This is a genomic window from Streptomyces tateyamensis (genome assembly GCF_003205575.1).
In the GTDB taxonomy this organism is placed as follows: Bacteria; Actinomycetota; Actinomycetes; order Streptomycetales; family Streptomycetaceae; genus Kitasatospora; species Kitasatospora tateyamensis.
In genome coordinates this window covers 1-57159 of record NZ_PYBW01000015.1, presented here as the reverse complement: position 1 = coordinate 57159, position 57159 = coordinate 1, and the positions used below count along the sequence as shown (strand labels likewise).

The 57159-nt window shown below is 73.9% G+C and carries 51 protein-coding genes (1 of these 51 only partly in view); 26 read left to right on the top strand and 25 right to left on the bottom strand.

Annotation, left to right across the window (positions count from 1 at the left end; all coding sequences use genetic code 11):
• Positions 1–80, bottom strand: partial view of an HD domain-containing protein gene (locus C7C46_RS04925; RefSeq protein WP_245984175.1) — the 5' portion only. Its footprint begins 496 nt before the window's first position; only the first 80 of its 576 coding nucleotides appear in the window; its start codon is at positions 78–80; its stop codon lies beyond the left edge, outside the window.
• A gap of 76 nt (positions 81–156) precedes the next feature.
• On the bottom strand, positions 157–597 hold the full coding sequence (locus tag C7C46_RS04920) for a MarR family winged helix-turn-helix transcriptional regulator (RefSeq protein ID WP_110666081.1): 441 nt from the start codon (positions 595–597) through the stop codon (positions 157–159).
• A gap of 94 nt (positions 598–691) precedes the next feature.
• Here C7C46_RS04920 and C7C46_RS04915 point away from each other — a divergent pair, with 94 nt between their 5' ends.
• The 4 genes from C7C46_RS04915 (at position 692) to C7C46_RS04900 (ending at position 5617) form a co-directional block, all read left to right on the top strand.
• Positions 692–1078: a nuclear transport factor 2 family protein gene (locus tag C7C46_RS04915; protein ID WP_245984173.1), complete on the top strand. Its 387-nt coding sequence runs from the start codon at positions 692–694 to the stop codon at positions 1076–1078.
• A 103-nt stretch (positions 1079–1181) separates the two neighbouring features.
• Positions 1182–2165: a helix-turn-helix transcriptional regulator gene (locus C7C46_RS04910; RefSeq protein ID WP_110666077.1), complete on the top strand. Its 984-nt coding sequence runs from the start codon at positions 1182–1184 to the stop codon at positions 2163–2165.
• A gap of 371 nt (positions 2166–2536) precedes the next feature.
• Positions 2537–3664 carry a calcium:cation antiporter gene (locus C7C46_RS04905; protein ID WP_110666075.1) on the top strand — a complete coding sequence of 376 codons (1128 nt, stop codon included), beginning with the start codon at positions 2537–2539 and terminating at the stop codon, positions 3662–3664.
• An 81-nt stretch (positions 3665–3745) separates the two neighbouring features.
• Positions 3746–5617, top strand: a complete 1872-nt coding sequence (locus C7C46_RS04900) for an AMP-dependent synthetase/ligase (RefSeq protein WP_110666073.1) — start codon at positions 3746–3748, stop codon at positions 5615–5617.
• 65 nt (positions 5618–5682) lie between these two features.
• Here the strand turns inward: C7C46_RS04900 and C7C46_RS04895 are convergent, their stop codons facing one another.
• Positions 5683–6588: an NADP-dependent oxidoreductase gene (locus tag C7C46_RS04895; protein WP_110666071.1), complete on the bottom strand. Its 906-nt coding sequence runs from the start codon at positions 6586–6588 to the stop codon at positions 5683–5685.
• 529 nt (positions 6589–7117) lie between these two features.
• Here C7C46_RS04895 and C7C46_RS04890 point away from each other — a divergent pair.
• From C7C46_RS04890 to C7C46_RS04880, 3 genes are all read left to right on the top strand, one after another.
• Positions 7118–7411 carry a hypothetical protein gene (locus C7C46_RS04890; RefSeq protein WP_110666069.1) on the top strand — a complete coding sequence of 98 codons (294 nt, stop codon included), beginning with the start codon at positions 7118–7120 and terminating at the stop codon, positions 7409–7411.
• Positions 7408–7980, top strand: coding sequence for a phosphatase PAP2 family protein (locus C7C46_RS04885; protein ID WP_110666067.1), 573 nt, complete (start codon positions 7408–7410; stop codon positions 7978–7980). Before C7C46_RS04890 ends, C7C46_RS04885 begins: the two co-directional genes overlap by 4 nt.
• A 152-nt stretch (positions 7981–8132) precedes the next feature.
• On the top strand, positions 8133–8714 hold the full coding sequence (locus tag C7C46_RS04880) for an HdeD family acid-resistance protein (protein ID WP_110666065.1): 582 nt from the start codon (positions 8133–8135) through the stop codon (positions 8712–8714).
• On the opposite strand, the gene C7C46_RS04875 is transcribed toward C7C46_RS04880, so the two are convergent.
• Both C7C46_RS04875 and C7C46_RS04870 read right to left on the bottom strand, forming a co-directional pair.
• Entirely contained in the window at positions 8711–9298 is a 588-nt protein-coding gene (locus C7C46_RS04875) for a TetR/AcrR family transcriptional regulator (RefSeq protein ID WP_110666063.1), read from the bottom strand. The two genes, C7C46_RS04880 and C7C46_RS04875, sit on opposite strands and share 4 nt — an antisense overlap.
• A complete protein-coding gene (locus C7C46_RS04870; protein WP_245984171.1) occupies positions 9295–10803 on the bottom strand; it encodes an MFS transporter in 1509 nt (502 codons plus the stop codon). Before C7C46_RS04870 ends, C7C46_RS04875 begins: the two co-directional genes overlap by 4 nt.
• A gap of 240 nt (positions 10804–11043) precedes the next feature.
• Here C7C46_RS04870 and C7C46_RS04865 point away from each other — a divergent pair, with 240 nt between their 5' ends.
• Positions 11044–11712, top strand: coding sequence for a DedA family protein (locus C7C46_RS04865; RefSeq protein ID WP_181442200.1), 669 nt, complete (start codon positions 11044–11046; stop codon positions 11710–11712).
• Between the two features lie 378 nt (positions 11713–12090).
• Here the strand turns inward: C7C46_RS04865 and C7C46_RS04860 are convergent, their stop codons facing one another.
• Positions 12091–13197 carry an alpha-hydroxy acid oxidase gene (locus C7C46_RS04860; protein ID WP_110666057.1) on the bottom strand — a complete coding sequence of 369 codons (1107 nt, stop codon included), beginning with the start codon at positions 13195–13197 and terminating at the stop codon, positions 12091–12093.
• Positions 13198–13559: 362 nt separating this feature from the next.
• Here C7C46_RS04860 and C7C46_RS04855 point away from each other — a divergent pair, with 362 nt between their 5' ends.
• The 3 genes from C7C46_RS04855 (at position 13560) to C7C46_RS04845 (ending at position 22517) form a co-directional block, all read left to right on the top strand.
• A complete protein-coding gene (locus C7C46_RS04855) occupies positions 13560–20624 on the top strand; it encodes an amino acid adenylation domain-containing protein (RefSeq protein ID WP_110666055.1) in 7065 nt (2354 codons plus the stop codon).
• Between the two features lie 76 nt (positions 20625–20700).
• Entirely contained in the window at positions 20701–21288 is a 588-nt protein-coding gene (locus tag C7C46_RS04850; protein ID WP_146258989.1) for a DUF2087 domain-containing protein, read from the top strand.
• Positions 21285–22517 (top strand): cupin domain-containing protein, encoded by a 1233-nt coding sequence (locus C7C46_RS04845; protein WP_110666051.1) that lies wholly within the window; start codon positions 21285–21287, stop codon positions 22515–22517. Before C7C46_RS04850 ends, C7C46_RS04845 begins: the two co-directional genes overlap by 4 nt.
• Positions 22518–22537: 20 nt before the next feature.
• On the opposite strand, the gene C7C46_RS04840 is transcribed toward C7C46_RS04845, so the two are convergent.
• From C7C46_RS04840 to C7C46_RS04795, 11 genes are all read right to left on the bottom strand, one after another.
• Positions 22538–23785: a hypothetical protein gene (locus C7C46_RS04840; RefSeq protein WP_110666049.1), complete on the bottom strand. Its 1248-nt coding sequence runs from the start codon at positions 23783–23785 to the stop codon at positions 22538–22540.
• Positions 23782–24900, bottom strand: coding sequence for an insulinase family protein (locus C7C46_RS04835; protein WP_146258988.1), 1119 nt, complete (start codon positions 24898–24900; stop codon positions 23782–23784). Before C7C46_RS04835 ends, C7C46_RS04840 begins: the two co-directional genes overlap by 4 nt.
• Positions 24894–26117, bottom strand: coding sequence for an MFS transporter (locus C7C46_RS04830; protein WP_181442199.1), 1224 nt, complete (start codon positions 26115–26117; stop codon positions 24894–24896). Before C7C46_RS04830 ends, C7C46_RS04835 begins: the two co-directional genes overlap by 7 nt.
• Positions 26114–26854, bottom strand: coding sequence for a class I SAM-dependent methyltransferase (locus C7C46_RS04825; protein ID WP_110666045.1), 741 nt, complete (start codon positions 26852–26854; stop codon positions 26114–26116). Before C7C46_RS04825 ends, C7C46_RS04830 begins: the two co-directional genes overlap by 4 nt.
• A gap of 25 nt (positions 26855–26879) precedes the next feature.
• Positions 26880–27911, bottom strand: coding sequence for a hypothetical protein (locus tag C7C46_RS04820; protein ID WP_110666043.1), 1032 nt, complete (start codon positions 27909–27911; stop codon positions 26880–26882).
• A 2-nt stretch (positions 27912–27913) separates the two neighbouring features.
• Positions 27914–28906 carry a TylF/MycF/NovP-related O-methyltransferase gene (locus C7C46_RS04815; RefSeq protein ID WP_110666041.1) on the bottom strand — a complete coding sequence of 331 codons (993 nt, stop codon included), beginning with the start codon at positions 28904–28906 and terminating at the stop codon, positions 27914–27916.
• Positions 28903–30171, bottom strand: coding sequence for a hypothetical protein (locus tag C7C46_RS04810; protein ID WP_110666039.1), 1269 nt, complete (start codon positions 30169–30171; stop codon positions 28903–28905). The genes C7C46_RS04815 and C7C46_RS04810 overlap by 4 nt, the downstream gene beginning before the upstream one ends.
• Complete coding sequence (locus C7C46_RS04805; RefSeq protein WP_110666037.1) at positions 30168–31244, bottom strand: hypothetical protein; 1077 nt, start codon at positions 31242–31244, stop codon at positions 30168–30170. The genes C7C46_RS04810 and C7C46_RS04805 overlap by 4 nt, the downstream gene beginning before the upstream one ends.
• Positions 31245–31358: 114 nt before the next feature.
• The gene (locus tag C7C46_RS04800) at positions 31359–33206 is read right to left on the bottom strand and encodes a YcaO-like family protein (RefSeq protein WP_110666035.1); all 1848 of its coding nucleotides are present in this window, start codon (positions 33204–33206) and stop codon (positions 31359–31361) included.
• 97 nt (positions 33207–33303) lie between these two features.
• Complete coding sequence (locus tag C7C46_RS34810) at positions 33304–33444, bottom strand: hypothetical protein (protein ID WP_181442198.1); 141 nt, start codon at positions 33442–33444, stop codon at positions 33304–33306.
• A gap of 175 nt (positions 33445–33619) precedes the next feature.
• On the bottom strand, positions 33620–34627 hold the full coding sequence (locus C7C46_RS04795; RefSeq protein WP_110666033.1) for an aldo/keto reductase family protein: 1008 nt from the start codon (positions 34625–34627) through the stop codon (positions 33620–33622).
• Between the two features lie 325 nt (positions 34628–34952).
• Here C7C46_RS04795 and C7C46_RS04790 point away from each other — a divergent pair, with 325 nt between their 5' ends.
• On the top strand, positions 34953–35909 hold the full coding sequence (locus C7C46_RS04790; RefSeq protein WP_110666031.1) for a GlxA family transcriptional regulator: 957 nt from the start codon (positions 34953–34955) through the stop codon (positions 35907–35909).
• A 144-nt stretch (positions 35910–36053) separates the two neighbouring features.
• Positions 36054–37052, top strand: a complete 999-nt coding sequence (gene gap / locus C7C46_RS04785; RefSeq protein WP_110666029.1) for a type I glyceraldehyde-3-phosphate dehydrogenase — start codon at positions 36054–36056, stop codon at positions 37050–37052.
• 174 nt (positions 37053–37226) lie between these two features.
• Here the strand turns inward: gap and C7C46_RS04780 are convergent, their stop codons facing one another.
• Entirely contained in the window at positions 37227–38555 is a 1329-nt protein-coding gene (locus C7C46_RS04780) for a cytochrome P450 (RefSeq protein WP_245984170.1), read from the bottom strand.
• A 121-nt stretch (positions 38556–38676) separates the two neighbouring features.
• Here C7C46_RS04780 and C7C46_RS04775 point away from each other — a divergent pair, with 121 nt between their 5' ends.
• Together C7C46_RS04775 and C7C46_RS04770 are read left to right on the top strand one after the other, a co-directional pair.
• The gene (locus C7C46_RS04775) at positions 38677–39297 is read left to right on the top strand and encodes an L-threonylcarbamoyladenylate synthase (protein WP_110666027.1); all 621 of its coding nucleotides are present in this window, start codon (positions 38677–38679) and stop codon (positions 39295–39297) included.
• Between the two features lie 115 nt (positions 39298–39412).
• The gene (locus C7C46_RS04770; RefSeq protein WP_110666025.1) at positions 39413–41026 is read left to right on the top strand and encodes an FAD-dependent monooxygenase; all 1614 of its coding nucleotides are present in this window, start codon (positions 39413–39415) and stop codon (positions 41024–41026) included.
• Positions 41027–41140: 114 nt separating this feature from the next.
• Here C7C46_RS04770 and C7C46_RS04765 read toward each other — a convergent pair whose 3' ends face one another.
• Positions 41141–41686: a GNAT family N-acetyltransferase gene (locus tag C7C46_RS04765; RefSeq protein ID WP_110666023.1), complete on the bottom strand. Its 546-nt coding sequence runs from the start codon at positions 41684–41686 to the stop codon at positions 41141–41143.
• Between the two features lie 8 nt (positions 41687–41694).
• Positions 41695–42147, bottom strand: a complete 453-nt coding sequence (locus tag C7C46_RS04760; RefSeq protein ID WP_110666021.1) for a hypothetical protein — start codon at positions 42145–42147, stop codon at positions 41695–41697.
• 98 nt (positions 42148–42245) lie between these two features.
• Here C7C46_RS04760 and C7C46_RS04755 point away from each other — a divergent pair, with 98 nt between their 5' ends.
• From C7C46_RS04755 to C7C46_RS04715, 9 genes are all read left to right on the top strand, one after another.
• Positions 42246–42659 (top strand): PaaI family thioesterase, encoded by a 414-nt coding sequence (locus tag C7C46_RS04755; RefSeq protein WP_110666019.1) that lies wholly within the window; start codon positions 42246–42248, stop codon positions 42657–42659.
• Positions 42660–42975: 316 nt separating this feature from the next.
• On the top strand, positions 42976–43224 hold the full coding sequence (locus tag C7C46_RS04750) for a DUF6296 family protein (protein ID WP_110666017.1): 249 nt from the start codon (positions 42976–42978) through the stop codon (positions 43222–43224).
• A 288-nt stretch (positions 43225–43512) separates the two neighbouring features.
• A complete protein-coding gene (gene pdxR / locus C7C46_RS04745) occupies positions 43513–44943 on the top strand; it encodes a MocR-like pyridoxine biosynthesis transcription factor PdxR (protein ID WP_110666015.1) in 1431 nt (476 codons plus the stop codon).
• Positions 44944–45156: 213 nt separating this feature from the next.
• The gene (locus C7C46_RS04740) at positions 45157–46296 is read left to right on the top strand and encodes a glycoside hydrolase family 3 N-terminal domain-containing protein (protein ID WP_110666014.1); all 1140 of its coding nucleotides are present in this window, start codon (positions 45157–45159) and stop codon (positions 46294–46296) included.
• 110 nt (positions 46297–46406) lie between these two features.
• The gene (locus C7C46_RS04735; protein WP_110666012.1) at positions 46407–46835 is read left to right on the top strand and encodes a hypothetical protein; all 429 of its coding nucleotides are present in this window, start codon (positions 46407–46409) and stop codon (positions 46833–46835) included.
• A 133-nt stretch (positions 46836–46968) separates the two neighbouring features.
• Positions 46969–47730: a VOC family protein gene (locus C7C46_RS04730; RefSeq protein WP_110666010.1), complete on the top strand. Its 762-nt coding sequence runs from the start codon at positions 46969–46971 to the stop codon at positions 47728–47730.
• Between the two features lie 141 nt (positions 47731–47871).
• Positions 47872–48654, top strand: coding sequence for a glucosamine-6-phosphate deaminase (gene nagB / locus C7C46_RS04725; RefSeq protein WP_110666008.1), 783 nt, complete (start codon positions 47872–47874; stop codon positions 48652–48654).
• Positions 48655–48811: 157 nt separating this feature from the next.
• Positions 48812–49159 (top strand): ArsR/SmtB family transcription factor, encoded by a 348-nt coding sequence (locus tag C7C46_RS04720; RefSeq protein ID WP_110666007.1) that lies wholly within the window; start codon positions 48812–48814, stop codon positions 49157–49159.
• The gene (locus C7C46_RS04715; RefSeq protein ID WP_110666005.1) at positions 49156–49371 is read left to right on the top strand and encodes a DUF6126 family protein; all 216 of its coding nucleotides are present in this window, start codon (positions 49156–49158) and stop codon (positions 49369–49371) included. Before C7C46_RS04720 ends, C7C46_RS04715 begins: the two co-directional genes overlap by 4 nt.
• Before the next feature lie 33 nt (positions 49372–49404).
• On the opposite strand, the gene C7C46_RS04710 is transcribed toward C7C46_RS04715, so the two are convergent.
• Positions 49405–49686: a hypothetical protein gene (locus tag C7C46_RS04710; RefSeq protein ID WP_110666003.1), complete on the bottom strand. Its 282-nt coding sequence runs from the start codon at positions 49684–49686 to the stop codon at positions 49405–49407.
• A 137-nt stretch (positions 49687–49823) separates the two neighbouring features.
• Between C7C46_RS04710 and C7C46_RS04705 the strand changes: the two genes are divergently transcribed.
• Positions 49824–51050: an NAD(P)/FAD-dependent oxidoreductase gene (locus tag C7C46_RS04705; protein ID WP_110666001.1), complete on the top strand. Its 1227-nt coding sequence runs from the start codon at positions 49824–49826 to the stop codon at positions 51048–51050.
• 43 nt (positions 51051–51093) lie between these two features.
• Here the strand turns inward: C7C46_RS04705 and C7C46_RS04700 are convergent, their stop codons facing one another.
• From C7C46_RS04700 to C7C46_RS04685, 4 genes are all read right to left on the bottom strand, one after another.
• The gene (locus C7C46_RS04700; RefSeq protein WP_110665999.1) at positions 51094–51786 is read right to left on the bottom strand and encodes a hypothetical protein; all 693 of its coding nucleotides are present in this window, start codon (positions 51784–51786) and stop codon (positions 51094–51096) included.
• Positions 51787–51888: 102 nt separating this feature from the next.
• Positions 51889–52224, bottom strand: coding sequence for a hypothetical protein (locus C7C46_RS04695; protein ID WP_110665997.1), 336 nt, complete (start codon positions 52222–52224; stop codon positions 51889–51891).
• Between the two features lie 164 nt (positions 52225–52388).
• Positions 52389–53792, bottom strand: coding sequence for a CYTH and CHAD domain-containing protein (locus C7C46_RS04690; RefSeq protein WP_110665995.1), 1404 nt, complete (start codon positions 53790–53792; stop codon positions 52389–52391).
• Positions 53793–53842: 50 nt separating this feature from the next.
• Entirely contained in the window at positions 53843–55045 is a 1203-nt protein-coding gene (locus C7C46_RS04685) for an ROK family transcriptional regulator (protein ID WP_110665993.1), read from the bottom strand.
• A 282-nt stretch (positions 55046–55327) separates the two neighbouring features.
• On the opposite strand from C7C46_RS04685, the gene C7C46_RS04680 reads away from it, so the two are divergent.
• The coding region (locus C7C46_RS04680) for a ricin-type beta-trefoil lectin domain protein (RefSeq protein ID WP_110665991.1) at positions 55328–57159 on the top strand (1832 nt) is incomplete at its 3' end.

Here is a 57159-nt window from a genome sequence, read left to right as displayed (position 1 = left end):
CTGGTGAGCAGCTCGGCGACGGCGGTCGGCAGCGGGCGCGGTGACGGGTCGTCGGTCGCGGTCAGGGCCTGAGTGAGCACCGGCGCAGCCTAGCCGCCCTGGGCCGGATGCGGGCCCGGCCGGTCGAAGGTCCGCCTCCAGGTCCGGGGTCCGCGCTCAGCTGAACGGTCCGTCAGCGACGAAGCGGGTCAGCCCTGCTGCGAAGGCCTGGGCCTCGGTGGGGGGCCAGTCGTGCAGGGAGTCCGCGATCAGGGTGGCCAGCCGGCGGCGTAGTTCGGCGACCACGGCGGTGCCCTCGTCGGTGAGCAGCAGCAGGGTGGCCCGGCGGTCGGCGGGGTCGGGCTCGCGGCGCAGCAGGCCGGCGGTCTCCAGGTGGGTGGCGCGCCGGGTGACCACGGTGCGGTCCAGGCCGACCTCGCCGGCCAGCTCGGCCGCGCTGCAGGCTCCGGCGCGGGCCAGGGCGCTGAGCACGGGGTAGCCGAACTCGTCCACCGGCAGTCCGTCGGTGAGTCGGCCGTACAGGCGGGCCCGGGTGGAGCGGCGCAGCAGCAGGCCCAGGGCGTCGGCGATCTCGGTTCCCAACTGGTGGTTTTCCATGCCCCCAAGGATAGCGTGCACAGCGCACGCAAATCAGACTGTCATCGCTATCGAGATGCGTGCATCGAGCACGCATCAAGAACGGGAGCCTGCCATGACCGACATCGCCACCGCCGTGACCGACCTGCTCTTCACCCCGGGCCTCAGCCTGGAGGAGGCCGCCGACCGCCACTTCGCCCCCGACTACCGCCAGCGCACCGACGGCCACTGGGACGACCGGACCGGCTTCCTCACCCACATCGCGCACCTGCGCGAGGTGGTGGCGAGCGGCACGGTCACCGTGCACGAGGAACTGCGCGACGGAAGCTGCTACGCGGACCGGCACACCGTCGAGGCGGTGAAGACCGACGGTTCGCGGGTCCGGATGGAGGTCTACCTGTTCGGCGAGCTGGTCGCCGACGGCCGGTTCCGCCGGATCGAGGAGACCACCCTGCTGCTGTCCGGCGCCGAGGCCGACCGCGAGTTCGGCCGGGCCCGCTGAGCCGCAGCTCACAGGGGCACCTGGGGTGACGGGTGCAGCGGATGGGCAGCAGAGAGCCATGACCACCCCACCCCCACGCACACCCCACCCCCACCCCCAGCCAATGGAGTTGCACGAACTGCGCGTCGCCGGCCCCGGCGTGCTGCCGCTGGCGATCGGCTCCTTCGACACCATCGGGCCGCTCGCCAGGGCGCCCTTCCCCCATCGGCACAGCTTCTACGAGATAGCCCTGGTCAGCAGCGGGACCGGCACCCACGTGGTGGATCTGGAACGCCTCCCGCTGCTGCCGCCCACCCTCTACGTGATCGCCCCCGGCCAGGTGCACCACTGGGAGGTGTCCGGACTCACCGGCTGGGTGCTGATCTTCAACGAGGACTTCCTGCTCTCCCACCCGGAGGACGCCGACGCGCTGCGCACGCTGGCCGAACGCCCCGGACTCGACCTGGACCCGGACCGGGAGGCGCAGTTCGAGGCGGTGCTCAGCGCCATGCACGAGGAGTACCGGGCGGGCGAACCCGGCTCCGTCGCGGTGCTCGCCTGCTACCTGCACATCCTGGTGCTGCTGATCCTGCGGGGCCGGGGAGCGGTGGCGCACCCGGCCGGCCCGGACCGGGCCGGCGACCTGGCGGCCCGGTTCACCCGGCTCGCCGCCCGGCCCGGCTCGCGGGAGCAGTCGGTGGGCGCGCTGGCCCGCGAACTCGGCGTGTCGGCCGCGCACCTGCACGAGGCGGTCAAGCGCGCCACCGGGCGCACCCCCGGCCAGCTGGTCCGCGACCGGCACACCCTGGAGGCGAAACGGCTTCTGCTCGCAAGCGACTTGACTATCCGTCAGATCGCTGAGCGGGTCGGCTTCGGGGACCCGTCGTACTTCTGCCGGTTCTTCCGGCGGGAGAGCGGGGTGAGCCCGGGCGAGTTCCGCCGGGCCGCCCGGGCGGCGCGGGACCGACCGGCGGTCACCAGAACCGGGGCCGACGGCCGTCCCGACGACCCCGACGACACCCCGGTCGGGCACGGCGGCGGCGCCACCCGGGAGAATCACCACGTTCCCCGAGTCCGGTCCATCGCGGTGGACGGGGCGTCCGCCTAGTTTGCTTGTCATGGCATAGCCACCCACCAGCGGCAACTTCGCGCACCCGCCCCGTACCCGGGGCAGCGCATCGGGCCGGCGACCGGATCGGTCGCGGCATCCCGGCCCGCCCATGCCTCCAGGCGCCCACCTCTGCGCCGGACCGGGAACCCCCCGTGATCCCGGTCCGGCGACCGCGCCTGCAGGGAACGCAGGGCCGCCGGCACCCCCATGGCCGGCGGCCCCGCAACACACCGAGGCCGCCTGAGCGCGACCCCGGCCCGGCCCTCCGCGACACGACACACCCGGGCCAGCCATATCACCATCCCGGCAACGACACGACACGCCCGACATGCCGGATATATGACCTTCCATCTGGGAAGCTCAGGCCGATGACCGGACCCGTGAGCGACTCCCTGACCGCCGCCCTCAACCGGCGGAGCCTGCTGGTACCGCCGATGGCCGCGGTCCTGCTGGCCCTGGTCTGGGGACAGAGCCTGCCCGCCGCTGTCGCCGGACTCGCCGGACTCGCCCTGATCGGCGCGGTACTGGCAGCCGTGCACCACGCCGAGGTGGTGGCGCACCGGGTCGGCGAACCGATCGGCTCGCTGCTGCTCGCGGTGGCCGTCACCGTCATCGAGGTCGGACTGATCGTCACCCTGATGGCGGACTACGGCAGCAAGAACGCCACCCTGGCCCGGGACACCGTGTTCGCCGCGATCATGATCACCTGCAACGGCATCGTCGGCCTCTGCCTGCTGGTGGGCTCGCTCCGCACCCAGGTCGCCGTCTTCAACCCCGAGGGCACCGGCGCGGCGCTGGCCAGCATCGCCACCCTGGCCACCCTCAGCCTGGCGCTGCCCTCCTTCACCACCAGCACGCCCGGCCCGCAGTTCTCCCCCACCCAACTGGTCTTCGCCTCGCTGGCCGCCCTGGTGCTCTACGGGCTCTTCGTGGCCACCCAGACGGTGCGCCACCGCGAGTACTTCCTGCCGCCGCAGATCGTCCACGCGCCCGCCGATCCCGACCGCCCCGGCCAGGACGAGCACGCCGAGCCGCCCACCCGGCGGGCCACCTGGACCAGCGCGGCACTGCTGCTGGTCGCCCTGGTGGCAGTGGTCGGGCTGGCCAAAGCGGTCTCGCCCACCATCGAGTCGGGGCTGACCCGGGCCGGCCTGCCCGCCTCGGTGATGGGCGTGGTGATCGCCCTGCTGGTGCTGCTCCCGGAGACCATCGCCGCCACCCGCGCCGCCCGCCGGGACCAGGTGCAGATCGGGCTCAACCTGGCGCTCGGTTCGGCGATGGCCAGCATCGGGCTGACCATCCCGGCCGTCGCCTTCGCCACCCTGTGGCTCAGCGGCCCGCTGGTGCTGGGCCTGGACCCCACCCACCTGGTGCTGCTCGCCCTCACCGTGGCGGTCGGCACCCTCACCGTGATCCCCGGCCGCGCCACCCCGCTCCAGGGCGGGGTGCACCTGTCCGTCCTGGCCGCCTACGTGGTGCTCGCGGTCAGCCCTTAGCGGCTCCCGCCGGCCGCGCGGCGTACAGCACGGTCCTGACGGCGCGTCACCACCCGGTCACCCCACTCGGCGAGCCGTGCCATTCTTACCTACCGTCTAGTAAGTTTACTCGCCAGTACATACCCTGGGCGCTCCTCGAAAGCTGATTGGCTCTCCCCCACCCAGGGCAGCCTGGCCGACCTGCCGGTCCGCAACGCCGCTGCGGACCCCACCGCCGTCGTCCTCAGCCGCCGTACGCCCGACGGCAGTTGGCGGCCGGTGACAGCCGCCGGGTTCGCCGCCGAGGTGGCCGCCACCGCCAAGGGCCTGGTGTCCGCCGGGATCCGCCCGGGCGACCGGATCCTGCTGATGAGCCGCACCCGCTACGAGTGGACCCTGCTGGACTTCGCCGCCTGGACGGCGGGCGCGGTGCTGGTCCCGGTCTACCCCAGCTCCTCGGCCGAGCAGGCCGAGTGGATCATCCGCGACTGCGGCCCGGCGATGGCCGTCGCGGAGGACGCCACCGCCGCCGAGGTGCTGACCATCGCGATCGCCCGCAGCCGGCACCCGGTCCCGCTCTGGCGGCTCGACCACGAGGCCACCGCCGAGCTGGCCAACCGGGGCGCCACCGTTCCCGACGCCGAACTGGATTCCCGCAGAGCAGAGTTGAGTCCGGACAGCCTGGCAACCCTGATCTACACCTCGGGCACCACCGGCCGCCCCAAGGGATGCCGACTGACCCACGGCAACTTCCTGGACGAGGCCGCCAACTGCCACGCCCTGTTGCAGCCGGTCTTCGAGGCGGTCTCCGACGAGCCGCCGTCCACCCTGCTCTTCCTGCCGCTGGCCCACGTGCTCGGCCGGATGATCCAGGTCACCTGCGTGTACGCCAGGATCCGGATCGGCCACAGCCCCTCGCTCGCACCGGACGAACTGCGGCCCGACCTGGCCTCGTTCGGCGCCAGCTTCCTGGTCGCGGTGCCCTACCTGTTCGAGAAGATCCACCACCTGGGCCGGGTCGAGGCCCAGGGCCGCAAGGCGGCCGGGGTCTACGACCGTGCGGTGGACGTCGCGGTCCGCTACGCCCGGGCCGAACTCGCCGCCCAGGCGGGCCAGGGCCCGCGCGCCCCGCTGGCGCTGCGTACCGCCCACGCCTTCTACGACGCGCTGGTCTACCGCAAGGTGCGCCAGGCGATGGGCGGCCGGGTCCGGCACGCGATCAGCGGCGGCTCCTCGCTCAACCCCGACCTGCTGCTCTTCTACGCGGGCGCCGGGGTGCAGATCTACGAGGGCTACGGGCTGACCGAGACCACCGGCCCCTCCACCGTCAACCCGCCGCTGCGCCAACGCCCTGGCACCGTCGGGCCGCCCGTGCCAGGCTCCGCGGTGCGGATCGCCCCCGACGGTGAAGTACTGCTCAGCGGCGGCCAGTTGTTCCGCGGCTACCTGGGCGGGGAGCCGGGCGCGACGGACGGCTGGTTCGCGACCGGCGACCTGGGCCGACTGGACGGCGACGGCTACCTGACCATCACCGGCCGCAAGAAGGAGATCCTGGTCACCAGCGGCGGCAAGAACGTCAGCCCCGCCCCGCTGGAGGACCGGCTGCGCGCCCACCCGCTGGTCAGCCAGTGCCTGCTGGTCGGCAACGGCCGCCCGTACGTGGGCGCGCTGGTCACCCTGGACCGGGAGGCGGTGGCCCAGTTCCTCGCCCACGCCCCCGCCGACCCGCCCGCCGTCGACCCGCGCGCCGCCGGTTCGGCCGTCCCGGTGGAACCGGCGGTGCTGGCCGAGCTGGTGGCCGCGGTCGAGCAGGTCAACGCGAGCGTCTCGCGGGCCGAGTCGATCCGCCGGGTACGGGTGGTGGCCGGCGACTTCACCGAGGACCGGGGCCTGCTCACCCCCTCGCTCAAGCTAAGGCGGCAGGCGGTACTGCAGGCCTACCGCAAGGACGTCGAGGCTCTGTACCGGAGCTGACGGTGCGTCAGGCGACACGGCACAGCAGCAGGAGTGCGCCGCCCGGTGCTCCGCTCGCCCCCGCCTCACTCCTCGGTGAGCGAGAGCACCACCTTCCCCGCCGGGTGGCCGTGCTCGCTGTGCTGGTGCGCGCCGGCTGCCCGGTCCAGCGGGTAGACCGAGTCGACCCGCAGCGCGAACTCCTCGGCGGCCACCAGGTCGGCGACCTTGGCCAGGGCGCCGAAGGCCGAGCTGCGGCTGGTGGTGCGCACCCCGTACTGGGCGGCGGAGAAGTCGGCGATGGTCAGCACCTGGTCCGGCGCGCCGGTGATCGCCACCAGCTCCGGGACCGAGCCCCGGCCGGCCGTGTCCAGGGCCAGGTCCACCCCCTGCGGCGCCAGCTCGGCCACCCGCTGCGCCAGCCCGGGCCCGTAGACGGTGGGCAGCACGCCCAGGGTGCGCAGGTAGGCGTGGTTGGCCTCGCTCGCGGTGCCCACCACGGTCAGCCCGGCCGCCTTGGCGAACTGGGCCACGGTGCTGCCCACCCCGCCGGCCGCGCCGTCCACCAGCAGGGTCTGGCCGGCCCGGGCGCCGAGCAGGTCCAGGCAGCGCTGGGCCGTCTCGGCGACCACCGAGAGCCCGCCCGCCTCCGGCCAGCCGAGGCCGACCGGCTTGGCGGCGAAGTGGTCGAGCAGCGCGTACTGCGCCCAGGTCCGCTGCCCGAGGCCGAACACTTTGTCGCCGACCGCGACCCCGAGCACCCCGTCCCCCACCTGGTCCACCACGCCGGCCGCCTCCAGCCCCGGCACCGCGGGGAAGGCCACCGGCGCAATCTCCTGGAGGTAGCCGGCCCGCAGCTTCCAGTCGTAGCCGTTGACCGCGGCGGCCTGCACCGCGATCCGCACCTGCCCTGGCCCGGCCTGCGGGGCGGGCACCTCCGCCACCTCCAGCACCGAGGGGTCGCCGTACCGCGCGAAGGTCACCGCGAACATGCTGTCTCTCCAGCCGCCGTCCAAGTCTGTCGGGCTCAGCCTCACCCCGGGCCCACCGCGCTGACCTCGCGAAACACCGGCCGAAAAAAACTTTCCGCGAAGGTGTGACATTCCATGCCCGCCGTTCGCTGTAGGGAGTGAACGGAGCACCCAAGGCTCCGACACGGTGGCGGCTTCCCCGGGCACGCCACCTGTCGGACAGCCGGCAGCTTTGACTGTGCAGAGATCAGCTGCCGGCTCTCGGGTAGACGGGTTTCCCTGGCCCGCACTACCCGCCATGCCCCCTGGGCCCGGTACCGCTGGGGTCGGCGGTACCGGGCCCAGGCCGGGCCTGTCCGCTCCGCGCGCCACGCCACCGCCGCTGCGTGACATCACCCCGCCACTTCCCGCAGTCCGCCGCGCGCTCTGTCATGGTCCAGGTCTTCTTGTCCTGTCCCCCGCCCCGGTGAGCGCCGCCTTCTCCGGCCGACTAGCATGTGACGGGTTGTCACAACGAGTAGCACTCCGACTCGACCCTGGAGACCGCGCGATGGCTGACGAACCGGCCGACTGGGCCACCTGGACGACCAAGAACGTGCGCTCCGGCCCCGGCGGGGTGCGCAGCGCGGAAGGCGCCCAACTGAGCGGCGACCTGAGCGTGCACACCACCTGGACGGGGACCGAGGCGATCCTCACGGTGCAGTACACCGACGCCCAGGACTGGTACACCCTGCAGGGCAGCCCGATCGAGGTGAGCGACGAACAGGCGGCCCGCGCGCTGCACCAGCAAGCGGTGGAGGCGGTCCGCTCCGGCGGCGGGGCCGCGCTCCCTCCGCCGGCCTGACGCCGGTGGGCACCGCCCTGCGTGCGCTGGTCGCGCTCGACCAGGCCGTGTACGCGGCCGTGGCCGCCGCCCCCAGCCCGGCGCCCGCGCTGGACTCCGGGCTGCGGCGCCTGTCGGTGGCGGCCAACCGGTCCCGCATCTCGTTCACCGTCGCGGGGCTGCTCGCGCTGGCCCCGGGGCGGCCGCGCCGGGCCGCGCTGCTCGGTGTCCTCGCGCTGGGCACGGCCTCGGTGACCGCCAACCAGCTGACCAAGACGCTGGTCCGCCGCCCGCGCCCGGACCGGGTGGCGGCCGAGGTGCCGGCCACCCGGCACATCCCGATGCCCGGGTCGGCCTCGTTCCCCTCGGGGCACACGGCGGCGGCGTTCGCCTTCGCCACCGCGGTCGGCTCGCAGCTGCCCCTGGCGGCGGTGCCGCTCACCGCTCTGGCGGGGTGCGTGGGCTACTCGCGGGTGCACACCGGCGTGCACTACCCGGGTGACGTGCTGGCGGGTGCGCTGCTCGGGGCGGGGTGCGCGGGCGTGGTGCTCGCCGCGGTCCGGCGGGTGGGGTCGGCCCTGACCGCCTGAGGGGCCTGCTGCGCCGAGCACGCCGGACGGGCCTGCCGCACCGGACACACCGGACGGGTCTGACGCGCCCGACGCCACGTCGACCGGGTCCGCGCTCACCCGGTCGGTCGTCGGCGGGTGCGCGCCCCGGGTCGGGCGGTGAGGCTGGCGGCATGACGCTACCTGGGAACCCCACCGAGCCGAGCCCGCTGGCCGCCCTGGCCAGGTTCGGCTGGCACGCCGCGCTGACGCTGGGTCTGATCGCGCTCGGCCTGGGCATCGTGGTCCTGGCCTGGCCGCACAGCACGCTGGAGGTGGTCGGCGTGCTCTTCGGGATCTACCTGGTGATCAGCGGCATCCTGCAGATCGTGCTGGCCAGCACCGTGCACGTGTCCACCGGGCTGCGGGTGCTCGGCTTCATCAGCGGCGCACTCTCGCTGCTGCTGGGCCTGCTCTGCTTCCGCGGGCCCTACCAGTCGGTCCTGCTGCTCTCGCTCTGGATCGGCATCGGCTGGCTGTTCCGCGGCACCACCGCCACCGTGGCCGCGCTGGACCTCCCCGGCGGAACGCCCGGGCGCGGCTGGCAGATCGCCCTGGGCCTGATCACCGCGATCGCGGGGGTGATCCTGTTGGTCGATCCGTTCGGCTCGATCCTGGCGCTGACCGTGATGGCGGGGATCTGGCTGGTGCTGATCGGCTTGGTGGAGCTCGGCCACGCCGTCTCGCTGCGCTCCGAGGCCAAGCGGCTGGCCTAGTCGTCAGCCTGCCGGGTGCCCCGGACCGCGCCGAGCACGTCCAGCAGCAGCGGCACCAGGTCGTCCAGCTCGGCCGCCGCCAGCGCCGGGAACGCCCCCGCCCAGCGGGACAGCACCACTCCGGCGAACGCCGCGGCCGCCACTTCGGCCCGCAGGTCGGCCCGGTCCACCCCCTCCGCGGCGAACCGGGCGCGCAGCGGCTCGACCAGGCGCTCTCTCAGGTGTTCGCGCGCCGCCTCCTGGGCCGCGGTGCTGTCCCCGGGCAGCACCGCGGACTGGAAGGAGGGCCCGGGTCCGCGCCGGGTCAGCCAGTCCAGCAGCCAGCGCAGCCGCTCCTCGACCAGCAGGTCGGCCGGCGGCGCCTCGCCCTGCTCCACCTTGGCGGCGGCCAGGTACAGCTGGGTCTTGCCGCCGAAGTACCGGGCGATCAGCGCCGGATCCACGCCGGCGCGCTCGCCGATCTCCCGGGTGGTGGTCCGGTCGAAGCCGCGGTCGGCGAACAGCTCGCCGGCCGCCCGGATCAGCAGTTCGCGGCTGCGCGCGGAGTCCCGGCGCCGGCCGCCGCCGGCGGGCTCGTCGGTCAAGGCGTCACCTTGGCCGGGACCTCGTCCGGGCCGGGCGCGATGTCCGCGATGCTCTCCTCCACCATCAGCTCCTCGTCCACCCCGCTCGCCGTGGTCGCCGCACCGGCCCGGCGCGGCAGCACGATGGTAACCACCGCGATCACCACCCACACGGCACACCCGAGCAGCGCGGCGGCCCGGTACCCGTCCGCCGAGGGCAGCCGCTGCCCGGCGGCGGTGTGCGCCTGCAGCACCGCGCCGCACAGCGCGCTGCCGGTGGAGTAGCCGACGTAGCGCAGCACCTGGTTGAAGCTCACCGCACTGCCCACCTCGGCGGCCGGCACCGAGCTGACGATCAGTCCGGGCATCACCGCGAAGGTGGAGCCCACCCCGAGCCCGGCGATCGCCATCACCACCAGCACCTGCCACAGGTGGTCGCGGGCGAACAGGAAGACCACCATCGCGGCCAGCGAGACCAGGCACCCGACGGTCAGCACGGTGGTCGTCGAGGTGCGCCGGGCCAGCGGCACCACGGCCTTGCTGGACAGCACGCTGACCACCGAGAACGGCAGCAGCGCCAGGCCCGCCACCACCACCGAGGCGCCGAACCCGTAGCCGGCCGCGGTGGGGGTCTGGACGAACCGGGTGACCAGGCTCATCAGCAGGTACATCACCACGCCCGCGACCAGGCCGGTGACGTCGGCGGTCAGCACGGTGCGGTTGCGCAGGGTGCGCAGGTCGACCAGTGGGTGCGGGGTGCGCAGCTCGTGCCGGATCCACCAGGCGAGCAGCGCGAGCGAGCCGGCCGCCAGCGCCCACAGGCCGGGGGCGGTCCAGCCCCAGCTCTCGCCCTCGGTGAGCACCAGCAGCAGTCCGGCCACGGCGAGGCCGATCAGCACCGCGCCGAGCCCGTCCAGCGGGGCGGCCTCCCGGCGGGCGGCCGGCGGCACCACCAGGGCGGCGCAGACCAGGGCGATCGCGCTGATCAGGGCGCCGAACCAGAAGCCGGCGTGGATGCCGAAGGACTGGGCGATCAGGCCGGTGAGCGGGTAGCCGAGCCCGACGCCGGCCACCGTGGTGATGGAGAGCAGGGCGACGGCGGAGCGGGAGCGCTCGGCCGGGACGCTGTCCCGGGCGGCGGCGATGGCCAGCGGGGTCAGGCCCAGGCCCACGCCCTGCAGCGCCCGGCCGGCCACCAGGAAGGCGAAGCCGAGCGGCAGCGCGGCCAGCACGCTGCCGACCACCACCACGGCGGTGGCGCCCAGGATCACCGGGCGCCGCCGGGGGCCGTCGCCGAGGCGTCCCATCACCGGGGTGGCGACCGCGCCGACCAGCATGGTGATGGTCAGCGACCACTGGGCCTCGGCGAGCGAGACGTGGTCGACGGTGGCGATGGTCGGCACCAGTGGGGCGCCCAGGCTGCTGATCACCGCCACCACGGTGCCCAGGAAGACCAGTACGGGCACCAGGGCCCGTTCCCGCCGGGGTGCGGCTGCCGCGTCCATCGCGCTCCTCTCGGCGGCCATCGGTCGATGGGGCCGTCCGTCGGTGGTCATCGGTCGATCGGGCCGTCCGCCGGTGGTCATCGATCGATGTCTTCAGATGATGTCTTCGGCTGATGACAATACTCCCGCGCCGCCCCCTTGCCGAGTCCCCGGAAGGCCGGCGGCAGGCCGGGACCGCGGAATGCCGGCGGTCCGATCGGTGTTGCGCTGACCGGGGGTTGGACCTGTCCGCCACCCGGGAACGCCGTTTGGGGGCCCGCTGTGAACCTCACCGCACTGGTGGCCGGGGCCGGGCTGTGGTCCTACGTCCTGGTCCTGCTGGTGACGGCGGGGGAGACCAGCGCTTTCATCGGCCTGGTGCTGCCGAGCGAGACCGTGGTGCTGTTCGCGGCCGCGCTGTCCGGGCGCGGTCTGCTCAACCCGTTCCTGCTCGGGCTCGCCGTGGTGGTGGGCGGGATCGCCGGCGACAGCGCGGGGTACTGGCTGGGCCGGGCGCTCGGCGGGCGGGCCGCCGCCTCCCGGGCGCGGGAGCGGATCCGGCCCGGCTCCCGGGTCGACCGGGCGGCGGGCTACCTGCGCCGGCGGGGCGGGCCGGCCGTCTTCACCGCGCGCTACATCGGCTTCGTCCGCTCGTTCGTGCCGTTCACCGCGGGCGCGGCCCGGATGCCGTACCGCACCTTCCTGGCGTACAGCGCGGCCGCCGCCGTCAGCTGGGGCGCGGCCAACGTCGCGCTCGGCTACTTTCTGGGCGCTTCCGCCGAGCACCTGCTGCACACCCTGGGCCTGGCGGGCCTGATCGCAGTCGGGGCCGCCCTGCTGGTGCTGGGCGCCGTGGTCGGCCTGCGCCGGCGCCGGGCGCTGCGCGCGGACCCGCCGACCCGCCCGCCGGCCCCGCGCCGCGCGCAGACCCGCGAGCACACCCGGACCTGACCGGAAGTCCTGCACGGCCCGCCGAAGCGCGTAGACGGTGGCACAACCACCGGAGAGCAGACGGCGCGCAACGAGCAGCCGTCCGGCCCCGCTGTCGTCGGCGCGCCGCCCGACCGGGCGCAGGTTGGTCGGGCGTGGCGCGGCCGCGGCGCCCGGCCGCTCGCGGGTCAGGGCAGAGCGCGAGCGGCCGGGATGCCGGACTTGCCGGAGCAGGCCCGGCACGCCGACGGGATCGGGGAGGCCAACGCCACAGCTTCCGAACGAGCGGTGCCGGCCTCCCCACCGGGCGAGAAGGCCGACCCTCAACGACCTCCCGCGACGAGCACTTTAGGACACGATCCACCAGAAGTCACCTAGCTGGCGTTTGGTTTTGTTTGATCACTCGCCGCGGCGGACCGTGCGGAGCGCGCGCGCCTCGGCCACCGTGCGGCAGCCGGCCAGTCCGAGCGCGTCGTCCAGCTCGGCGGCGAGCAGTTCGAGCACCCGGCGCACCCCGGCCTCGCCGTCCGCCGCCAGCCCCCAGACCACCGGACGTCCGACCAGCACGCCGTCGGCGCCCAGCGCCAGCGCCCGCAGCACGTCGAGGCCGCTGCGGATGCCGCCGTCCAGCAGCAGCCGGCACCCCTCCCCCACCGCCTGCCGGATCTCCGGCAGCAGTCGAACCCCCGGCACCGCGCCGTCCAGTTGGCGCCCGCCGTGGTTGGAGACCACCAGCGCGTCCACCCCGGCCCGCACCGCCAGCGCGGCGTCAGCCGGGTCCAGCACGCCCTTGAGGATCAGCGGCAGTGCGGTGAGGGTGCGCAGCTCCTCGACGTCCGCCCAGGTCAAGCTGGGGGCGAAGGTCAGCGCGGTGTGGCCGGCCACCGCCGAGCCGCCGTTCGCGCGGTGCGCGGCGGAACCGGCTGCCTCGGTCAGGTTAGCCGCGGTCACCCCGGCCGGCAGCGTGAAGCCGTTGCGGATGTCGCGCAGTCGGCGGCCCATCCACGGCACGTCGACCGTGAGCATCAGCGCGGTGCAGCCGGCCGCCTCGGCACGGCGGACCAGATCCAGCCGCCGGGCCCGGTCTTTCAGCCAATACAGCTGGAACCAGGTGGTGGCCCCCGCGGCGGCGATCTCCTCCACCGGAAAACTGCTCAGCGTCGCCGCGGTGAACGGGACCCCCGCCGCGGCGGCGGCCCGGGCCGCCGCCAACTCCCCGTCCGGGTGAGCCAGCCGGTGGTAGGCGACCGGCGCGACGGCGAGCGGCATGGCGAACTGACTGCCCAGCAGTTCGCAGCCGGTACTACGGACCGATACGTCACGCAGCACCCGCGGCACCAGGAAGACCTCGTCCAACGCGGCGCGGTTGGCCGCCAGGCTCAACTCCTGACCGGCTGCTCCGGCCACGAAGTCCCGTACCCCGGGTGGCAGGACGGCGGCCGCCCGGGCCTCGACCTCACCCAGAGTGAGTGCCGGCGCCGGTCGGGTGCGGGACACAGGAGTCATGCCGGGTCCTCTGCTGCGGGGCTGATGGACCGTTACCCTAGCGATTGGTAGAGACCAATGTGACAGCGACCCGACGGCTGGTCAACGGCCTTGTTCCGAAGCTCGGTTCGCCCGACTATCGAACAACTTGTCCGCCGCACCCGACCCGAGGGAGACATGTCATACCCAAGGCCACTGGCATATACCCATGTGATTTTCGCAACGTTTTCGCGATCTTCACGCCTGGTACGTTAACCCCCGCCCTGCACCGTAGTTCACTCCCTTTGTTGATCAACATCACGAAGAGTCAGCGGCCGCCCAACACCGGTCGACAGCCGCCCAGCAGTCGGATCGAACCCTTCCCCCATCGGAGTGCTGAGACCATGTCGGACTCCCCCCGTGCTTCCTGGCCCGTGCTCCCCGGACAGTCCGGCATCTGGCTGGCCCAGCAGCTCGACCCGAAGAACCCGGCTTTCCACGTGTCCGAACGCTTCGAGATCCGCGGGACGCTCGACCCGACACTCTTCGCCCGGGCCGTGGAACAGGTGCTTCAGGAGTGCGAGGCACTGCGACTGCGCTTCGAGACGAGCAACGGCGAACTCCGGCAACTGCTCAGCCCGCACATTCCCACTCGCTTGCTGCTCGAAGACGTGTCCGCTGCCGCCGACCCCGAGGCCGCCGTGCAGCAGTGGATCCGTGCGGACCTCTCGCGGCCGCTCGATCCGGCGTCCGGAGCAGCCACGACGCAAGTGCTCTTCCGGGCCGGCCCGACCCGGTGGTTCTGGTACTACCGGATGCACCACAGCCTGTTCGACGGGTTCGCCGTGGCCCTGTTCGCCGGACGGGCGGCCCAGGTGTACACCGCCCTGGTAGAGGGCCGGGAGCACGACCCCGCGGACGAACTCCCCAGCTTCCACCTGCTGCTCCAGGACGAGGCCGACTACCGCGCCTCCGCCCAGTACCCGGCCGATCGAGCCTACTGGCTCGACCGGATGGCCGACCGCCCCGAACCGCCCACCCCGGCCGGCAGAGCCGCCCCCGCCTCGGCCTGGCACCTGCGCCACGAGACGGGGATCGCCCCGGAACAGGCCGACCGCCTGCGCACCGCCGGTCGCCGACTCGGCGTCAGCTGGACGGCTTTGCTGTTCGCTGCCGCGGGGCTGTGCGTCGGCCGTCTGTCCGGCACCGACGATGTCGTGCTGGGCCTGCCGGTCGCTGCCCGCACCAGCCGCATCACCCGCAGCATCCCCGGCATGCTGAGCAACGTACTGCCGCTGCGCGTGTCGATCCGCCCGGATCTCACGATCCGTCAGCTGGTGCGGCAGGCCAACGCCAGTGCCCGTGAGGTGCTCCGCCACCAGCGGTACCGCGCCGAGGAACTGCGCCGCGAGCTGGGGCTGGCCGGCAGTACGAGCCCGCTGACCGGTCCCACGGTCAACGTGATGTCCTTCGACTACGACTTCTCCTTCGCCGGACTGACCGGGACGGTCCGCAACGTCTCCAACGGCCCGGTCGAGGACCTCGCCTTCGTGGTCTACGACCGCCAGAACGGCACCGGCCTGACTCTGGTGGTGGACGCCAATCCGGCGCTCTACACCGCGCAGGACCTCGCGGAGCACTCCGCCCGGCTGCTCCGGGCCCTCGATCTGCTGGCCGACTGCGATCCCGATCTTCCGATCGGCAGGCTGGCGTTGTCCGACCGGGCCGAGCAGGAGCGGCTGCTCGCGCTCGGTGCCGGCGAGGCGGCGCGCATACCGGTTTCGACGCTCCCACAACTGTTCGAAGTCCAGGTAGCACGGAGCCCCGAGGAGACCGCACTGGTCTTCGAAGGCACTCGACTGTCGTATGCGGAGCTGGACGCGCGCGCGGACCGGCTGGCCCGGCTCCTCGTGGCGCGCGGCGCGGGTCCTGAGCAGACCGTGGCCCTGGTGCTGGAGCGCTCGCCGGAGTTGGTGGTCGCCCTGCTCGCCGTGCTCAAGTCCGGTGCCGCGTTCCTGCCGGTGGATCCGGAGTACCCGGCGGAGCGGATCAGGCACCTGCTGGACGACGCCCAGCCCGTCCTGGTGCTCGCCACCGCCCAGACGTCCCAGGCTCTACCGGGGCCGGTCCTGGTGCTGGACTCACCCCAGCTGCTGGGCGAGCTCACCACCGCGCCCGAGGACCGCAGCGAACTGCCTGCCCCGCACCCCGACCAGCCGGCGTACGTGATCTACACCTCCGGTTCCACCGGCCGCCCGAAGGGCGTCGTCGTGCCGCACCGCGGCATCGTCAACCGCCTGGCCTGGATGCAGGCCGAATACCGGCTCGGCCCCGGCGATCGCGTCCTGCAGAAGACCCCGTTCGGATTCGACGTCTCCGTCTGGGAGTTCTTCTGGCCGTTGCTGGAGGGCGCCACCCTGGTGCTGGCCCGCCCCGGTGCCCACCGCGACCCGACTCAACTCGCCTCCCTGATACGGCGCGAGCGCATCACCGTCGCGCACTTCGTCCCGTCCATGCTGCACGCCTTCGTCCAGGAGCCCGCGGCCGGCGGCTGCACCGGCCTGCGCGACGTCTTCTGCTCCGGCGAGGCGCTCACGCCCGAACTGCGGGACCGCTTCCGTGCCGTACTGAACGTACCGCTCCACAACCTGTACGGTCCGACCGAGGCCAGCGTCGACGTCACCGCCTGGACCTGCCGCGCCACGCCCACCGTCCCGATCGGCAGACCCGTCTGGAACACCGAGGTCCGCGTGCTGGACGCCGCGCTGCAGCCTGTCCCGGTCGGCGCCCCGGGCGAGCTCTACCTCACCGGTACGCAGCTCGCCCGCGGCTACCTCAACCGGCCCGGCCTCACCGCCGAACGATTCGTCGCTGATCCCTACGGTCCGGTCGGCTCGCGCATGTACCGCACCGGCGACCTGGTGCGGTGGAACGACGACAGTGAACTGGAGTATCTCGGCCGCACTGACGACCAGGTCAAACTCCGCGGTGTCCGGATCGAGCTCGGCGAGATCGAAGCCGCACTTGCTGCCGACGCCGAGGTGGGCCACGCTGCTGCGGCGGTGCACGGCGAGCGCCTGATCGGTTACCTGGTGCCCGCCCGCGGCCCGGTGGACCTGGCCGCTCTCCGGGCCCGGCTCACGGCGGTGCTCCCGGCCCAGCTCGTCCCCGGCTCGCTGCAGGTCCTCGACCGGCTGCCGGTGACCCCCAACGGCAAGCTCGACCGCCGGGCCCTGCCGGCGCCGATCGTTGCAGACAACTCGGCGCGACGCGCCCCTGCGAGCCTCGAAGAGCAGCAGCTCGCGTCCATCTTCTCCGACCTGCTGGACTCGGCCGAAGTGGGAGCGGAGGACGACTTCTTCGAGCTGGGCGGGCATTCACTGCTTGCTACTCGCCTCATCAGTCGCGCCCGCGCGCTCCTCGGTGTCGAGTTGACCATGCGTGACCTGTTCGACGCACCCACCGTGGCCGCGCTGGCCGGGCGGGTCAGGGCGGCCGTCCCGGCCCGCCCCGCGCTTCGGGCCGGCCACCGACCGGACCGCATCCCGGCCTCGGCGGCACAGCACCGACTCTGGTTCCTCGACCGGCTCGGCCTGACGGGTGCCGCGTACCACATACCGCTGGCGATCCGGCTCACCGGCCGCCTGAACTTCACCGCACTGCGCCGCGCGCTGCACGACCTGCTGACAAGACACGAGGCGCTGCGGACCGTGTTCGTGGCTGAGGCCGACGGCGAACTGAGCCAGCGGATCCTGCCGGACGCCGAACTGCCGATGCCGGTGAGCCGGTTCAGTCGGTCCGCGTTGGCCGCCGCCGCTACCGAGCCCTTTGATCTCTCCAGCCACATACCGTTGCGCGCCAGGATGTTCACCCACTCGGCGGCGGACCACCTGCTGCTTCTGACGGCCCATCACATAGCGGTGGACGGATGGTCGCTCTCCACCCTCACCCGCGACCTGTCCACCGCGTACACCGCTCGCCTGAGCGGTCGGGCACCCGAGTGGTCGACGCTGCCGGTACAGTACGCCGACTACGCGCTCTGGCAGCGCGAACTGCTCAGCGACGAGTCAGCTGCCCAGAGCCTGACCGGCCGCCAACTCGCCTACTGGCGGGAGGCGCTGGCCGGTCTGCCGGAGGAGATCGCGCTACCGGTGGACCGCCCCAGACCTCCCGCGCCGAGCCACCGGGGCGCCTCCGTTCCCGTCGTCATCCCGGCGGAGCTCCACGCGAGCCTGGTCGAGTTCTCCAGCGCCCACGGCGTGACCCTCTTCATGACCTTGCACGCAGCCCTGGCCACCCTGCTCCACCGGCACGGCGCCGACCCCGACCTGCCGATCGGCACCCCGGTGGCCGGTCGTACCGACAGCGCCCTGGACGAGGTGGTCGGATTCTTCGTCAACAACCTGGTCCTGCGTACCGACCTGTCCGGCAACCCGTCCTTCGCCCAGTTGCTGCGCCGGGTGCGTGAGACCGACCTGGCCGCATACGCCCACCAGGACCTCCCGTTCGAGCAGCTGGTCGACGAGCTCAACCCCACCCGCTCGCTCGCCCGCCACCCCCTCTTCCAGGTGATGCTCGCGCTGGGCAACACCTCCCCCCTCGAACTCGAGCTGCCCGGGCTGGCGGCAACCACCCAGCCGGTGGGCACGCTGACCGCCAAGCTCGACCTCGCGCTGGTGCTCTCCGAGCGTCTCGGTGTGCAGAGCGTCCCGGCGGGTCTGGAGGGCGAGTTCGAGTACGCCGCGGACTTGTTCGACCACGGCACGGTCGAACGGTTGGCCGAGCGTCTGACCTGCCTGCTCAGGGCTGCCGTGGCCGCCCCGGAACTGCCCATCAGCGACTTGGAGATCATGACCGCGGGCGAGCTCCGGAGCCTCCTGTCCGACTGGAGCGGGGCGACCGCCGACTCGCCGGCCGCCGCCACGCTGCCCGAGTTGTTCGCAGCCCAGGTGGCCCGCACCCCTCGGGCGACCGCCCTGGTGTTCGGGGACACCGAGCTGTCGTACGCCGAGCTGGACGCCCGGGCCGAGCAGTTGGCCCGGCTGCTGGTCTCGCGCGGGGCAGGCCCTGAGCGGACCGTCGCCCTGGTGCTGGAGCGGTCCGTCGAGTTGGTCGTCAGCGTCCTCGCGGTGGCCAAGGCCGGCGCCGCATACCTGCCGGTCGACCCCAAGTACCCGGCCGAGCGGATCGCCTATCTGATCGAGGACGGCGCGCCCACGCTGGTTCTCGCCACGACAGGCACAGCGGCCGTGGTGCCCGGCCCGGCCGTGCTGCTGGACTCGCCGCCGGTGCAGGCCGAACTCGGCTCCTCGTCCGACGGCGGGGCACTGCCCGCCCCGCGCCCCGACCAGCCCGCCTACGTGATCTACACCTCCGGCTCCACCGGCCGCCCCAAGGGCGTGGTGGTCACGCACGCAGGGCTGGCGGCCATGGTTCGCGCGCACCGTGACAGCCTCGGGATCGAGCCGGGTTCCCGGATGCTGCAGTTCGCCTCCCCCAGCTTCGACGTCGCCGTCGCCGAGCTCTGCACAGCACTGCTCACCGGTGCCGCTCTGGTCTGTGCGCCGGCCGACCGCCTGCTCCCCGGAGCCGGCCTCGCGGAGACGCTCACCGAGTACCGCGTGACCCACACCCTGCTTCCGGCCGCCGTCCTGGCCGCGCTGTCCGCCGGCACGCTGCCCGCGGGGCTGACCGTGGTGGTGGGCGGCGAGGCCTGTTCCCCCGAGCTCGCGCGCCGGGTCTCCCGCGGCCGGACCCTGGTCAACGCGTACGGTCCGACCGAGACCACCGTCTGCGCGACCATGAGCGCGCCGCTGAGTCCCGGGCTGGACCGCCCGGTCGTCCCGATAGGCCGTCCGACTGCCGGCACCCGGGTCTACGTTCTCGACGGCCGCCTGCGACCAGTCCCGCCAGGCGTACCCGGTGAGCTCTACATAGCGGGTGTCGGACTGGCCCGTGGCTACCTCGGCCGCGGGGCTCTGACCGCCGAACGGTTCGTACCGTGCCCCTACGGCGCCCCCGGCGAGCGGATGTACCGCACTGGCGACCTGGTCCGCTGGACCGCCGCGGCCGAACTGGAGTTCCTTGACCGAACCGATGATCAGGTGAAGCTGCGCGGATTCCGGATCGAACTCGGGGAGGTGGCGGCGGCGCTGACAGCCGAAGCGTCCGTGGGCCGTGCGATCGCGATGGTCCGCGAGGACTCTCCCGGCGACCGACGCCTGGTCGCCTACGTGGAGTCGGACGGCACGGGCTCGCTCGACCCACGCGTGCTGCGCGCCGCCGTCGCGAACCGGCTGCCGGGCCACCTGGTGCCGTCCGCCGTCGAGGTGCTGGAGCAGTGGCCCCTGACCCCCAACGGGAAGCTCGACCGGCAGGCCCTTCCCGCGCCGCGCTACGCCGCCGTCACGGCCGGCCGCGATCCGCGCACACCGCTGGAGGACGCCCTGTGTGCGCTCTTCGCCGAACAGCTCGGGGTCGAACGGGTCGACCCCGAGGCTGACTTCTTCTCGCTGGGCGGCCATTCGCTGCTGGCGGTCCGTCTGGCCGGCAGGATCCGCGCGGCACTCGGCCGACCGGTGGGGGTCCGGGAGCTCTTCGAAGCACCCTCGGTGGCCGAACTGGCCGCCAAGCTGGTCGAGACGGGCGCGTCAGCAGCCGTCGCCGATCCGCTGGAGGTACTGCTGCCGCTGCGGCCGCACGGAGAGCTGCCACCGCTCTTCTGCCTGCACGCGGGGTACGGCATGGGGTGGAACTACCGCGCCCTGCTCGAACAGCTGCCTCCGGAGCAGCCCTTGTACGCACTGCAGGCGCGCAGCCTGCGTGATTCGACCAGACTGCCCGCGAGCCTGTCCGAACTGGCCGCCGACTATGTCCGGCAGGTCCGTGCGGTCCAGCCGACGGGCCCCTACCGGCTGCTGGGCTGGTCGTTCGGCGGCGTGGTCGCCCATGAGATGGCGGTCCAACTGCAGCAAGCGGGCGAACGCGTCGAGATGTTGGCCCTGCTCGACAGCTACCTGACAGCGCTTGCCGCCACCCCGACGGACACCGACGAGCTGGCGCAGTGGCTGCTGGGCTCGCTGGTGGCCGACCTCGGCAAGGTCCCCCCGGGCGGACTGCTGAAGCCTGACGAGGTGGCTGCCCTCGCAGACCTCCCGGGCGTCATCACCAGCCAGACGGTGGAAGCCCTGCTGCACACCTTCCTGCGGCACGCCGACATGTTGGAGCGATTCGCCCCCAAGATCTTCGACGGCAGCCTCGTCTACTTCACCGCCGCCCAGAACCGTCCTGTCGACGCACCTGGTGCCGGCGCCTGGGAGCCGTACTGCACCGGCCACGTCGTGGACTTTCGCATCGCCTGCGACCACAACGGAATGGGCGGCCCGGGCGCCCTCGCCGAGGTCGCCCGGATACTCACCCCCGCCCTTCAGGCGGCGCCGGCGCAGGCCCTGCAGGAGGTAACCGTGTGAGCCCGGTGGGCGCGGTACAGCCGGGTGCATGGTTTCCTACAGGTCCAGGCAAGGCCCGCTGGCTACGCTGGGCGGTATGTCTGCTGCCGCCGCCCCGTCCTCCCGTTCCCGTTCGGCCGTCCTGAGCAGTGCGGCGGACGTGCTGCTCGCGCTGTCCAACGGCAGACGGCTGGCGATCCTGCACGCGGTCGTCGAACTGAACGCGCAGGTAGGCCCGGTGGGGCTGGCGCAGCTCGGCGAGCGGGTGGGGCTGGACGCCCGGCAGCTCGCCAAGGAGGTGGTCCGGCTGACCGAGGCGGGCCTGCTGCGGCGGGACCAGGGGGCGTTGACCGCGCAGCTCGGTCCCCTCGGGGAACTGGGCGAAGCGGTGGCCGAGTTCACCGCACTGGGCCGCACGGTGCCGCCGGACTCGCCGCTGCGCCGGTTCCTGACGCACGGACGGGTCACCGACCTGCCCAAGCGCCCGGAGGACCTGGCGGCGCTCGCGGCCGCGCTGGCCGACCTGCTGCCCGCGGACCGCACCCTCACCGAGGCGGAGGTCAACGAGCTGCTCGGGCAGGCCGGTGACGACGTGGCCCGGCTTCGGCGGCTGCTGGTGGACCTCGGCCTGGTGCAGCGGTCCGGCTCGGCGCAGTACCGGCGCTCTGCGGCGGTGGCCTCGTGACCGCCCCGGGGCGGGCGCTTCCGGTGGTGGACTTCGCCGGGTTCGCGGAGCACTGGAACAGGCGGCCCTGCGTGGTCCGCGGGTTGGACGAGTTCGGCACGGTGGACGTGTACGAGCTGTACGCCAGGATCGGCGCCGCCGTCCGGGCCGGCACCCACCGGCGCCCCGACGACGTCAAGCTGTTCACCGCCCCGCCCGGGCCGCCCGACCTGGGCCGGCTGCTGCCGGCTGCGGCCGAACCGGACTTCGCGGGCTACGCGGCCCGGGTCTCGGCCGAGCTCGGCCGCGACTGGAGCTTCGTGCTCAACTCCGCCCAGGCGTTCTCCCCCGAGCTGTACCGGCTGGCCCGCGAGGTGCTGCTGCGGCTGCGCGGGACGGCGGACGGGCTGCCGGCCGGCCTCTCCGACTGCTTCCTGGTGGGCGGCTCGTACGCCACCGGACCGACCCGGATCCACAAGGACACCGCGGACGTCTTCCTCTACGTCGCGCAAGGTGTCAAGACGATGCTGCTGTGGCCGTACGAGGTGCTGGTGGACCAGGCCCCGCCGGACTCCGACCCGGAGCACAACTTCGTTCCGCTCAAGGTGACTCCGGACGAGATCGCGGCCGAGCCGCTGCGCCTGACCGGCGGCCCGGGCGAGGTGCTGTACTGGCCGGCCTCCTACTGGCACTGCGCGGAGTCCGACGGCCGGCCCTCGCTCAGCCTGCACCTGGCCACCCACCGGTACCGCGATCTCGCGCCGGTCTGGGCCGGCGCCTTCGCCGGCGCGGGGATCGGGGCCGATCTGCCGCCGCACTGGGAGGTGTCCGAACGGGCGCTCGGTGGCGAGACCCTGATGTTCGGTCAGCAGACCGCGGCGGCGGCCACCTCGGCCGTGCACCAGTGGAGCCTGGCCCGGCACAGCACCGCCAACTTCCAGATCCTGCCCGATCTCTCGCCGCGCTCCGGGTCGGAGCCGACGGCCCGTCGGGCGCGTGCCGTCCAGCGGTTCCCGGTCTCCTGGGCCGTCGACGCCGGGCAGCCCGAGGAGCTGATCGTGGCGGCCAACGGCCTCTCGCTGCGGGTGGCTTCGCAGCCGGCCACCATCGAGCTGCTCACCGCGCTGGCCTCGCTGGAGGCCGGTGCGGCACTCGACCTCGCCCCGTGGTCCGGTCCGGCAGGGCTGCTCGGCGACGCGGGGACGGTGCTGGCCGCGGCCCATGCGGCAGGCTCGGTCACGCTCGGGTGACGCTGGCCCTCGGGTGACGGTCAGCGGGGCCGGGCGGCCGGGAGCACCAGAGTGACGGCAGGCGTCGGGCTGTCGTCCGCGTCCCGGGCCGCGGCCACCTCCTCATGGCCTACGTCCTGCACCGCCGCCAGCAGGGAAGCCGTGAACTCGATCGGCAGGCCGGCTCGTTGGACCTCGGACTGGGTGGTCAGCACCAGCTGGGCCGGTCCGATCCGGCGCAGCAGGGCGGACCGCACGATGCGGCGCGCGGTGGCGACCGCCCGCCGGGACAGCGCCGCGCCGCCCGCGTGCTCGGCCAGCACCAGGCGGGCCACCCGGTCGGCGTCCTCGACCGCCGGGGCGGCGAGCATCAGGAACTCGCCCCGGGTCAGGTCGACCACGCAGTCCCACAGGTAGCTGGCCGCGAGCTCGGACCGGATCGCGTCGTCGACCACCGAGCTGTAGGCGCCGAACCTGGCCTGGTTGGCGACCAGCGCGGCGGCGAGTGCCCGGACCGTGGCCACCTGCGGGATCGCCCGGCGCAGTTGCAGGTAGGCGAGCTCGGCGCGGGGCGACTCGACCTCCAGCCAGCGCGGCGGGGCCGCCGGCCGGGGCAACCGGATCGGCAGATCCTGTTCCGGGCCACCGACAGCCTCGGACTCGACGGCCGCGGGCGCCGGGGCGGGCCCGTGGGTCGCGGTGAGCACCGCGGCGCCGGCGACCCGGTCGGCCTGCGCGGGGGCGTCGGCGATCACCGCCCGCCCGCCGTCGATCAGCCGCTCGGTGACCTGGCGGGCCGTCAGGCGGGCTCCGGCCACCTGGTGGACCGGACCCCCGGGGGCCGAGCCGAGGGTCGCGAGGGTGGCCAGGTCGTGCGAGCCTCGGGTGCGCACGGCGGCGAGCACGGCGATCACCCGGTCCAGGTCCAGGTCATCGGCCCGGGCCGCGCTGACGGCCTGTCGGCCGCTCGCGAGCGCCTCGGCCGCCTGGTCCAGAAGCTGGCCCGCATCGAGCTGAGGTACCGTCAGCTCAACGCCGACCAGGCGTTCGTGGTCGGTCACCGGCCGGGTCGGCGCCAGCCGCGTGAAGCAGTCGCGCAGTCGGGGAAGCACCAGCGCGTCGTGCACCAGGCGCAGCGAGACGTCCTCGCCCGGCACGCAGCCGGTCCGCACCTGCAGGCGCGGTTGCGCCTCCCCGGTGGCGAAGCAGCGCAGGGTGCCGGCCGCCAGGCGCAGGTCGAGGGTGCCCACGGTGCCGTCGGTGGCGACGGAGCCGCGGCCGGCGCTCACCGACCCACCAACGCGTCGGTCCCCGCCGCGGCCGTAGCCGCCGCGAGCAGGTCGACGAAGCGCAGCAGCGCCGCGTGGTCGACCTGGCGGGTGGCCGCGAGCACCGCCTCGAAGCGGGGGGACCCGTGCAGCAGTGACAGGGCGTCCAGCGCCGCGAGTTCGCCCGGGTCCGGGGCGCTGTCCGGCAGCGTGTCGCGCACCGCCGCGAGGTCGTCGGCGCCTGCGGCCAGCACCGGCAGCAGCAGCTCCGGCGCCAGGTCCAACGGGCGGCGCGGGTCCAGGCCCGCGGCCAGCGCGTAGAGCAGGCCGCCGCGCACCGGTTCGGTGCCGCGCGGCGAGAGCACCCGGCCGGACAGCCAGTGCAGCCCGGTCGGCGGCCGCCCCCGGTCGATCAGCCCGCCGAGCACCCAGGCCGCGGCGGCGGTCGCCGGATCGGGCGGCAGAATCCAGGCGGCGGCACAGGCGTTGCCCTCGGGGGCCCGGAACTGCCAGGCGCCGCCGACCGGTGGCCCCGGGCGCGGCCGACCGGCTCCCGGCACCGCGCCGCCAAGGCTGCGCCGCAGGTCGCCGGCGGACCACCCCGGCTCCGGTCCGGCCACGCACACCGCCACCGCCACCCCGTGCGCGAACCCGTCGACCAGCTCGACCAGCTCCGGCCCGGCGGGTGCGACGGCGGTCGGCTCGAACTGCGGGTCCGCGCGCAGCAGCCGGGCGATCTGACGGCGTGGGAAGCCGGACAGCCGGCGCTCCTGTCCGCCGCGGCGCTCCAGCTCGATCAGCCGCAGCGCCGAACGGATGCCGTGGGCGGCCACCGGCGACGGTGCACAGCAGTCGGCCAGCCGGTCGGCCAGGGCGGCCAGCACCACCGGCACCTCGTCGGGCGGGCAGACGTGGTGCAGCACCGTCGCGTGGTCGTGGGTGGCTCCCCATTCGAGGGTCAGGTCGGCAGGTGCCCGCAGGAACCATAGGTGCTCGTACAGGTGCGCGAGCCCGACGTGGGAGGCCGGATCGTCGAGATAGCCGCGGTCGAAGGCCACGCAGACCGCCGCGTAGGGACTGCCCGGGGCGGTGCGCACACCGGTGCGCAACCGCCCCTGCCGAGTCGTCGTCAGCACTCGGTCTCCGCCACCGGAGCGGCCCGGCGCCGCACGCGCAGCCCGTCCCGCGCCAGGCCGGCGCCTGCGGCGGCCAGCGTGACCGCCCCGGCCGCCACGAAGGTGCTGCGCGGGTCGGCGGCCGCGAAGACGCCGCCGAGCGCGAAGCCGACCAGGAAGAAGGTGTTCACCACCGAGCCGGCCGCCGCGTGCGCCCGCCCGAGCAGCTCCGCCGGGGTGCGGGTCTGCACCGCGGTGCGCATCGCGATGTTCTGGTAGGCGTTGGCCGCACCGGCCAGCAGGGCCATCAGCACCGTGACGCCGAGCACGGCGAACGCGCCGTACAGCAGGATCGCCAACCCCATGGCGGCGGCCCCGGCCTGCACCGCGCGCTCCGGCGCCCGCCACTCCCGGCGGGAGGCCACCGCCGCCCCCGCCATCGCGCCCACCCCCCAGGCGGCGGTCAGCAGGCCCAGCGCGGCCCCGCCGGCGTGCAGCGGGCCGCGGACGAAGAACACCGTGGCCACATTGACCATCGAGCTCGCCGACACGGTGAAGACCAGGATCGGCAGTACGGCGCGCAACTCGCCCTGCCGGGCCAGGAACCTGACGCCCTCGGTGGCCCCCTGCCACCAGACCCGGTCGTCCCCGGCCACCGGTCGGCGCACCCGCATGACCGCGATCACCAGCGTGGCCAGCCCGAACGAGACGGCGTCGGCGAGCAGCGCCGAGCGGACTCCCGCGGCGGCCACCAGCACCCCGCCGAGCACCGGTCCGACCAGGGTGGAGGCCGAACGGCTCAGCTCCAGCAGGCTGTTGGCACGGGCCGGGAAAGCCTCCCCGACCACCACCGGGATCAGCACCACCGCGGCCGGGGCCGCCACCGCACCCAGCGCCCCCACCGCCGCGGTACCGGCCAGCAGCACCCCGGTGCTCGGCCAGCTGCTCATCGCGAGCAGCACGACGGCTTGCAGCGCCGAGGCCAGGGCGAGCATCCGCCCGGCGTCGCGGCGGTCCAGCAGCTGGCCGGTCAGTGGCGCCAGCAGGACGGCCGGGGCGATCTGCAGGACCAGCAGCGCGGCGATCAGCAGCGACTGGCGGCTGCCGGCCAGGTGGACCAGGACGGCGATCGAGGCGACCTCGTCCCCCACGGCCGAGGCGAACACGGCGCCGAGGAAGACCGCGCTGGCGGCGCGGTGCCGCTGGGTGGTGGCCGCGGCCACGGTGGCGGTGCTCACTTGCGGCCGGTCAGGATGTGGTCGGCGTCGCTGCCGTAGGCGTGCAGGCCGGTCAGCCCTGCCTGGGCGAACAGCTCGGCGAGCTCGGCGATCGGGCGCAGCCGACGCCACTGCACGCCGTCCTCCTCGGCGGTGGTGCGCCCGTCGGCGTCCCGGACCGTGATGGTCCGTTCGACCTTGAGGCAGCGCTCGGCGGTGTCGACGGTGCGGCGCTCGTCCACCTGGGCGACCAGGCCGCCCGCGATCGGTACGTCCGGGCGCCGCACCCACTCGGCGCTGCTGCGCAGCCGGGCGTCACCGGCCGACCCGGCCAGCGCCAGGATGCCGCCCGGCGCCAGGGCGGCGGCGTAGCTGAGCACCGAGGCGAGCGCCAGTTCGTCGTCGGTGATGAAGGCGAACCCGTTGAGCGGGCAGTAGAGCGCGGCGTAGCCGCTCAGCTCGGCGTCGAGCGGCGCGAAACTGCCCTGGTGGATGGTCGGGACCAGGCCCTGCCGGGCGGCGTCGGCGCGGCAGATCCCGATCATCTCCTCGGAGATCTCCAGGCCGTGCACCTGGTGGCCGGCCTGCAGCAGCCGCAGCATCAGTCGGCCGGTGCCGCTGCCCAGCTCCAGCGCGGTGCCCCGGGCCTCGGCCACGATGCGGGTGAAGAGCGCGTCCTCGTCGAACAGTTGGTCGGCGATGGCGGCCGCGTAGACGGCGCCGATCAGGCCGTCGTAGAAGCCGGTGGTGGTGGTCATGGTCGGACCGTCCTCCGCTGCGGGGTCAGAACCGGTAGGCGTTGTCGGGAAGTTGACGGGTCGGGTCCTCGCCCGGCAGCCAGCGCGCGTAGCGCCGGTGGACCGCGTCCAGGTGCCCGCGGTACAGGTCCATCATCTGCCGCAGCACCGTGAACAGGCGGGTCACCTTGGCCTGGCCGAGCTCGTGCTCCTCCGAGAGGAGCAGGCTCGGCAGTCCGCCGTGGTCGCCCTCGACGTCGTCCGCGTCGTGCGCCCGGAACCGGCGGATCAGCGCCTCGGGGATGCCGTGCTCGCGCTCCAGCAGGTCGAGCACGTCGGTGCCGGGCCGGGCGCTGTCGGCGCCGGCCGCACGGACCTCGGGCAGGATCAGGGCGGCGGCGAACTCCGCGACGCCCTGCCAGCCGAAGGCGCCATAGGCGTGGCTGTAGGCCATGGTCTCCACCGCCTCCTCGGCGGTGCGCAGCACGTCCACGTCCAGGCCGAGCGCGGCGAAGCCGCCCAGCAGCAGGTTGCCGTGGCCCGACTCCGAGGCCCGGAACTCCTCCAGGGCCGCGCGCTGCACAGCCGTCATCCGGTGCCGGAACACCGGCTCGGCGGACCAGGAGGCCGCCCGGACCACGAAGTAGGTCTCCAGCAGGAGGCCCGCGGCCAGTCCGTGGTCGGGACCGGCGGCCAGCGCGCGCAGCAGCGGTGCGTCCCGCAGCACCCGCGGGAACTCCCGCCGGAACGCGTCGACCAGCCGGCAGGCGACGTACGCTCCCGGCACCGAGTCCAGGCGGGCGGCCTCGGGGTCCACCAGCAGACCGGTGCTGAACAGCCGCTCGACCACCTCGCGGGCCCGCGGCTCGGGGCAGTCCAGCCAGCCGCGGACGTCGGCCAGCAGCTCGGCGGGCGAGCCGCCGGCCGCCCAGCGCTCCAGGTCCGCCAGGGTGACGGCGCTGGACGGGAAGGCGGCGCGGTAGGTGCCGTCCTCGATCCGCACCAGCTCGCCGTCCGTGGTGAGCGACACGTCGCGGCTGAACCGCGGACGGACCGCGGAGTCGATGACCTCGACCATGGTTACTGGCTCCTTTCGGGCTTGACGAAGATTCGGCCCTGGGTGTCCAGGCGGTGGAGCAGCGGCGGCTGCGCCAGCTCGGCGAGGTACTCGTCGGTGGCCCGGGTGGCCCCCGCGAGCTTGCCGTAGTCGTCGATCACGACGACCCCGCCCGGAACCACCCGGGGGTAGAGCTCCCGCAGCTCGTGCAGCGTCGAGTCGTACTGGTCGGTGTCCAGGCGCAGCAGCGCGATCCGCTCGGGAGCCAGCTGCGGGACGGTGTCCTGGACCAGGCCCGGCACGCAGTGGATCCGCTCGGCCGGGTACCCGGTCTCGGCGACCCGCCGGTGCACCTCCTCGGCCGTGGTCCCGGCGGCCATCTGCTCGGGGTGCACCCCGCTCGCGTCGGGCTCGGCGCCGGCCCGGACCTGCCCGATGAAGCCGTCCTGCTCGCCGGTCTGCTCCCACTTCCAGTCGAAGGTGTCGAACAGGTACAGCTCGCGGTCCCGCACCCCCAGTTCGAGCAGGGCCAGGGCGGCCAGCCGGATGCTGCCGCCGCGCCAGACCCCGCACTCCACCAGGGCGCCGGTGATGCCGCCCGCCACCAGGTAGCGCACCGCGGACCAGAGCGCGTACCGGGCCGCCGGGGAGGTCAGGGTCAGGCCCTCGCAGCTGCGCGCGGCGCGGATGAAGGCGGGGTCGGCCTCCAGGTCGGGGGCGGCCGAGATGACCTTGGCGATCTCCACGTTCACGTCGCGCAGCGCCGGGCTCACCTCGTCCACCAGGATCCCGGCCTCGTGCAGCCGGGCCAGCGCGGCCCGCACCGGCGCCTCGTCGGTGGCGGCGCCGCCGGACAGGGCCCGGGCCAGCTGCTCGGGCCCGGTGCCGCGGGTGGCCTCCGCGAGCAGCAGCAGGATGCCGGTGTCGGCCTGCAGCAGGTCGAAGGGCCGGTCCACGTGGCCGACCAGCAGGCGGCCGTCCCGGGCGGCGACGAACGCGCCGTCGTTGATCCTCATGCCGAAGCCCTTTCGTGGTCCAAGGCGCCGCGCTTGACCAGTTCGGCGAGCAGGGCGGTGAGTTGGCGGTCGTCCTGCGGGCCGCCGGCGGCCCGGGCGAGCGCGCACCAGTCGGCCGGGGTCCTGGTGGTGCCGGGGGTGAGCGCGGGCAGGAAGGCGTCGAGCCAGTCGCCGCCCCGGGCCCGCAGCAGGTGGCCGTTGGCCGCCAGGTGGGTGGTGCCGTCGGCCCGCAGGGTGCGGAGCACGGAGTCGGCGGTCACCGTCAGCCGGTCGGCCGGGGCGGGCTCGGCCGCCTCGCGCAGCCGGGGCAGCACCTCGAAGTTGGAGGCGGTCCGCCGCTTCAACTGACGCAGTTTCAGCTCCAGTTCCAGCTCCGGGCCGTCGAGCAGCGCGGTGACAGTCTTGCGGATCCGGCTGTCCACCTCGCCGGAGCCCGCGCCGAGCGGCCCGCCCTCGAACCGGGTGGTGCCCAACTCGCCTGCGGCGAGCGCTTGCAGGCGGCGGATCAGCAGCGCGAGCCGGTCGTCCCACTGGTAGTGCGCGATGTGCAGCGAGAGCGCGAAGGTGCCGTCGGAGGTGGCGCAGTGCCAGCGGTCCGAGGGCCAGTAGAGCACCGTGCCGGGGCCGCCCTCGACCACGGTCGCCGTGGCCAGGTGGTCGTGGTGGCGGATCGACGCGGGCAGGTTGACCTGGCGCTGCATCGCCTCCGGTCCGGCGAGCTCGCCGAACACCTCGAACGGCCAGGTGTAGAACCGCTTGAACCCGCTCACCACGTAGGTGAAGACGCCCGCGGTGTCCTTGTGCACCAGGGTCGGGGCGGTCCCGTAGACCGAGGCGATCAGGTGGCAGTCGACCCCGCCGGCCGTCGGGTGCGCGAGCGCGTCGAGCACCGGGTCCACCTGCCGGCGCAGCGCCCGGAACAGCTCCCAGTCGAACTGCTGGAGGGAGTTGATGGTCAGCGCGAAGGATCCGGCGGTGGCCCGCAGGCGGCGCGCGTAGCCGGCGAAGCTGCCGTCGCCCTCCCGGGTCGGCAGGTACGCCTGGACCATGGACGGGTTGACCATGCTCTCGTCCGCGAACACCCGCACGTCCTGCGGGTCGGGCAGCGTGGCGCGCTGGGCCGAGGCGGCGCAGGCGAGTTCGAAGAGCGCGTCCTCGGTGAAGGCGGGCTCCCGGTCCCGGCGGGCGAGCACCGTCGGCCGGGTCTCCCAGAAGCTCCCGACCTCCCAACCGGCGTCCGGCCCGGTGGCCTGAGCGGAGTTCATCGCAGCGACCGTCCCGCCTGCTCGACGTACGGCCCGGTCCGCGGGTCCACGGCGATCAGCCGCTCGCCCCGGCTGCGGACGAACTCCCCTGGTTCGTCCACCCCTTCGGCCTTGAGCAGGGTGGCGAGCTCCTCGCCCTCGGCGCCGGACCAGAGCAGGGCCGCGAGCAGGTAGCCGTCCGCACCGCTGATCTGCACCCGGGAGAAGATCTTCCGGCGGCGGAACTGCGGGACCGCGGGCGCCAGTCGGGCGAGCGCGTCGTCCGACCGGGCCGCGTCGGCCCGTTGCAGCAGCGCGGACACCTCGTCGAGCGGGTTGTCGCAGAGCTCGTCGAGCACGTGGATCAGGTGGATCGGGTCCACCAGCGGCAGCGCGCGCTCCAAGGTGTCCAGGTAGAGCCGCCGGTTGGCCAGCCGCAGCATGCCCAGGCCGTCGATCCAGCGCTGGAGGTTGGAGGTCCGCTGGAACGCGGCGGGCAGGTAGCCCGCGCCGGGGGCGATGAACTCGTGCGGGCGGTGCCGGTCGGCCCCCTCGGACTGCGACCGCGGGACGGCGCGGATCGACACCGTCACCGACGGCTTCTCGATCCAGTACAGCTCGTGCACCAGGGTCGGCAGGATCGGCGAGACCGAGGCCGCCCGCATCATGGTGCGGCCGGTGGCGGTCAGGGCGCCGAAGGTCACCCCGCTGTCCAGCGGGTCCGCAGCGGCGAAGTCGTACTCGCAGTGCAGGCGCCGGCCGCTGAGGGCCAGGAACGCCCCAGCGGACACGTGCTTGTGCAGGGTCGAGGAGTTCTGCAGCCAGTACAGCACGTCGACCCGGAGGGTCTCGGTGCGGACCACCGTCACGCAGGCGTTGCCGAAGTAGTTCTTCCAGGACTGGTCCGGCCAGTTGCGCGGGTCGGCCATCAGCTCCGCGAGCAGCAGGCCGGGGTCGACCCGGTGAAGCTGCGGCGAGTCGGCGAGCACGGCGGCCAGCCGGTGCGCGCGCTGCTCGTCACCGTCCGGGCCGCCGCCGGCCTCGGCAGCCGCCAGCGCGTCCGCGAGGTCGCGGAAGGCGTCCAACGTCTTCACAGCACATCCTTTCGGTCCGGGTGGTGACGGTCCATCAAGTTCGGAGAGTCCCTGGGGCGGGGCCCTCGGTCAGGTCGGTGAGCTCGGTCAGGTCGGTCAGGTCCGTCAGCTCGGTCAGGTCGGGATGCCGTGCTCCCAGGGCGCGCCGAGCAGGCCGCCGCCGCCGCGGCTGTGCGACCCGTACGGCGAAGTGGTGGCCCCGGGAACCAGGACCCGCACCACCGTCCAGTCGGGCCCGCACAGCGGCAGCCGGACCACGATCGGACTGTGTCCGCGCTGCGCCAACCGCTCGACGAAGTAACCGAGTTGCCCGGCCTCGTCGGCGTACGGCACGGCGGGCGGCGGACCGGTCCGCTGCTCGTCCAGGTAGCGCCGGGCCCGGGCCGACACCTGCGGCCGGGCCCAGGCGGCATGGGCCGCACTGGTCGGCGTGCCGGCCGCCCGGGCCCGCACCGCCTCGAAGTGGATCTGGCACAGCTCGGTCACCGCGCCGTCCAGCGCCTGCCGGAACGAGGTGCCGGAGCCGCTGGCGCGCACCAGCACCCCGGTCTGCGGGTCGTGGTGGAAGGCGTGCACGTCCGGCAGCACCAGGCCGTCCTGCGGCCAGTGCAGGGCCCAGACGCTCCCGGGGAACGCACCGGCCAGCCCGAGCCGGGCCAGTGCGCCGGTGTGGTCCAGCCGCACGGCCGGTCGCAGTCCGCTGAACCCGTTGTAGAGGCCGTCCCGCTCCAGCACCTCGCGCAGCCCGCGCAGCACAGCGGTCTCCTCGCTCGCGGCTCCGGCCAGGCCGGTGGTGACGCCGTCGGTGGGCCGGTCCGGACCGAGGTAGGGGAAGGTGACCAGGGCTTTGGGCACCGCGACGCTGGCGCCGTCGGCGAGGCGGGTGCCGGCCACGTAGGCGACGGGCACCCGGGCGGCGCGGGGCGCCCTTCGGTGCCGCTCCCAGGCCGGCCCGTACGGGTGCAGGTCGGCCAGCTCGAGCCGGGGCGCGCCCGGATCGGCGGGCGGCAGGCTCCAGTTGGCCTGGTAGGCCGCGTACCGCTCGACCGCCTCGCCGACCGCGCCGGTGAGCGCGGCCCGGGAGGTGACGCCCTTGCCGCTGTTGCCCTCCAGGTGGTCCTGACCGCCGGCGGGTGTGCGGCAGGTGGCGACGTGGCTCCCGGCGATCGAGCCCGGCCGCACCTGGAGCCCGCGCACCATTCCGTACGTCCAGGCCTGGGTGTCCGGCAGCTGCCGGAACGGGGTCGCTCCCACGGCGCGCGCGGTGGCGAAGGCGACCGTGCGCAGGGAGTCGACGAGCACCGCCTGGTCCGGTCCGAGCCGGGTGGCCGCCTTGATCGCCCGGGCCAGCGCGACCGGGTCCCGGCGGGCCCGGTACAGCAGCGGTCGCGGGCGCTCAGTGAAGCCGAGCGCGTCGAGCCGCTCCTCGAAGGCCCACCGCACGCGGTCGGCACGCGCCGGGTCGGCCAGGGTGAGGTGGCTGCCCTCGAAGCCCTCGCCGAGGTGGATCTGCTGGGTGAGTAGGGAGGTCGGCACTGAAAGGGGCCGAGCAGGCGTCAGCGGATCGGTCGGGAGGACGTACAGCGGCCGGCCGCAGGCGGGCAGCTCGCCGTCCGTACTGACGATCCACCGCCCGGCGCCCACGGCGGCCAACTGGCGCACCAGGTCGGCGAACTCCCGGGCCGTCGCCGGATCGCGGCACAGCAGCACACCGGCCACCGGCCCGGCGGACGCCTCGGCAGGCGCACGGTGGGCCGGTCGCACCGGCTCCAGGAAGCCCGACTCGACCGCGCGGGCCGCCCCCAGTCGGGCGGCCAGCGCACCGGCGATCGCCGCCGCAGCGGTGGCCGCGGCAGGCTCGGCGCCGACCTGATCGGCGGCGACAGCATCGAGTTGCACCCGCACCAGCGCCAGCTGCGGGCCGAGCAGAAAAACGCTCGCTCCCTGGGTGGTGACGGCCACCCAAGGAGCGAGACGAAAGAGCGAGCCCTCGTTCTCGAGCGGTCCGAATGTCAATTTCTGGGGCATTGAGAACGAGGTGGACATCAGCGGCGGATAATCAGTAGGACTTCGGCTGCAGAACGATCGGGTTGCTGTCCAGCTCGGTCAGCTCGACGGTGAACGGCACGGTGCCGGCCGCCTCCTCCGCGGTCTGGTCCTCGGTGTTCTCGTTGTTCTGGGGAGCAGTGTTCTCGGTCATGAATACGTCTCCTGTCGCTTCGTGAACTCGCTTGGCCGTTCTGATGGTTCACTATCAGTCAGCACCCGAAAGGCTGTCAACGCACCCCAGTGGCCGTTTAAGGGGGGCACAAGCGGACAGGCAGGAAGCTGTCATCGAATTGACCTGGGGATGTCCTCCGGCGTCTTGCATGCATTCACGGCCGGCTCCGCGGCGAGGATTTCTCGGTGAGCCGCGGATCGCACTCGGCGACCGGGGCGAGCAGCTCGTCCATCCTGGCCACCAGCTCCGGCTCCAGCACCACGCCGGAGGCGGCGGTGTTCTCGGCCACCTGCTCCGGACGCGAGGCGCCGATGATCGCCGCCGACACGTCCGGGTTCCGCAGCACCCAGGCCAGGGCGAGTTGGGCCATGCTCAGCCCCGCCTCGGCGGCCAGCGGCCGCAGTCGCGCGACCCGTTCGAGCACCTCGGCCCGCACGTAGCCCCGGATGGAGCTGGTGCCGCCGCCCTTCTCGTCCGCGCCCCGGCTGTCGGCCGGCGCGGGCTCGCCGGGGCGGTACTTGCCGGCCAGCACGCCCTGGGCCACCGGCGACCAGACCAGCTGACCCATCCCCAGCTCCCGGCAGGCCGGTGCGACCTGCGCCTCCATGACCCGCCACAGCGCCGAGTACTCGGGCTGGTTGGCGACCAGCGGCACGTGCAGCTCGCGGGCCAGCGCGTGCGCCGCCCGGATCTGCTCGGCCGTCCACTCCGAGACGCCGAGGTACAGCGCCTTGCCGGCCCGCACCACGTCCGCGAACGCCTCCATGGTCTCCACCAGCTCGGTGGTGTGATCGAACCGGTGCGCCTGGTACACGTCCACGTAGGAAGTCCCCAGGCGGCGGAGTGACTTGTCGATGGAGAGCAGGATGTGCTTCCGACTCAGCCCGCGGTCGTTGCGGCCCGGTCCGGTCGGGAAGTACACCTTGGTGAGGATCTCCAGCCCGTCGCGCCGCTGACCGTGCAGGGCCCGGCCGAGCACCGACTCGGCCCGGGTCCCGGCGTACGCGTCGGCGGTGTCGAAGGTGGTGATCCCCGCGTCGAGCGCCGCGTGCACGCAGGCCAGCGCCGTCTCCTCCTCGACCTGGGAGCCGTGGGTGAGCCAGTTGCCGTAGGCGATCTCACTGACCAGCAGCCCGCTGCGGCCGAGGCTTCGGTACTCCATCAGACGACTCCGTTCCGGTGGTTCAGGCGGGCTGGTCCGCGTCGTGCCGGGCCACGGCGGCGCGCACCAGCGGGATGACGGTCCGGCCGAAACCCTCGGCGTCCGCGAGGACGTCGAAGCCGCGCACGAGAGGATCCGGACCCCGAGGACGTAGTGGTCCAGCAGGGCGGCGGCCACCGTCTGCGGGGTACCGGCCGGCACGGTGGCCAGTCGCGTGGTGCCGGTGGCCCGGACGGTAGCCCGGCGGCCTTGCAAGGAACTGCACGGCGCCTGGCCACCACGAGCCGCAGGCGCTGCCCGGCGGCGGGCTGCCTACCCTGGTGCTGTGTCGACCTCCCGCCTGCGCCGCGTCACCGTCCTCGTCCTCGACGGGGCCAAGCCCCTCGACGTCGGGATCCCGGCGCAGGTCTTCACCAACCGCGCGAGCATGCCCTACGAGGTGCGGGTGTGCGGAGCCCGCGCCGGGCTGGTGACCGGAGGTGACGGCCTGTCGTACCACGTCGCCGACGGCCTGGAGGCCGTCGAGTGGGCCGACCTGGTCTTCGTCCCCGGCTACCGGCAGCCGGACCGCGAGGATCCGCCGGAGGCCGTCCTGGCGGCCCTGGTCGCCGCCCACCGGCGCGGCGCCCGGCTCGCCGCGATCTCCACCGGCGCCTTCGCCCTGGCCGCCACCGGCCTGCTGGACGGGCGGCGGGCCACCACGCACTGGCACTACACCCGGGCGCTGGCCGCCAAGTACCCGCTGGTGCGGGTGGACGAGAACGTGCTCTTCGTGGACGAGGGCACCGTGCTGACCTCGGCCGGAGCGGCCTCCGGGATCGACCTGTGCCTGCACGTGCTGCGCGGCGACCTCGGGGTCGCCGCCTCCAACCACGCCGCCCGGCGCCTGGTGGCCGCGCCCTACCGCAGCGGCGGTCAGGCCCAGTACGTGCCGCGCAGCCTGCGCGAGCCGGTCGGCGAGCGGTTCGCCGCCACCCGCGAGTGGGCGCTGCACCGCCTCGACGAGCCGCTGAGCGTGCCGCTGCTGGCCCGGCACGCGGCGGTGTCGCCGCGGACCTTCTCCCGGCGGTTCGTCGAGGACACCGGGTACACGCCGATGCAGTGGGTGATGCGGGCCCGGCTGGACCTGGCCCGCGAACTGCTGGAGCGGTCCGAGCAGAGCGTCGAGCAGATCGCCACCGTGGTCGGGCTGGGCACCGGCGCCAACCTGCGCCAGCACTTCCAGCAGATCCTCGGGACCTCGCCGGCCGAGTACCGGCGCACCTTCACCCGCGGCGAGTGACCCGACATCTGCGGCGAACGGCCTGGTCAGCGGGGCTTTGACAGTTTGGCACGATCCTTGCGGAAGGTGGCATTAATGCCACTGCCACCGGTTGCCGACACGGACCAGAGTGGAGGCAGCCACCCAGACGAGGAGCAACCCACCATGACCCGCATCGCGATCAACGGTTTCGGACGCATCGGCCGCAACGTGCTGCGCGCCCTGCTCGAGCGCGACAGCAAGCTCGAGGTGGTCGCCGTCAACGACCTCACCGAGCCCACCGCGCTCGCCCGGCTGCTCGCCTACGACACCACCGCCGGCCGGCTCGGCCGCCCGGTGAGCGTCGAGGGCGACACCCTGGTGGTTGACGGGCGCCGGATCAAGGTGACCGCCGAGCGCGACCCCGCGCAGCTGCCCTGGGCCGAGCTGAATGTCGACATCGTGCTGGAGGCGACCGGCCGCTTCACCTCCGCCGACGCCGCCCGCGCCCACCTGACCGCCGGTGCGAAGAAGGTCCTGGTCTCCGCCCCCTCGGACGGTGCGGACGTCACCCTGGCCTACGGCGTCAACACCGAGGCCTACGACCCGGCCGTGCACACCGTCGTCTCCAACGCCTCCTGCACCACCAACGCGCTCGCCCCGCTGGCCAGCGTCCTGGACGAGCTGGCCGGCATCGAGCACGGCTTCATGACCACCGTGCACGCCTACACCCAGGAGCAGAACCTCCAGGACGGCCCGCACCGCGACCCGCGCCGGGCCCGAGCCGCCGGCGTGAACATCGTGCCGACCACCACCGGCGCGGCCAAGGCCATCGGCCTGGTGCTGCCGAACCTGGCGGGCAAGCTCTCCGGCGACTCGATCCGGGTCCCCGTCCCGGTCGGCTCGATCGTCGAGCTGAACACCACGGTGGCCCGCGAGGTCTCCCGCGAGCAGGTGCTCGCCGCCTACCGCGAGGCGGCCGCCGGCCGGCTCGCCGGCGTGCTGGAGTACTCGGACGACCCGCTGGTCTCCGCCGACATCACCGGCAACCCGGCCTCCTCGATCTTCGACTCCGAGCTGACCCGGGTGGACGGACGGCACGTCAAGGTGGTCGCCTGGTACGACAACGAGTGGGGCTTCTCCAACCGCGTGGTCGACACCCTCGACCTGCTCGCCGGCGCCTGAGTCCGCCCTGGCCCGCGGGGCCGTCGTCCCGGGGGACGACGGCCCCGCGGGCAACTGCCGGCCCTGATCATGGCGATGGCCGGCCGCGGCTGCTACCTCGACGGCGACGGCGTCACCCTCCTGCGCGAACGCCAGGGGAGTTGATCGGCCCGGCGGCTCTGGAAGCCTGTTCGACTACGTCGGTGTCGAAGCCGTCCGGGTCGAGCGGTTCGGCGCCCATCGCACCGGCAGTTCCTTCAGGCCGTTCTGGAAGTTCGACACAAGTCGGCCCGGCGGTGCCCCGGTTGCCGGCTCCAGGCCCGGGAGCTCCAGCATCGCCCGGATCATCGCCCGGTACTGCATCCGGGCCAGCTGGGCGCCCAGGCAGAAGTGCGGGCCGAAGCCGAAGCTGACGTGGTCGTTGGGGGTGCGGGTCAGGTCGAACCGGTCCGGGTCCCGGAAGACCGCCCCGTCCCGGTTGGCGGCGGCGTGGTACACCACCACCTTCTGCCCTCGCCCGATCCGCACCCCGCCCAGGTCCACCTCGCAGGTCGCGGTCCGGCGGAACGAGACCACCGGCGGCCAGAAGCGCAGCATCTCCTCCACCGCCGAGCCGAGCAACTCCGGCTGCGCCAGCAGCAGTCGGTGCTGCGCCGGGTGGCTCAGCAGGCTGAGCAGGCCACCCGGCAGGCCGTTGCGCACCGTCTCGTTGCCCGCGACCGCGAAGAGGAAGAACGCGGTCTCGAACTCCTGGGTGCTCAGCCCCCCTTCGCGCATCCGCGCCAGCAGGCTGCCGGGGCGCGGGTTCACCGCGAGGCCGTGCGCGTAGGCGAACATGTCGGCCAGGGCGGCCCGGGAGCGCGGGTTGACGGGGCGTCCGTCCGGTGTGGTGCGGGTGGCCGGGCGGGCCGCGAGCGCGGTGCGGCCGAGCTCGGTGAGGCTCGCCGGGTCCACGGTGCAGGAGTCGGCGTAGTCCGCGTCCTGGTACCCGATCACCCGGTTCGACCAGTCCACCAGCAACTGCCGGTCCTGCTCCGGCACCCCGAGCACCCGCGCCAGCACCCGCACCGGCAGCTCGGCGGCCAGCCGCACGAAGTCGGCCTGCCCGACTTCCCGCACCGAGTTGACCAGCTCCCGCGCACACTCCTCGATCGCCGCGCTCAGCTCCCCCAGCGCCCGCGGCGTGAACGCCGCCGCCACGATCCGCCGCAACCGAGCGTGCTCCGGCGGATCCTGGTTGAGCATCATCGTCCGCGCGAACTCCAGGTCGGCCGAGCTGTCCGGATCCCGGATCTGCGTCGCCCCCAGGTAGGAGGAGAACACCCCCGGCGTACGCAGGACCTGCTTCACCTCCGCATGGCGCAGCACCGCCCAGTACCCCGGCCCGGCCGGCCACGCCCCCACCGCCGGCTCCCGCACCCACCACACCGCCCGCGCCGCCCGCAACTGCGCGAACAGCTCGTACGGCACGCCGACCGCGTACGTCTGCGGCCGGAAGATCCGGTCCACATCCACTTGATCCACCGTCACACCCAACGGCTTCCCCGGCCACCGCGGCGGCGCAAACCGACCGACCGCGGGCGGGCGCGGGCGCGTGCTGCCGCGGCTCCCTCCATCCGGCACCGGGATCCCATAAGGTCGGCCAATGGCCAAGTACTTCGACGTGCACCCAGAGTCTCCCCAGCCGCGCACCATCAGCACCGTGGCCGCCAGTCTCCGGTCCGGGGCGCTCATCGCGTACCCGACCGACTCCTGTTTCGCCCTGGGCTGTCAGTTGGACAACCACGACGGGCTGGAGCGGATCCGGACCATCCGGCGGCTGGACGAACGGCACCACTTCACGCTGATGTGCGTGGACTTCGCGCAGCTGGGCCAGTTCGTCCAGCTCGACAACAACGTGTTCCGGGCCGTCAAGGCCGCGACGCCGGGCAGCTACACGTTCATCCTGCCTGCCACCAAGGAGGTGCCGCGCAGGCTGCTGCACCCGAAGAAGAAGACGGTGGGGGTCAGGATCCCCGACCACGCCGTCACCAGGGCGCTGCTCGCCGAACTGGGCGAGCCCCTGGTCTCCAGCACCCTGCTCCTGCCCGGCGAGGACGAGCCGATGACCCAGGGATGGGAGATCAAGGAGCGACTCGACCACGTGCTGGACGCCGTGGTGGACTCGGGCGACTGCGGCACGGTCCCGACGACGGTCATCGACTTCTCCAGCGGCAGCGCTGAGATCGTCCGGCGGGGGGCCGGCGACACCGTCCGCTTCGAGTGACCGATGGGCACAACCCGCCGCCACCGCCGCACGACGGTGCCCGAGTGGCCGGGGCCGCTGCCACCGGGGCAGCCTGGAAGGGCACGGGGACGGTCCCGGAAACCGAGGAGCGGTCATGGACGACACCGACGTGCTCGTGGTGGGAGCGGGTCCGGTCGGCCTGACGGCCGCAGCCGAACTGCGTCGCCACGGGGTCGACTGCCGGATCGTCGACAGGTTGGCGACCCCGCAGCCGTACGCCAAGGCCGTCGGCATCCAGCCACGGACGCTGGAGGTCTGGGAGGACATGGGGCTGGTGGGCGCGGCGCTCGACGCGGCCGTGCCGATGCGAGGCCAGTTGACCTTCGTGGACGGGGCGGCCCGACCGCGGCTGGAGCTGGAGCTGCCGCCCCAGGTGCCGTACGGGTTCGCCGCACTTCCGCAGTACGCCACGGAACGGCTGCTGGCCCGACACCTGGCGGACTTCGGCACCGAGGTCGAGCGCGGCACCGAGGTGACCGAGCTGGATCAGCGGGACGGGCAGGTGCTGGTCTCGCTCGCCACCCCGGACGGGCCGGCCCGGTTGTCCGCCCGCTACGTGGTGGGCTGCGACGGTGCGCACAGCCTGGTCCGGCACGCCGCCGGGATCGGCTTCGGCGGCGACGCCTTCCCGGAGCAGTACATGCTCGGGGACGTCGAGGTCGACTGGGACCTGCCCGCGGGGTACGCAGTCCGCGCCACCCGCCTGGACGCCAAGGGTGCCGTGGACGACCTGCTGGTCTGCGTGCCCCTACCGGGCCGGCACCGGTACCGGATCTCGATGCTGGTCCCGCCCGAGCTGGCCCACGGGCCGGGCGGCGAGGTCGCCCACGGCCTGGAGGCCGGACGGGCCCCGGAGCTGCGGCACATCCAGGCGGTGCTCGACCGGCTGTCCCCGCGGCCGGCCACGGCGACCGACCTGCGCTGGTCCTCGGTCTTCCGGATCAGCCATCGGTTGGCCGGCCGCTACCGGGCGGGCCGCCTCTTCCTGGCCGGTGACGCCGCCCACATCCACCCGCCCACTGGTGCCCAGGGCATGAACACCGGCGTGCAGGACGCCTACAACCTGGCCTGGAAGCTGGCCCTGGCCGTGCACGGCCTGGCCGCCGACGACCTGCTGGACAGCTACCACGCGGAACGGCACCCGGTGGGCGAGGAGGTCGTCGGGCGCACGGTCCGGCACGCCCGGGGCGGCATGGACGCCGATCCGGACGACCCGGCCACCCTGCTGCTCCGGGAGGCCCAACTGCTGCTCGGCTACCGCAGCGGCCCGCTGACCGACGGTAACGGCTACCGGGGCCCCGGTCCCGCGGCCGGCGACCGCGCGCCGGACTGCACCGGACTGCGACGCCCGCTCACCAGCTACCCGGCGCGCCTGTTCGACCTGCTGCGCGGCCCGCGCCACACCCTGCTGCTGTACGCGGGGCCGGACGCCACCGCCGAGGCCCTGCGCGGGTACGCGGCGACCGCCCGGGCGGCGGCGCACCAACTGCTGGACGTGCACGCCGTTCTCGCGCCGGACGCGGCCCTCGACCCGGCCGAGCTGCGACTGCCGTACGTCCGCGACCACCACGGCAGCTTCATCACCGCGTACGCACCCCGGGACGGCGAGGCCTTCGTGATCCGCCCGGACGGCTACCTGGGCGCCCGCCTCCCCACGGCGGAGCCGCCCCGCCTCACCGCTCACCTGCGCCGCACCTTCTCGAGCTGACCCGGCGCAGGATCGCCCGAAGGCCGCCCCCCGACCTCGCGCCGGCGCGGCCGACCAGAAGCGGAACCCGCCCTCCTGAGCGGGAGCCTTACCGTGCGTCGGGCCCGTACGAGGTCAGGCCAGCACCAGCTCGTTCTCCACCTTGGCTGTGTCGCTGGGCACCTGGACGGTGTGGCCGGTGCGGGCGAAGCCGAGCTTGCGGTAGAAGGCCTCGGCCCGGTGGTTGTCCTGGTGCACGAAGAGGCGGACCCGGGAGATCGGCGGCTCGCCGTAACCGCGGGCGAAGGCCGTTGCCGCCTCGAACAGCTCGCGGGCCACGCCGGTGCCCCGGCACTCGGGGCGGACGAAGACGCCGACCAGGTGCGCCTGGTCCTGGGCGACCGGCCCGCCGAACACGTCCGCGCCGCCCGCCTGCTCGATCAGCACGCTGACCGAGCCGACCCAGCGCCCGTCCGACTGTTCGGCAACGAACTGGCGGCTGATCAACCCGCCGCCGGTGCCGGCCGCCCGCTGCTGCCAGAACTCGTCCGGCCGCGCGGCGGCCTGCTCGTAGGTGTCCAGGAAGGCGATGGCGGCCAGCGGGTCCTGGAGCGCGGCCAGCCGCAGCTCCTTGACCTCGGGCCAGTCCTCGGCGGTGACGGGGCGGATCCGAGTATTCATACGGATGATCATTCCAGCGGAATCGGCGGCTCCGCCACGGCATTTCCCGCCGCCACCGGCTCCGCGGCCGGCACCGGCGACGGTCGCTCGTACACCAGCACCAGCACCAGCACCCCCGTCACCACCGCGAGCAGGCAGAAGGCCGGCCAGCCGGAGAGCGCGAGCATCAGGGCCATCAGCACCCCGTTGAGCACCGCGCACAGCACCAGCAGCACCCGGACGAACAGCCGCACCTGCGGCCGACCCGCCGTCACGGCCACCACCACCGCGCAGACCAGCAGGAACACTGCCAGGCTGCCCTGCCCGACCCAGGAGGCCAGCGCGATCCGGGAGCTGGCGATCCCGCCCATCACCATGTGCTGCCTGCTGGCGGCGAACCCGAGCACCAGCCCGATCAGTCCCACCACCAGCGCCTCGACCAGCAGCACCACCGCCGCCAGCGTGAGCACCGCTCTGCGCATCCGCGCCGCCTCCCAGCTGTGAGCCCAGAGGTTACTGACGAGTTGTCTCAGGTCTCAAGGGGTAGAGCACGACCTTCGCCGCCGCCACGATGACGGGTATGCCGATCACCACCGCCGAGGCGGACAAGATCCTCGCCGACTACTTCGCCCCCTGGGTGCTCGACCTGGGCCTGACGGTCGTGGAGACCGGGGAGCGCCACGCGGTCCTTCGGCTGCCCTGGTCCGACCGGCTGGCCCGCGAGGGCGGCGGGCTGAGCGGGCAGGCGATGATGGCCGCCGCCGACACCGCGACCGTGGTGGCGCTGTCCAGTGCGCTCGGCGGCTTCGCGCCCATGACCACCGTTCAGCAGTCGTCCAGCTTCCAGCGCGCGGTGGTCGGCCGGGACCTGCTGGTGACCGCGCGGGTCACCAAGCTCGGCCGCCGGCTGGCCTTCGCCGAGATCACCCTGACCGCCGAGGGCGAGACCGAGCCGGCTGCTCAGGCAACCACGGTGTACGCGCTCGCGGGGTGAGTGCCCGCTCCCCGGGCGAGCCACCACAGGGCCTGGGGCGCACTCGCGGGACAGCTGGGACGTACCCGCAGCAGCCGGTGTGGCCAGGGTCACGCCCTCGGCTGCCATGCCCATGCCGGGACGGGATTGAACGGCCCAAGGACGGGCAGAGCCAAGGGGATTGGCCCGGGGACAGGGCCTGTCCACGGATCATGTCGAATCGGCGCGCGGCTCCCCCGGCCTTCGGCCGAAGGCGCCCCCCTCGGCGCCCGGCATGCTCCGTCGGACCGGCACCGGCGTCCTCGGGACCCCGACCCGATCCCGAGGAGGACCCGTCGTGGATCCCGCACGCCGTTATGCCGTCTCGCTGCCCGGCCAGGTGGGCAGCCACCGCCCCTCCACCGTGGTGATCGTGCACTGGACGCCGCGCACAGTGGGCGGGCGGACCGTCTACGCCGACCACACCGGCACCTTCCAGGTCACCATCGACGCCGACGGGGTGGCCGCGGTGGTCGACGGCGACGTCGGCCACCAGTACCAGTGCCTGCACACCGTGCCGCTGCCGGAACCGCGTTCGGCGGCCTGACGGCCGGTCGGTCGATGCACCGTCAGCCCGCCCGACCGGTCGGCGCCGTACCCGCTCGTCGGTGCCCGGCAGCTTCGCGGACGTGATCGCGATCCGGTTCCAGGTGTTGACGGCGCCGGTGCGGCCCGCTCCCGCTCGCCGAAGAAACCCGGCACCTCCCGTCGGAGCGCGAAGACCTCGGGAGCGGTGCGGGCGAGGTTGATCCGGGCGGTCCCAAGGCTGTTCGGCCGCATCGTCGTCATGACCTCAGGCCAGCTCCGTGATCGACCACGAGTAGGGTGCATTTCGATGGCAGAAACATGGGTCAATTCGGCCCAGCGGATCGGTCGTGACCTCCATCTCGACCTGCGGCTCGACCTGTCCGCCCCGGGCGGCCGACGGGCCGCGCTGATCCGCGCGCTGCGCGAGGCGGTGCGCGAGGGCCGACTGGCCCCGGGCACCCGGCTGCCCCCGTACCGCTCGCTCGCCGCCGATCTCGGGCTGGCGCGCAACACGGTGGCCGACGCCTACGCCGAGCTGGTGGCCGAGGGGTGGCTGACGGCCCGTCAGGGCGCCGGGACCCAGGTGGCCGAGCGGGCCCGGCCCAGACGCGGCCGACCCCCGCGCGGGTCCCGGGTGCTCCCGGTGGCCCCGCAGCACAACCTGCGCCCGGGCCAGCCGGACGCGGCCGGCTTCCCGCGCGCCGACTGGGTGGCCGCCGTCCGGCGCTCCGTCACCTCGGCCCCCAGCGCGGCCTTCGGGCCGGGCGATCCGCGCGGCCGGGAGGAGCTGCGCCGGGCCCTGGCCGACTACCTGGCCCGGGCCCGCGGGGTGCGCACCGACCCGGAGCGGATCGTGGTCGGCTCGGGCGTCGGCCCGGCGCTGCGGCTGCTGTACGGCGAGGGGGTGCTGCGCGGGCGACTGGCTCTGGAGGAGTACGGACTGCCGTTCCACCGCGAGCTGCTGGACCGCTCCGGCGTACGCACCGACCCGCTCGGCGTGGACGGGTACGGCGCCCGCACCGCCGAGCTGCCCGAGCTGCCGCGCGCCAGGGCGGTGCTGCTCACCCCGGCGCACCAGTTCCCGACCGGCGCCGCGCTGCACCCCGAGCGGCGCGCCGCCGCGGTGGACTGGGCCCGGCAGAGCGGCGGGGTGATCCTGGAGGACGACTACGACGGGGAGTTCCGGCACGACCGGACCCCGGTGGGCGCGCTGCAGGGGCTGGACCCGGACCGGGTGGTGTACCTGGGGTCGGTGAGCAAGAGCCTGTCCCCGGCCCTGCGGCTGGGCTGGCTGGTGCTGCCCGAGGGACTGGTCGACGCGGTGCTCGCGGCCAAGGGGCGCTGGGAGGCGTACGCGAGTGCGCTGGACCAGCTGGCGCTGGCGGACTTCATCGAGTCCGGCGGGTACGACCGGCACATCCGCCGGATGCGCCAGCGCTACCGGCGGCGGCGCGACGAACTGGTCGCGCTGCTGGCCGAGCGGGCCCCGCACGTCACGGTGACCGGGGTGGCCGCCGGGCTGCACGTGGTGCTGCGGCTGCCGGCCGGGACGGCGACCGCCGCCTGCCGGGCCGCCCGGGCGGCCGGGGTCGGGGTGGACGAGCTGGCCGGCTACCGGCACCCCGGCGCGGCGGGACCGGGGCAGGACGGGCTGGTGGTGGGGTACGCGGCGCCGCCGGACCACGCCTACCCGGCGGCGCTGGCGGCACTGGTGGACGTGCTCCCGCCGGCCGGCTGAGGGCGGGGGCACCGGGCTCGGGCGGGGCGGCCGCACCGGGGCCGCACCACGGGCCGCACCGGGCCGACGGCACGGGGCCCGCCGCCGAAGGTACCGCGGAGCGCGACGCGCCGGGCGAGGTCGCGGAAATGCCCTCCACGGCGGCCCCGGTGGGTGATCCTCGTCCGTAGTTCTGTAGTACGGTTCCCTGTCCGCCCATAGGAGCCCCTGGCCATGCCTCCCCGCACCCGCTGGCTGCTCAGCGCCCTGGTCCTGCTGCTCGCCGCCTGCGGGCCGACGGTGCCGGTGCGCAACGCCGCCGACGCCTCCCCGGTCCCGGGCAGCCTGCCGGGCCCGCAGACCCCGCCGCTGACGGACGATCAGCTGGCCGGCCAGCGGGTGGTCTACTCGTACAAGGGGTCCACCCCGCCCGAGCCGCTGCTCACCGCGATCCGCACGGGGCGGGCCGCCGGAGTGATCTTCTTCGGCTCGAACACCGCGGATCCGGAGCGGTTCCGGCAGGCCGTGGCGGCGCTGCGGCAGGCCCAGTTGCAGAGCCCGGTGCATCAGCCGCTGCTGCTGATGACCGATCAGGAGGGCGGTTCGGTGCGCCGGCTGCCGGGGGCGCCGGAGCTGTCGGCCCGCGCGCTCGGCGCGCAGCCCGACGCGGTGGCCGCCGCCCAGCGGGCCGGGCAGGAGGCCGGGGCCAACCTGGCGGCCGCCGGACTCAACGTCAACCTCGCGCCGGTGCTGGACGTGTACCGCGATCCGGGCAACTTCATCGACAAGCCGCAGCGCTCCTTCGGCCAGGACCCGGCGCTGGTCGCCGCACTCGGGCAGGCCTTCGTCACCGGGCAGCACGCCAGCGGGGTGGCGGGCACCGCCAAGCACTTCCCCGGCCTCGGGACGGCGCCGGCCAAGGCGGACACCGACCTGGGCCCGGTCACCCTGCCGGCCGGCCAGGAGGAGCTGAGCGCGGTCGACGAGGCGCCCTACGCGGCGGCGCTGGTGGCGGACGTGGACCTGGTGATGGTCTCCTGGGCCGTCTACCCGGCGCTGGACCCGTCCCGCCCGGCGGGACTGTCGCCCACCGTGGTCGGCGGCGAGCTGCGCGACCGGCTCGGCTTCCACGGGGTCACCGTCACCGACGCACTGGAGGCGGGCGCGCTGAAGGCCTACGGGGACACGGGCGAACGGGCGGTGGCCGCGGCGGCGGCGGGGATGGACCTGATCCTCTGCTCGGCCCAGGACCCGGCGCAGGGCGCGGACGCCACCGCCACCCTCTCCGACGCACTGGACTCCGGCCGACTGGACCGCGCCTCCTTCCTCTCGGCGGTCGACCGGATCACCACCCTGCGCGCCCGCCTGCGCTGACGGGCCGACTGGTGCCCTGTGGCGACCGGCCGGTGGCGGAAAGCCGACGAAGCCGCCCGCAGATCAGCCGTTCACGCACGGCGCCCGGTTCGGCTGGGCAGGATGGACCCATGGACGACGCCACCGAGCCGAGCCCGGGCGAGAAGGCCCAGCTGTACCTGGAGACGCTGCGCCTGCGGATGGACCCCGAGCCCTACCGGGTGCTGGGCGAGATGCTGCAGGAGATCGTCCGCCTGGTCGGCTCCCCGGGCCGGGCCGCCGAACAGGTCCCCGCGCCGCAGGACGAGGAGTACTACACGGACGAGGTGCGCGACGAGCTCATGGTGCTGGTCGCCATTCTGCTGACCGGCCGGATGGACCAGCACATCGTGAACGTGGGCAGCGGCTTCATCACCGTGGTCGACAGCGACGCGCTCGCCGACGAGTCCCGGATGTCCCACCTGCGCGACCAGGCAGCCGAGCGCCGCCGCCGCAGCAACGAGCAGGAGGCCGTGCTGCGCGGCATCGAGGACGCCACCAGGCAGCGGGACGACGCCTAGGGTGCCGCTGGCCGTCCCTGTTCCTGCCCCTCTCCGCACGCTGATCCCCCGACCGGCCCACCCCCCTTGCGGCCTCCCCGCCTCCCCACCGAGCCTGGCCAGAACACTGCCGCCGCGCCCCAGGAGCCAGCCGATGCCCAGGATGACCGAGTACCGCGAGGGCATGCCCTGCTGGGTGGACCTCAACGCCGCCGACCCGGACCGGGCCTGCGCGTTCTACCACGACCTGTTCGGCTGGGAGTTCGCCGACCCGGACCGGCCGGGCGGCCACTACCGGCCGGCCACGCTGCGCGGGCAGCTGGTCGCCGCGGTGAACGCGGTGCCGGCGGGGACGCCCACCGCCTGGGTCAGCTATCTGGCCGCCGACGACGCCGACCAGGTGGCCGCCCGGATCACGGACGCCGGCGGCCAGCTGCTGACGGAGCCGTTCGACGCCATGACGGCCGGCCGGATCGCGCTGGCCCGCGACCCGGCCGGCGCGGTCTTCGGGCTCTGGCAGGGGCGCGAGCAGAGCGGCTCCGGCCTGGCCAACGAGTCCGGCTCGTTCACCTGGAACGAGAACCTGTCCAACGACCCGCGCACCGCCCGGATCTTCTACAGCCAGGTGTTCGGCTACGAGTACGACGAGGTCCCGGGCCTGAACTACACCGTGGCCAAGGTGCACGGCGCCCCGGTGGGCGGCATCGGCGAGCTGCCCCCGATGGTCCCGCCCGGCTCCGACTCGTTCTGGAGCACCTACTTCGCGGTCACCGACACCGACATGGCGGCGGCCCGGATCGTCGAGCTGGGCGGCGAGCTGCTGGTGCCGCCGACCGACTCCCCGTACGGACGGATGGCGGTGGCCCGCGACGACGGCGGCGCCTTCTTCTGCATCATCTCCCCGACGCGCGGCTGACCCCGGGTCGGGCGGCGCCGAGCGGCGCCCCTGACCTCGTCCAGCGGGTGAGCGCGGGTTCCTGTGCGACCTACCGGCACGCTAAACTCAGCGAAGATTGGTCTAGACCTCAATACTCGCTTTTCGGACGGTGGGTCAAGCATGGAGATTGTGATCGTTCCCGACGCCGCTGCGGGCGGTGAGCTGATCGCCTCGGCGATCGCGGACCTGCTCACCCGCAAGCCCGACGCGATGCTCGGTGTGGCCACCGGCTCGACGCCGCTGCCGATCTACCGGGCCCTGGAGGCCAAGGTCAAGGCGGGCTCGCTCGACGTCTCCCGGGCCCGGGTCTGCCAGCTGGACGAGTACGTGGGCCTGCCGGTCGGCCACCCCGAGTCCTACCGCGAGGTGCTGCTGCGCGAGGTGCTGCAGCCGCTCGGCATCCCAGGTGAGCGCTTCATCGGCCCGGACGGCGCGGCCGAGGACATCGCCGGCGCCGCCACCGCCTACGACCAGGAGCTGGCCGCGGCCGGCGGGGTGGACCTCCAGCTGCTGGGCATCGGCACCGACGGCCACATCGGCTTCAACGAGCCCTGCTCCTCGCTCGCCTCCCGCACCCGGATCAAGACCCTGACCGAGCAGACCCGGGTGGACAACGCCCGCTTCTTCGACAGCCTGGACGAGGTCCCGCACCACGTGCTGACCCAGGGCATCGGCACCATCCTGGAGGCCCGCCACCTGGTGCTGCTCGCCACCGGCGAGGCCAAGGCGGAGGCCGTCGCGCAGACCGTCGAGGGCCCCCTGTCCGCGCTGGTCCCGGCCTCGGCGCTGCAGCTGCACCCGCACGCCACCGTGGTGGTGGACGAGGCGGCCGCCGCCCGCCTGAAGCTGGCCGACTACTTCCGCGCCACCTACGCGGCCAAGCCGTCCTGGCAGTCGATCTGACGCCAAGTCGACGTGCGGCGCGCGGGCCGGAGCGGACCACCGCTCCGGCCCGCGCCGTTCTCCAGCATGCCCCCACCCCCACCGCTCCCCGCTGCCCCCTCCGCCCCCGCGCTGCCGCGACTTGAAGATTTCTTCAATTCCAGTGAATGATGAGCGCATGCCGATCCCGCTCTACCAGGCCAAGGCCGAGTTCTTCCGCACCCTGGGCCATCCGGCCCGGATCCGGGTGCTCGAACTGCTCCAGGACGGCCCGCGCCCGGTGCGCGAGCTGCTGGCCGAGATCGAGATCGAGCCCTCCAGCCTCTCCCAGCAGCTGAGCGTGCTGCGCCGGGCCAGGCTGGTCACCGCCACCCGCGGCGGGAACACCGTGGTCTACGCCCTGAGCACCCCGGACGTGACCGAGCTGCTGCGCGCCGCCCGCCGGATCCTGACCGAGATGATCACCGACGAGGGCGCACTGCTCGACCAGCTGCGCCAGCCGGCCCTCCCCCGGAGCACCTCGTGACCGAGCAGCCGACCACCCCGACCGCCTCGATCACCCCCGCCCAGCACGCGGCCCTGATGGCGATCGCCGCCCGGGCGGCCGCCGACGGTACGGTGCGGGACGAACGGAGCAGGCGCAAGGCGGCCTGGGTGCGCGCCGCCATCTACATCGCCGGCACGCACTTCTTCGCGTTCTTCGTGATGCTGCTCTTCTTCCTCGGCAACCACCACTGACCCGCTGACCAGGCTCGGCCCACCCGACGCGCGTCAGTGCACCGCGCGGTGGCGTCCGCCGCCGGTCGTCGACTCGTGCTCGGTGATCATCCGCGCGGCCAGCACCAGCATCGCGACCACGGTGATCCCCCAGAAGATCGCGAACAGCACCAGCACCCAGAACGTCTGCACCTGGGCCCCCACCAACCCGAGCCCCATCGAGGCCGCGACCAGCACGAACACCGCCTTCGGCGTCACGTTCAGCAGCCGGTCGCGGATGTCGCGGAACGGGTGGACCTTCGCGGCCCCGGGGTTCGCCGTCGGTGTCTCGGCCATCACCGGCCTCCTCCACTGGGCGCACCGCCCGCCGGCGCGCGAGTGCTTTCCATGGTGCGCCCGTGCGCGTGTCGGCGCGCGCCCAGCCGCCGGGTATCCGGTGAGATGGAGACCACCGCCGGACCGTAGGAGCACGCATGGTCGCGAACACCCCCCTGGTCATCGTCGGCGCGAGCCTGGCCGGCGCCCAGGCCGCCCAGACGCTGCGCGCCGAGGGCTACGAGGGCCCGCTGGTCCTGATCGGCGAGGAGGACGAACTCCCCTACGAGCGGCCGCCGTTGTCCAAGGGCTACCTGCTGGGCAAGGAGCCCCGGCAGAAGATCTACGTGCAGCCCGCGCAGTGGTACCAGGAGAACCGGGTCGAGCTGCGGCTGGGCACCACCGCGACCGCCCTCGACCCGGCGGCCCACCGGCTCACCCTGGACGACGGCAGCACGCTCGGGTACGCCAAGCTGCTGCTCACCACCGGCGCCCGCCCGCGCCGGCTCCCGGTCCCCGGCGCCGACCTGGCCGGCGTGCACCAACTGCGCAGGGTCGAGGACAGCGACCGGCTGCGCGAGCTGTTCCGCACCGCCCAGCGCATCGCGGTGGTCGGCGCGGGCTGGATCGGCCTGGAGGCGACGGCTGCGGCCCGGGCGGCCGGCGTCGCGGTCACCGTGCTGGAGGCCCTCGAGCTCCCGCTGCTGCGGGTGCTGGGCCCCGAGGTCGCCACCGTCTTCGCCGACCTGCACCGCGAGCACGGCGTGGACCTGCGTCTCGGCGTGCAGGTCAGCGCCTTCGAGGGCACCGACGGGAAGGTGAGCGGTGTCCGGCTCGGCGACGGCAGCCTGGTCCCGGCCGAAGCCGTCCTGGTCGGCATCGGCGCCGCCCCGGCCACCGAACTCGCCGAGGCAGCCGGCCTGCTGGTCGACAACGGCATCCGCACCGATGCCTCGCTGCGCACCTCCGACCCCGACATCTACGCCGCCGGCGACGTGGCCCGCGCCGACCACCCGCTGATCGGCAAACCCGTGCGGGTCGAGCACTGGGCCAACGCCCTGCACCAGCCGCGCACCGCCGCCCGCGCGATGCTCGGCCAGGACACGGTCTACGACCGCACCCCGTACTTCTTCACCGACCAGTACGACCTCGGCATGGAGTACACCGGCTACGTCGAGCCGGACGGCTACGACCGCGTCGTCCTGCGCGGCGACCCCGCCACCCGCGAGTTCATCGCCTTCTGGCTGGCCGACAACCGCGTCCTGGCCGGGATGAACGTCAACACCTGGGACGTCACCGACACCATCCGCACCCTGGTCCGCTCCCCTGACCCGATCGACCCAGCCCGGCTGGCCGATCCGGACGTGCCGCTGGGCGAGGTCTAGGGTGACCGACCGCCGGGGTGCGCGGCACCCCGGCGGGGCGGGGTCAGTTCGCGTCGTCGTCCGGGTCGGCCGTGGCCGGGGCGCCGCCGGACAGGCCCAGCTTGGCCTCGGCCGTGGTCCAGTCCGTGGCGATGGCCTGCTGGGCTGCCGCCAGGGTGGTCTGGCCCTTGCAGATGGCCGTGTGCAGGTGGGTCTCCACCGAGTCCTTGGGGTTGTTCGGCCCCTTGCCGGAGACGTGGCCCGGGGACGGGGGCTCGACCCAGAGGTTGCGCGGGTCGTTGGGGTCGCCGCCGAGCTGCAGGGAGATCAGGTGGTCGTACTCCGCGTCCGCCATCGGGCCCGTGTAGCCGTACGACTTGGCGTTGTCCGACTTCTCCTTGCCGGTCACGCTCGCCGGCGGGCGGATCCCCGAGGTGTAGCCGCCCTGCTTGCAGATGGTCTGGTTGAGGGTGGCCTGGGTGACCGCGGGGCTGGTCGCCCCGGGGGTGCAGGTCAGGTCCGGCAGCGGCTGCTTGTCGGCGCTGTAGCGGTAGTGGCAGCTGCCCGCTGCCGGCTGCGCGGCAGCATGGTAGCTGTCCTGCGGCCCGGCCCCGGCCGGGATCTGATGGGCCGCCGCCGGCGGCGCCGCCTGGTCGGCTCCCTTGTTCTGCCCGTTGTGGCTCGGTCCGCAGGCGGCGAGCCCGCCCCACAGGACGACGATCGCGGCCGCGGCCGCCAGACGGCGACTGGTGGACATCACCGGGTGGTCCCTTCACTCGTGCACTGGTGCTGACGACCCGGCAGTCGCCGGGCCGTCCGAGCGGGATTCTCCCAGTCCGACCCCTGTTCGACCGAACAATCAGCCGAACTGCCACGTGACGCTCGGCGGGTTGGTGCTCTGCAGCGGATCGCTGCCGTTGCAGTAGGCGCTGACGGTGGTGTTGGCACGGACCAGCGGACTGGTGACCGCGTAGGGCACACCGTCGTGGACGCAGGTGATGACGACCTGGAACTCGTAGCCGTTCCAGTAGTTGTCGGCGCTGGGGCAGAAGATCGTGCCGCTGTCCCAGGTCCAGTACCGCTGGCAGATCGGCATCGCGGCGGCCGGGGCCGCCGTGGCGAGCTGCGCCACCCCGGCACCGGACACCGCGAGGGCGGCGGCCGCCAGCCCGACCAGCTTGCTGAGCACGGCCATCTTCGACTCCTGTTATGAGCTGAGATGAATCTGATGGCCCATAACGTGACAGCTCCGCTGACGCACCGTCAAGGGATCCGGCCTCCCGCGCCCCCGCATGGCCAAGTCGCGGTCAGGCCGTGCCCCACCATCCGGGACCCCTCCGCCCCCGGATCCGTCCAGCCCTAGGACCGCGCCGGCCGCCAGCACTTCGCCCGGTGCGCCCGGCGCCAGGCGGGGCCGGCCTGGGCCAGGGCCGCCTCGCCGGCCGAGGCCTGCTCGGCGTAGCGGCAGCCCAGGGCGAAGGTGTCCGCGCCCGCCGCCCGGGCCTGCTCGGCCAGGTCGAGCAGCAGGGCGCGGGCCACCACCGCGTCCTGGTAGCCGCCGAGGGCGTCCTGGACGGCGCGCAGCCGGTGCGCCGCGCGGTCCGCGCCGGCCAGCTCCGCGACGTAGCGGGCCCGCTTGGCCGCCTTGCGGGCCGCGTGCAGCGCCTCGTCCCGCCGCGGCCCGGCCGGCATCGCCAGCGCCGCCCGCAACCGCCGCCCGGTGCGCCGCCGTTCGCCCCGCAGCAGGCGCTCCAGTTCACCTCGCCCCCGCCGCGCCCGCCCCCGCCGCGCCCGACCGCGCAGCGGCGGCCGCTCGGCGAGCCGCTCCACGTTCGCCAGCAGCGCGAAGTACCGCCCGCTCGCCTGCACCTGGCGCAGCACGGCGTACGCCTCCAGGTACCGCCGCCGCAGCGCCTCCCGTGCCACCGGCTCCGCGGCCAGCCGCTCGCCCATCGTCTCCGCGTCCCGGGCCGCACCCAACACATGGCCCAGCCAGCGCAGTTCCTCCGCCACCGGGGCCGTCTCGGCGGTCCGCAGCCAGCGCCGGCAGCCGGTCAGCGCACTGCGCAGCCGACGGGCGCACACCCGCATCCGGTGCACCGAGTCCGCCTCCTCGCGGCGCACCGCGGCGTCCAGCGCCAGGAGTTCGGCACTCCAGGTGCGCAGGTAGCGGGTCAGCGCGGCACCGGCGCTGCCGGGGTGCGGCGGAGTGCGGCGCGGGCGGGCGGGCCGGATCTCGGACAGGCCGTCGGCGCGCAGCCGCCGGTCCAGCGCGGTGAGCAGGCGGCGCCGGCCGGCCAACAGGCGGACCCCGGTGCGCGACCAGCCGGCGGTCCGGCCGGGTCCGTCCAGGCCCTCGGCCCGGGTGGTGCCGCGCTCGACCTCGGCCAGGGCGCGGCCCGCGCTGTCCAGCAGCAGGGCGCGCTCGGTGCGGGTGGCCAGGCGCAGCACGGGGCGCAGCGGCCGGCCGCCGGTGTAGGCCTGGACCCGGGCCAGCAGTTCCGGGGGCGGCACCGCTGCGGAGGGCTCGCCGTGGTGCACCGCTCCCCCGGGCAGGGTGAGCGTCCACTGCCCGTCCGGGCCCCGTTCCAGCGCGCCGCCGTGCGCCCGCAGCCGCAGGCCCGCGGTGTCCCACCGCACCCGCACCGTCTCGGTCCGCCCGCCCGGGGCCACCTCGGCCACTCGCGCCAGCCCCTGCGGGCGCACCGGCCCGCTCGGCAGGCCCTGGTACGTCCGTTGTCGGTCAGCCGGCGCGGTCACCATGCCATCCAGCTTCCCGCCTGCGCCCGCCGGACGCACCCCCGGGCTGCGGGCTACCCGACCCCGCCGCCCGCCAGGAACCGCTCCACCGGCAGCGTCGCCGCCCCGAGCGCCACCGCGTCGGGGCCCAGCTCGCCCAGCACGATCCGCGTCTTGTCGAAGGGGTGCCGCAGCGCGTGCCGCCCCGCCGCCTCGCGGATCGCGGGCAGCATCTGCGCGCCGAGCAGTCGGCCCGCCCAGCCGCCCAGCACGATCAGTTCGGGGTTGACCAGGTTGATCAGGTTGCCGAGCCCGATGCCCAGGTACTCGCCGGCCTCGGCGAGCAGCTTGGCCCCGGCGCCCCCGTCGGCGCAGGCGGCCAGCATCGCGGCCAGTGCCTCCTCCTCGCCGACCGGTGCCGTCAGGCCGGCCAGGTCGCCCAGCTCGCGGAAACGCTCGACCAGCGCGCTGGCTCCCACGTACGCCTCCAGGCAGCCCAGCGCGCCGCACCGGCAACGCCGGCCGCCCGCCTGCACGGTGGTGTGGCCCCACTCGCCCGCGCTGCCGCCGACGCCCCGGTAGGGCGCGCCGTCCAGCACCAGCGAGGCGCCGACGCCCGAGCCGAGCAGCGCGATCACGGCGGTGCGGGCGCCGCGGCCGGCCCCGAACCAGAGCTCGGCCTGCCCCATCGTGGTGGCGCCGTTGTCGATCTGCACCGGCAGCTCGGTCAGCTCGCCGATCATCGCGGCCAGCGGGACGCCGTCCCACCCGGCGGTCTGACCGTGCACCAGCAGCGTGCCGCCGTCCCGGTGCTCGACCACGCCGGGCACGCCGACCCCGATCCCCAGCACCGGCGCGGTGGCCTGCGCCAGCACGGTGCGCAGGCCCTGGTCCAGCGCGGCCAGCGCCGCCGCCGGATCGTGCCGGTCCTGGGTCAGGACCAGCTCCACGCGGGCGCGTTCGGTCAGGTCCAGGTCGTACAGCTCGACCCGCACCCGGGTCTCGCCGATCTCCACCCCGATCACCTGACGGGCGTTCGGGTCGACCCGCAGCAGCACCTTGGGCCGACCGCCCTCGGAGCCCAGGGTGCCGGCCTCGACCAGCAGCCCGTCCTCGATCAGCTCGCCGGTCACGGTGCTGACCGCGCCGGGGCTGAGCCGGGTGGACTGGATCAAGTCCTGGCGGGCCAGCGGCCCGTGGAACCAGAGTCGGCGCAGCAGCACGGCGCGGTTGCCGCGGCGCAGGTCACGAACGGTCTGCGGCGGCTGCGCGGGCATCGGGCGCCGCCTCCTTCCGGGTCAGGGGTGCGGCTCCTGGGCGGCCGCCCCCGTGCGGTCCCCGCAAGTCTGCCGGACCGGCGGGCTTGCGCGCACCCTTGACGCCGAGCTTGCGGTCTCAGTTTAATCACGACGCAAAGAAAGCAGCGCGGCGCCCGAGCGCTCCAGCGCGCCACGGTGCCCTGCACACCTGCGGAGGAAGCCGGAAATCCCCCAGCGGCCCTCCGCCGACCGCTCCCTGCCTCAACTCCCGTTCCCCACCCGAGAAGGCAGCACATCATCATGGTCTCCACCACCACCCCCACCCGGGGCCGGGCCACCGCCCTGCTCGGCGCGGCCGTGCTCGCGCTCGGCGGGCTGCTCGGCCTGCCCGGCCACGCCGACGCCGCCGGCGGCCAGGTCAACGTCTGGCTGACCACCACCACCGACTCCGGCGGCCGAGCCGTGAGCCGAGGCCTGCAGCAGCAGGCCCCGCTCACCCTGAACGCCGGCTCCGCCACCGGCAGCCAGACCATCTCGGTCGACGAGTCCACCCGCTACCAGCAGTTCACCGGTGCGGGCGCCTCCTTCACCGACACCGCCGCCTGGCTGATGAACAGTTCCGGCGCGCTCAGCTCGGGCACCCGCGACACCGTGATGCGCAACCTGTTCGACCCGGTCAACGGGATCGGCCTGGACTTCCTGCGCAACCCGATGGGCGCCTCCGACCTGGCCCGGTACAACTACACCTTCGACGACCAGCCGGCCGGCCAGAGCGACCCCGCGCTGAACGGCTTCTCCCTCGCCCACGACCTCGCTGACGTGCTCCCGCTCACCAAGCAGGCGCAGGCGCTCAACCCCGCCCTCAAGGTGATGGCCACCCCATGGACGGCACCGGCCTGGATGAAGGACAGCGGCGCGGTCAGCCAGGGTTGGCTGCAGTCCCAGTACTACGCCGCCTACGCCCAGTACTTCGTGAAGTACCTGCAGGGCTACCAGGCCAACGGCGTGCACGTGGACTACGTGACCGCGCAGAACGAGCCGACCTGCTGCGCCGGCTACCCGTCGATGCAGTGGAACGGCTCGGGCCTGCACTACTTCGTCGGCACCGACCTGCTCCCCGCCCTGCACGCGGCCGGCCTGAGCACCAAGGTGCTGGCCCTGGACTGGAACTGGGACCAGTACGCCGGCTTCGCCCAGCCCACCGTGGACGACGCGGCGATCCGCACCGACCCGCTGTTCGGCGGCCTGGCCTGGCACGGCTACGGCGGCGACGTCTCCGAGCAGACCACCGTGCACAACCAGTACCCGACCCTGGACGCCTTCGACACCGAGCACTCCGGCGGCACCTGGATCGCCGACCAGCAGCGCGAGGACATGCTCAACATCATCGACTACACCCGCAACTGGGGTAAGTCGGTGGTCAAGTGGTCGCTCGCGGTGGACCAGAACATGGGCCCGCACAACGGCGGTTGCGGCACCTGCACCGGCCTGGTGACGGTGCACAACGGCGACTCGCGCAGCGGCCAGGTCGACTACACCGTGGAGTACTACGACCTCGGCCAGCTGACCAAGTTCGTCAAGCCCGGCGCCTACCGGATCGCCTCCACCGCCAGCACCGCGGTGCCGAACGTGGCCTGGCTCAACCCGGACGGCTCCAAGGCGCTGGTCGCCTACAACGACAGCGGCAGCGCGCAGAACCTCGCGGTCAACTGGGGCGGCCAGTCGTTCACTTACCAGCTCCCGGCGCACACCTCGGCCACCTTCACCTGGGCCGGCACCCAGAGCGGCTCGACCACCGGCCAGGTCACCGGCTACGGCGGCAAGTGCGTGGACGTGGCCGGCGCCAACTCCGCGAACGGGACCGCCGTCCAGCTCTACGACTGCAACGGCACCGGCGCCCAGCAGTGGACCGTCCCCGGTGACGGCACCCTGCGCGCGCTCGGCAAGTGCCTGGACCTGACCTCCGGCGGCACCGCCAACGGCACCCAGGCCCAGCTGTACGACTGCAACGGCACCGGCGCCCAGCAGTGGACCGCCACCGCCACGCACCAGTTGGTGAACCCGCAGTCCGGGCGATGCCTGGACGCGACCGGCCCGAGTTCCGCCAACGGCACCCGGCTGCAGATCTGGGA

Coding starts and splice junctions, on each gene's coding strand:
- C7C46_RS04920 (WP_110666081.1), bottom strand. CDS start 597: ATGGAAAACCACCAGTTGGGAACCGAGATCGCCGACGCCCTGGGCCTG.
- C7C46_RS04915 (WP_245984173.1), top strand. CDS start 692: ATGACCGACATCGCCACCGCCGTGACCGACCTGCTCTTCACCCCGGGC.
- C7C46_RS04910 (WP_110666077.1), top strand. CDS start 1,182: ATGGAGTTGCACGAACTGCGCGTCGCCGGCCCCGGCGTGCTGCCGCTG.
- C7C46_RS04905 (WP_110666075.1), top strand. CDS start 2,537: ATGACCGGACCCGTGAGCGACTCCCTGACCGCCGCCCTCAACCGGCGG.
- C7C46_RS04895 (WP_110666071.1), bottom strand. CDS start 6,588: ATGTTCGCGGTGACCTTCGCGCGGTACGGCGACCCCTCGGTGCTGGAG.
- C7C46_RS04890 (WP_110666069.1), top strand. CDS start 7,118: ATGGCTGACGAACCGGCCGACTGGGCCACCTGGACGACCAAGAACGTG.
- C7C46_RS04880 (WP_110666065.1), top strand. CDS start 8,133: ATGACGCTACCTGGGAACCCCACCGAGCCGAGCCCGCTGGCCGCCCTG.
- C7C46_RS04870 (WP_245984171.1), bottom strand. CDS start 10,803: ATGGCCGCCGAGAGGAGCGCGATGGACGCGGCAGCCGCACCCCGGCGG.
- C7C46_RS04860 (WP_110666057.1), bottom strand. CDS start 13,197: ATGACTCCTGTGTCCCGCACCCGACCGGCGCCGGCACTCACTCTGGGT.
- C7C46_RS04855 (WP_110666055.1), top strand. CDS start 13,560: ATGTCGGACTCCCCCCGTGCTTCCTGGCCCGTGCTCCCCGGACAGTCC.
- C7C46_RS04850 (WP_146258989.1), top strand. CDS start 20,701: ATGTCTGCTGCCGCCGCCCCGTCCTCCCGTTCCCGTTCGGCCGTCCTG.
- C7C46_RS04825 (WP_110666045.1), bottom strand. CDS start 26,854: ATGACCACCACCACCGGCTTCTACGACGGCCTGATCGGCGCCGTCTAC.
- C7C46_RS04820 (WP_110666043.1), bottom strand. CDS start 27,911: ATGGTCGAGGTCATCGACTCCGCGGTCCGTCCGCGGTTCAGCCGCGAC.
- C7C46_RS04815 (WP_110666041.1), bottom strand. CDS start 28,906: ATGAGGATCAACGACGGCGCGTTCGTCGCCGCCCGGGACGGCCGCCTG.
- C7C46_RS04810 (WP_110666039.1), bottom strand. CDS start 30,171: ATGAACTCCGCTCAGGCCACCGGGCCGGACGCCGGTTGGGAGGTCGGG.
- C7C46_RS34810 (WP_181442198.1), bottom strand. CDS start 33,444: ATGACCGAGAACACTGCTCCCCAGAACAACGAGAACACCGAGGACCAG.
- C7C46_RS04795 (WP_110666033.1), bottom strand. CDS start 34,627: ATGGAGTACCGAAGCCTCGGCCGCAGCGGGCTGCTGGTCAGTGAGATC.
- gap (WP_110666029.1), top strand. CDS start 36,054: ATGACCCGCATCGCGATCAACGGTTTCGGACGCATCGGCCGCAACGTG.
- C7C46_RS04775 (WP_110666027.1), top strand. CDS start 38,677: ATGGCCAAGTACTTCGACGTGCACCCAGAGTCTCCCCAGCCGCGCACC.
- C7C46_RS04770 (WP_110666025.1), top strand. CDS start 39,413: ATGGACGACACCGACGTGCTCGTGGTGGGAGCGGGTCCGGTCGGCCTG.
- C7C46_RS04765 (WP_110666023.1), bottom strand. CDS start 41,686: ATGAATACTCGGATCCGCCCCGTCACCGCCGAGGACTGGCCCGAGGTC.
- C7C46_RS04760 (WP_110666021.1), bottom strand. CDS start 42,147: ATGCGCAGAGCGGTGCTCACGCTGGCGGCGGTGGTGCTGCTGGTCGAG.
- C7C46_RS04755 (WP_110666019.1), top strand. CDS start 42,246: ATGCCGATCACCACCGCCGAGGCGGACAAGATCCTCGCCGACTACTTC.
- pdxR (WP_110666015.1), top strand. CDS start 43,513: ATGGCAGAAACATGGGTCAATTCGGCCCAGCGGATCGGTCGTGACCTC.
- C7C46_RS04740 (WP_110666014.1), top strand. CDS start 45,157: ATGCCTCCCCGCACCCGCTGGCTGCTCAGCGCCCTGGTCCTGCTGCTC.
- C7C46_RS04735 (WP_110666012.1), top strand. CDS start 46,407: ATGGACGACGCCACCGAGCCGAGCCCGGGCGAGAAGGCCCAGCTGTAC.
- C7C46_RS04730 (WP_110666010.1), top strand. CDS start 46,969: ATGCCCAGGATGACCGAGTACCGCGAGGGCATGCCCTGCTGGGTGGAC.
- nagB (WP_110666008.1), top strand. CDS start 47,872: ATGGAGATTGTGATCGTTCCCGACGCCGCTGCGGGCGGTGAGCTGATC.
- C7C46_RS04720 (WP_110666007.1), top strand. CDS start 48,812: ATGCCGATCCCGCTCTACCAGGCCAAGGCCGAGTTCTTCCGCACCCTG.
- C7C46_RS04710 (WP_110666003.1), bottom strand. CDS start 49,686: ATGGCCGAGACACCGACGGCGAACCCCGGGGCCGCGAAGGTCCACCCG.
- C7C46_RS04705 (WP_110666001.1), top strand. CDS start 49,824: ATGGTCGCGAACACCCCCCTGGTCATCGTCGGCGCGAGCCTGGCCGGC.
- C7C46_RS04700 (WP_110665999.1), bottom strand. CDS start 51,786: ATGTCCACCAGTCGCCGTCTGGCGGCCGCGGCCGCGATCGTCGTCCTG.
- C7C46_RS04695 (WP_110665997.1), bottom strand. CDS start 52,224: ATGGCCGTGCTCAGCAAGCTGGTCGGGCTGGCGGCCGCCGCCCTCGCG.
- C7C46_RS04690 (WP_110665995.1), bottom strand. CDS start 53,792: ATGGTGACCGCGCCGGCTGACCGACAACGGACGTACCAGGGCCTGCCG.
- C7C46_RS04685 (WP_110665993.1), bottom strand. CDS start 55,045: ATGCCCGCGCAGCCGCCGCAGACCGTTCGTGACCTGCGCCGCGGCAAC.